Genomic DNA, 57671 nt, shown 5'->3' with positions numbered 1-57671 from the left:
TTTAAAATATCCGGCAACCTATGGTGAACTTGTCATTGATACCCATCAAACCAGTGTTAAAAACCATCGACAATTAAAGCCCTCTCAATGGCCTCCTGTCAAAGGAGTTTTTAACGATGATAATGACAAATTAACTTGGGTGCTTGACTGCTTAACTGCTGATGATAAAAGGTTATTCCAAACCAGTGAACAAAGCTTAACCCATACCCAATATCCGCATCTTAAAACAAAGTATAAGTCTTTAGATTGTTCCATTATGGAGCTGGCTGATGATATAGCTTATGCGGTTCATGACTTAGAAGATGCCATCGTAATGGGTATCGTTAATGCGGCTCAATGGCAGCAATATGTGGTAGGAAACCTAGGCGATATTGAAGATAAGTGGTTAAAAAACGAATTTGAGCACATCGGTGATAAGCTTTTTTCGCATCAGCACCATTTACGTAAAGATGCCATTGGTACGCTGGTCAACGCATTTGTGACCGCCATTAATATCAATGATAACCCGCATTTTACTGAGCACCTTTTAAAATACAATGCTCACTTAGAAACCGATTACGCAATGGCGTTATCTGTCTTAAAACAGTTCGTTTATAAATTCGTTATCAGGAAACCTGAAATTCAAATGCTGGAATATAAAGGCCAGCAAATTGTCATGGAATTGTTTGAAGCATTTGAATCAGATCCTGAGCGGCTATTACCGCTAAATACCTGTGAACGTTGGCTTGATGCCGCAGAAAATGATACCAACCCTATGCGGGTATTAGCTGATTATATTTCGGGAATGACAGATGAATTTGCCGCTCGCTTACACCAACAATTATTTGGTGCAAAAACAGCAGGCATACTTGAATTAAGTCGCGAATAGTCACTTAGGCAATTAATAAGACTTGTTATCGAGTTTTTACCTGTAAATGACTAACCAGAACATCAATAGGTATCATAATAAATGCATTTAAATGAGTTTTTAATCCGATTTCAATTGCAACCTATCAGTGTACGCAATATTACATCTGCGCCTGCCCATTACCCTGGTAAAGAAGCCGCGGTGCTTATTCCATTAGAATATATTGACGGTCAATTACATATTATTTTGACTCGCAGAGCGACTCACCTTCGGCATCATCCGGGGCAAATCAGCTTTCCAGGCGGTAAAGTTGAACCCTCAGATGTTAGTATTACTCATACTGCATTAAGAGAAGCTGAAGAGGAGATCGGCTTGTTATCAGAAAATGTTTCCGTTTTAGGGGCCTTTCCTGCTCACAAAACCTTTACCGGTTTTAAAGTCACTCCAATAGTGGGATTGGTAAAATCCAAGTTTGATTTCGTCATCGACCCTGGCGAAGTCGATAGCTGTTTTAGAGTACCATTGCAGTTTTTTAAACAAACCAGTAATCGTCATATAGGCGAACATTGGCGAAAAGGACTCCGTTATCAAGTTCACTTTATGCCTTACCAAGACAAGTTTATTTGGGGGGTGACCGCAGCAATTATTGACTTACTTTGTCGCCATATTGAGCATTAAATGACATAGCGAATATATAACCCTGCTGAAATTGACACTAACAACAACAACGGTATATTAAACCAAAAGCCAACTTTCGATGTGGTTTTAGCATAAAAGTTAACCAGCAAATTAGCAAAGCTAATGCCAGCACACCACCAAATAATGTGTTCCAGTTGAACCGTTAATTCAGGGTCCCAATTAAATCTTACCGCTACGCCCTTAGATAAAAAATACCCCACTGCACGATCTGGTCTAGCTTCACCAAAAATGAGTAATGCATAAATAGCTAAGCTCCAGCTCACTAATGACAAAACGGTCAAAATGACTTGTAACACACTTAGTTTATTCATCTTCATGTGTACTCCTTTATTAAGCTGTCACTGTTTGACATAATTTAGTCCTATATTGATTAAAAATAGTCCGAAAATGGCAAACAAACACATTAATCACTTTAGAGTATCGTTTTCAGCTTGAGAAAAGCCACCATAAAGGTAAGATAAACAAAAATTACTTATTATTTTGATGTTGGAGAATAAAGCAACAATGAGTATTGCATCTGTCGCTTCAGTTTTTAAAGGTGAACACCCTGTTGGTTCATCGGTAACCGTACAAGGATGGGTTCGAACTCGTCGTGATTCTAAGGCTGGTATCTCGTTCTTAGCAGTTTATGATGGTTCTTGTTTTGACCCTATACAAGGTGTCGTTCCTAATAATTTAACCAATTATGAACAAGACGTGTTAAAACTGACTGCAGGTTGCTCAGTTGAAATGACCGGTGATGTTGTTGAATCTCCGGGTGCCGGACAAGCTTTTGAACTGCAAGTCACTGACATCAATGTAACTGGTTTTGTTGATGATCCTGACACATACCCAATGGCTGCAAAACGCCATTCTATTGAACATCTTCGTGAATTAGCGCACCTACGCCCTCGTACCAACATTATCGGTGCCGTTGCACGTGTACGTAACTGTTTATCTCAAGCTATTCACCGTTTTTATCATGAAGAAGGCTTTATTTGGGTATCAACACCGTTGATCACCGCGTCTGACTGTGAAGGTGCAGGTGAAATGTTCCGTGTTTCGACTTTAGACATGGAAAACTTACCGTTAACAGACGCTGGTAAAGTGGATTACGATAAAGACTTCTTTGGCAAAGAGTCATTCTTAACCGTATCGGGTCAGCTAAATGCTGAAACATATGCCTGTGCATTATCTAAAGTGTACACCTTTGGGCCGACTTTCCGCGCTGAGAACTCTAACACTACGCGTCACTTAGCTGAGTTTTGGATGGTAGAGCCAGAAGTGGCATTCGCCACACTTGATGACGCCGCTGAACTTGCTGAGAAAATGCTAAAATACGCATTTAAAGCAGTGTTAGAAGAGCGTATGGATGACCTACAATTCTTCAATCAACGTGTTGATAAAACCGTTATTGAGCGTTTAGAGTCATTTGTTAGCAGTGATTTTGCACAAGTTGATTATACCGACGCGGTTGAAATTCTAAAGCAATGCGGTAAGACATTCGAATACCCTGTTGAATGGGGTGTGGATTTACAGTCTGAACACGAGCGTTACCTTGCAGAAGAACACTTCAAGGCGCCTGTTGTTGTTAAGAACTACCCTAAAGACATTAAAGCGTTTTATATGCGCTTAAATGACGATGGTAAAACGGTCGCAGCAATGGATGTACTTGCCCCAGGTATTGGTGAAATTATTGGTGGTGCTCAACGTGAAGAACGTTTAGACGTGCTTGATATGCGTTTAGCTGAAATGGAATTAAGCCAAGAAGATTACTGGTGGTATCGTGACTTACGTCGCTACGGTACTGTGCCTCATGCAGGCTTTGGTTTAGGTTTTGAACGCCTTGTGTCGTATGTGACTGGTGTGAATAACATTCGTGACGTGATTCCTTTCCCAAGAGCGCCACGTTCAGCTAACTTCTAAGCATAACGTTATGCCTATCAAAAAACGCGCATTTAGCGCGTTTTTTATGCTCAAACCTAACGATTACTGCAACACAGTTAACTTATGAGTGGGTAATTAGCTGTTCTCTAAGCTGTTTCACTTCATCCCGTAATGCCGCGGCTTGTTCAAACTCTAAGTTTTTGGCATGTTCATGCATTTGTTTCTCAAGTTGGTCAATTTGATGACTTAACTCGGCCACAGAAACATATTGGCTAGATGGCTCAGCAACTTTAGTAGCATGACCTTTTGTCTTAGCCGCTTTGTTACCTTGCTTGCTGTCGCCAACGTCCATCACATCGGTAATACTTTTCACCACACCTTTTGGCACTATATGGTGCTTTTCATTATGAGCACGCTGTTTTTCACGGCGTCGTTCCGTTTCTCCCATAGCCTTTGCCATTGAGTTAGTGATTCTATCTGCATATAAAATCACTTTACCATTTACGTTACGAGCTGCTCGGCCAATCGTCTGAATTAATGAACGCTCCGAGCGTAAAAAGCCTTCTTTATCTGCATCTAAAATACACACTAGCGAGACTTCTGGCATGTCTAAGCCTTCTCGAAGCAAATTAATGCCAACTAAAACGTCAAAGTGGCCTAAGCGTAAATCTCTAATAATTTCCATTCGTTCAACGGTATCAATATCAGAGTGTAAGTATCTGACTCTTATGCCATGTTCATCAAGGTAGTCCGTTAAATCTTCACTCATTCGCTTAGTTAGGGTGGTGACTAGTACACGTTCGTTAACCTCAATACGCTTATGAACCTCTGAGATTAAGTCGTCAACCTGTATCGCAACTGGGCGCACTTCAATTTCAGGGTCAAGTAAGCCAGTTGGTCTAACTACTTGTTCTGCCACCTCGCCTTCACTTTTATCAAGTTCGTACTGACTTGGTGTTGCAGACACAAAAATGGTCTGTGGCATTAGGTTTTCAAATTCTTCAAACTTTAATGGCCTATTATCTAATGCTGAAGGCAGCCTGAAACCATATTCAACCAAGGTGGTTTTACGGCTTCTATCACCTTTATACATGGCACCAATTTGCGGTACGGTAACATGGGACTCATCGATGATAAGTAAGCCATCAGCTGGCAAATAATCTAATAAAGTTGGCGGGCCTTCACCGGGAGCACGACCTGATAAATAGCGTGAATAATTTTCAATGCCAGAGCAATATCCAAGCTCAACCATCATTTCTACATCGTATTGAACTCGTTCAGTTATGCGTTGTGCTTCTATTAGCTTATTATTATCAAGAAGATACTTACGCCTCTCACGTAATTCCTCTTTGATGAATTCTGTTGCATCCAAAATTTTATTTTTCGGGGTGACATAGTGTGATTTAGGGTAAATTGTTGTACGAGCAATTCGTTTGATAATCTGCCCTGTTAATGGGTCAAACTCACTTAGCCGCTCAATTTCATCGTCAAACAATTCGACTCTAATCGCATCTCGTTCAGAATCTGCAGGAAAAATATCAATCACTTCTCCTCTTACGCGATAGGTACCTCGCTGTAAATCGATGTCGTTACGGGAATATTGTAATTCACTTAATCGAATCAATATGTCTCGTTGCCCCATAAAATCACCTTGACGAAGATGTAATAACATCTTCATATATGAATCTGGATCACCAAGACCATATATCGCTGACACAGAAGCAATCAGAACCACATCTTTTCTTTCAAGCAAGGCTTTAGTGGCCGATAAACGCATCTGTTCGATATGCGCATTAACAGAAGCATCTTTCTCGATAAACGTATTCGATGCTGGCACATAAGCTTCAGGTTGATAGTAGTCATAATAGGAAACAAAATATTCAACCGCATTATTAGGGAAAAACTCTTTCATTTCTCCATAAAGTTGTGCTGCTAACGTTTTATTCGGCGCCATTATAATCGTAGGCCGTCCCATCGTCTGAATGACATTAGCGATAGTATATGTTTTACCTGAGCCAGTAACTCCTAGTAGAGTTTGACTTGCAACCCCACTATTTAGACCTTCAACAAGTTGATTAATTGCAGTAGGCTGATCGCCCGCGGGAGGGAAAGGTGAATTTAAGTTAAAAATAGATTCTTTCACACATACTCTCTAAACATTGGGTTAGTTGTCATGATCATAATAAAAATTCTTTATAAACCCTAGATAAAACATATTTCAATCCTGTCCAAATATCGCCATGCATACATTTATGACTTTATGATGAACAAAAAATGAAACAATCAAACATACAATATTCGCAAAATGGACGGCAACATAATGACCACAAATCGCACTATATCAGCGTTCAAAAGCTAATTTAATACACAATCCCTTTATGAAACTCATTACATTTTTGCAACCTGAACAAACCTCGGTCAAAAATAGCTCTTGCAATTCTAAAATCTTTCTATTTCAACAACTTAAGTTATTGCTAAATATTTCTACCATTTTAAGTGGAACTGAGGATTCATCAGGGTTTGCAAGCAATAAAATGGATTAACCCACAAGCTTATCCACAGATTTAGTGGATAAGTCAAAAAATGCTAGCAGCCATGCGGGGTTGACGTAACCCCCCGTTCACTAAACTGTCATTTAATCAAAATGAAAGTTTATTACATTTGTAAGTTTATAGAACAATTAAGTCAGACAATACTGAAAAGAACACCGCTTAAAGCGAGTTATTGTGCTTTACGCTTGTTTGATATTAATTCGCAGATTATCCGCCATATTGAACATATAAGCGTATAGCCATTGCCAATTTACACCATCAGATATGAATACAGCTGCCTCATACTGTATAACGCTCAAAAATTAAACATAGCCAAAAATTGTAATTGTCAAAAAAAAAGCCCTTTAACCTTGTACTCCAGTCATTGACTATGGGTTTACATCAGCATATCTGGTGCTGAAATGATATTAAGTCGCTAACCTTTGAATAGTATTTGTCGTCAGCAATTTTCTTACACTATAAATTGTCCGCTTATTATCAGTACGGTGTGTCAGTAGTATTTTATAATGACTATTTATGGATTAGCGATATTCGTGCTTATTAAGAGCGCTTATCTAAATTGCCTATTCAAAGTGCTTTGCTTTCAAATACAATCCATTAGAAAAATGACTATTTTTTATCGCTAATGATGAAAAGTCATCCACGATGCACATTACATGAGCAGTTAAGCAGTAATTTTCAATTTTTTTTATAACTCGAGTTGACTAGCGCCACATAGCGTTTTACTATGCGCTCCGTTCTCAGCAATACATTGCTAAAAACGATTCCCCTGTAGTTCAGTTGGTAGAACGGCGGACTGTTAATCCGTATGTCACTGGTTCGAGTCCAGTCTGGGGAGCCAATAGCAAGGTTTGTAGAAAACAATATTATATATTCCCCTGTAGTTCAGTTGGTAGAACGGCGGACTGTTAATCCGTATGTCACTGGTTCGAGTCCAGTCTGGGGAGCCATATAATAAAAAGCGTTTAAGTATTCCCCTGTAGTTCAGTTGGTAGAACGGCGGACTGTTAATCCGTATGTCACTGGTTCGAGTCCAGTCTGGGGAGCCACTTAATCACTTAAATAATTTGATATATTCCCCTGTAGTTCAGTTGGTAGAACGGCGGACTGTTAATCCGTATGTCACTGGTTCGAGTCCAGTCTGGGGAGCCATCAAAAATCATTTAATAGATTCAAATATTCCCCTGTAGTTCAGTTGGTAGAACGGCGGACTGTTAATCCGTATGTCACTGGTTCGAGTCCAGTCTGGGGAGCCAATCTCTTCTTCTTTTGATTTTTTCTTAATATTCCTCTTTATCTTAAGCAAATTAAACTTTTACTGCTAAAATATAGCCTAAAGAACTAGTGATCTCCTGTGAATTGATCTGATATCATTGTATTAATAGACAATGTTAGCAATAAGTATTTGCACAGGGATTCAAAGACAACAAAATCACTTTAGTTTGATTGCTTTGGTTAGTGCGTTCTCCACCCTTATTAATGGACATATTATGGGCTTATCGAAATCTTTCCAATTAGTACTGTTTATCATTTTCGGGCTATTGCTATACCGATTTTATTCCCTTGAAAACAGCGAAGTGCAGCTAAAAAGTGAAGTAGTACGGCAATCTCTTAGCCAAAATATCAAAAAACACAGTGATTGGGCAGAGAACGGCAAAGCGTTATATGACACCTTAAGCCAAGATCATAAATTTCAATTTTTTCAGTACATACATAACACAGACAAAAATTATAATTTTACCCATGGTAGCGTTGCCCCCGTTGACAAGAGCTTCAAAGATAAACTGTTCAACACTAATTTAGAGGATAGTCAGCAGTTTGCTAATGGACGTTTACAAGTCCGCCTTGAAGCTCAGTCAATTATTGACCCTAGCCTAAAAGAATTACAAGCAATCGCAGAAATCATCATTCTTACCTATTTATTATTGATGATCATTTTTGCTTTTTTAATCAATTTGCATAAAAGAAAAGTGCGTTATGCCGCTCAGTATGTCGATAGCATCTCAAACTTAACCTTCCAAGCTGTTGAAGTATCGCGTCTGAATGGCATATTAAAACCGTTAGGATTAGCTTTAGAAAGTTGCCGAGCCCGACTAAAGCAAAGCTTAGAACAGATCAAACTCGAGAATGAGAAATTAACTAAAGCAGCATATCAGGACCCGATAAGCGGTTTCTCAACACGCCCAAGATTTTTAACTTTCCTCGATAGCGTGACTCAAAAAAATAAAAACAGCTTTGGTGTGTTACTGCATATCAAGGCTTCAGAACTAGCCAACATAAATCAAATGCACGGGCGCACTGCAGGTGACGATTATCTTGCAAAAATGGCTGACTGTATTCGACGGGCGGCTGCAAGTAAAAATCTAAAATCCGAAAACTATCGAATTTCCAGTGGAGATTATGCGGTATTTTTGGAAGATACCACCCTTAAACAAAGTCAAAGTTTTGTAGAAAAACTCAAACAACAATTGGATGATTACAGCCAAAGTAGTCAAGTCGATTCGGTTGCACATATTGGTATCGTGCCTTATCAATATGGTAATGATCCTGTCACAATATTATCTATGGCTGATTCAGCCGTCAGTATTGCACAGACTTTTGGTCCAAATCGTTACCATTATCTTGAAAAATTTGAAGGTAATGAAAAATTTGGTGATGACCAATGGAAATCAACAATTAGCAATATTTTGAAATCAAATAGCGTTAATTTTTACTATCAACCCATTTTACCTTGTAATACTGATCACGATTTATACCGTGAATTACTGTCTAGGTTTTACAATCATGAAGGAAAACACCTACCTACCGCTACTGTCATTGCAATGTCTGAGCGATATGGGTTAAATATCGATCTTGATAAACTGATTGTTACAAACGCGATTAAACTATTGAAAGACAACCCTAGATTAACAGGATTATATGCTGTCAATATTAGTGCGAGTTCAGCCATTCAAGACATTTTTATTTACTGGCTTAAAGAGACGCTAACCCACAATAAACGTGAAGCTTCTCGCTTAATCTTTGAAATTAATGAGTCCGGTATGCAAGTAAATCTGAACGCAAGCTATAACTTTGTTTCAGAGGTCCACAAAGCGGGTGCTAAGGTTGCTGTCGAGCGATTTGGCTTAGGGTTCACCTCATTTAAATTTTTTAGGGAAGTTCGTCCTGATTATATAAAACTCGATAACAGTTATAGCGACAATATTGAAGCAGATAACAACAATAAGTTTTTTGTAAGGATGATTGTAGATATAGCCAAACGATTAGATATTTTAGTTCTGGCTACTGGCGTTGAAAAACAAGATGAAAAACTGACCTTAGAGAAACTTCTGGTGGATGGTTTGCAAGGCTACTATATCGCCAAACCCGAACCCGTTATTAAGTCCGATTAGGCCAATCTAGCTAAATTGGCAATCAAACTGAACATTTTTTGCATAAGGTTAACGAATTTATCGTTAACCTTATTTTTTATACGTTGTTTCTAGCGGCTAAACCTTAGATAATAAACAGATCTTGAAACAACAAAATAAGTGTAATGACAGAGTATTTACTTTTATTGATCGGTACTGTCTTAGTCAACAATTTCGTATTGGTAAAATTTTTAGGCTTATGCCCTTTTATGGGGGTATCCAGTAAATTGGCATCTGCCGTGGGCATGTCGATGGCCACCACATTTGTACTGACCTTAGCGTCAATATTAAGTTATTTGACAAATACATTTTTGTTGCAACCCTTTGACCTTTTATACCTTCGCACCATGAGCTTTATTTTAGTGATTGCTGTTGTGGTGCAATTTACTGAAATGTTGGTTCAAAAGACCAGTGCCTCACTCCATAGAGCACTCGGTATTTACCTGCCATTAATTACCACAAACTGTGCGGTTTTAGGCGTTGCATTGCTTAACGTCAACGAAAACCATAACTTCCTCCAATCGGCTGTTTATGGTTTTGGTGCAGCGGTGGGTTTTTCATTAGTATTGATTTTATTTTCAGCAATGAGAGAAAGATTAAACGCCGCTGATGTGCCACTCCCTTTCAAAGGTGGAGCCATCGCCATGATCACCGCTGGACTTATGTCTTTAGCCTTTATGGGATTTGCGGGGTTAGTAAGATAATGATGACGAGTATTGTTGTTGCCATTGTAGTATTAACCGTTTTAGCCATTGTGTTTGGCATTATTCTTGGCTTTGCGGCAGACAAATTTAAGGTTGAAGGCAACCCCATTGTTGATCAAGTTGAAGCATTATTGCCGCAAACTCAATGCGGTCAATGTGGTTACCCCGGTTGTAGACCGTATGCTGAAGCTATCGCCAATGGCGATAAGGTCAACAAATGTCCTCCGGGTGGCACCGCCACAATGGAAAAGCTAGCAGAGTTAATGGGGGTTGAACCAGAGCCTCTGAATGCCGAAGTTGCTGATGCGGTAAAAAAAGTCGCTTATATACGTGAAGATGAATGTATTGGCTGTACTAAATGCATTCAAGCATGCCCCGTTGATGCCATTCTTGGCGCCGGAAAATTAATGCACACAGTGATAGAAAAAGACTGTACCGGCTGTGATTTATGCGTAGAACCCTGCCCAGTAGATTGTATTGACATGATCCCTGTAAAAACAACCTTAAAAAACTGGGATTGGAAATTAAACGCGATACCGGTCAATGTCATCACTGAACGTCTTGAGGAAAAGTAGTGTTAACCTTACTAGAACAATTAGATAAAGGCTCACTTTGGCAGTCTCCTGGAGGCATTCATCCACCAGAGCTTAAACATTTATCAAATCAGACGCCTATAGCACAAGCACCGTTATTTAAGCGTTATGTGGTTCCTGTACCACAAGTTGGCGATCAGGCTCGGTTACTTGTTTCGGTCGGTGACGCTGTATTAAAGGGTCAAATGCTTACAGAAGGCCAAGGCTTTGGTTATTTACCTGTACACGCCCCAACCTCCGGTATCATTAAAGTCATTAAACCCATCAGCAGTAATCATGCTTCTGGTCTGCCGGTAAATAGTTGTGTCATTGAGTCAGACGGCCAAGATAAATGGTGTGAACTAACCCCAGTTGATTTAACGACCGCAACTAACTCACAAATTATTGCAGCGATTAAAAATGCCGGCATTGCAGGTATGGGCGGAGCAACTTTTCCAACTCATATCAAATTAAATACCGCCAGCGAAATTGACTTAGTGATTATCAACGGTGTCGAATGTGAACCGTATATCACCTCTGATGATCGATTAATGCAAGAGCACGCCCTTGAGATTTTGCAAGGTGTTGAGGTAATACATCAATTATTGTCACCAAAGCGTATAATTATTGCCGTTGAAGACAATAAGCCAGAAGCCGCTGAGTCGTTAAGGCTTGCCATCAGCCAAAGTAAATTGCCACCACAAACCGCAAGAGTTACGGTTATTCCAACCAAATATCCTTCTGGCGGTGAAAAACAATTAATTCAAATCTTAACGGGCAAAGAAGTGCCTAGCGGCAGCTTACCTTCTCAGTTAGGGATTGTGGTACAAAATGTCGGCACAGCCTTCGCCATTCAACAAGCGATTCATCTTGGTAAACCTTTAATTGAACGCGTGGTGACACTGACGGGTAATAACATTCAACGCCGAGGTAATTACTGGTTACCTATCGGTTCTGTCATTGCCGATGTACTTGAAAATTTCGATTTTAAAGCTGAACAAGACCAAAAAGTCATTATTGGTGGCCCCATGATGGGTTATGCCATACCTAATACACAGTCCCCCATTTTAAAAGGCACAAACTGTATTTTAACGCCATCTAGCAAAGAGATGGCTGCAGACATGCCTGAAAAAGCATGTATTCGCTGTGGTGAATGTGCCATTGCTTGCCCTGCACTGTTACTACCTCAGCAATTGTTTTGGCACGCTAAAGCTGAAGAATATGACAAAGCGGCTAGTTTTAATTTACAAGATTGTATTGAGTGTGGTTGCTGCAGTTATGTCTGCCCAAGTGACATTCCCTTGGTTGAATATTATCGTATAGCCAAATCTGCTTTACGCATTGAAGCCGAAGAAAAGGTTCAAGCCGAACAAGCTAAGTTACGGTTTGAAGCCCGCTTACAACGTTTGGAAGATGAAAAACTTGCTCGTGAAGCCAAAGCCAAAGAAGCCGCTGCCAAACGTCAAGCGAACATGAAAAGCAGTGATAAAGACGCAGTTGCTGCTGCAATGGCACGCATTGCAGCCAAAAAAGCAGCAACGGCTTCACCAGCTGAGAACACCTCAAACAAGCCTGCGTCTGATAAAAAGTCAGCTGTAAATGCGGCTATTGAACGAGCTAAAGCAAAAAAACTCGCAAAGGCTCAAACAACAGAGGCCCAAGCCAGCAGTGATGCGTTAAATAATGTCACTCCAGAAGCGTCCTCTCAATCTGAATCTCAATCAGAATCAAAATCTGAGTTATCGCCACAACAACAAAGAGTGGCTGCGGCCGTTGCTCGAGCCAAAGCTAAAAAGCAGCAATTAGCGATGCAAAACTCAACAGAATGCAATTCATCATCTGGGACTGATTCTACTAATGAGTCACCTTCATCCGACAGCGCTGAAGTGGATAAAAAAGCCAAAGTCGCCGCTGCGGTCGCTAGAGCCAAAGCGAAAAAGTTAGCGGCTCAAAAACAAGTTGATGTGCCTGTTCAAGTCACTGCAGATACTGGTTCAGCAACAACCTCAGCTGAAATTTCAACTGAGGCTCAGCCACAAACGGAAAAACAGCAAAAAATTGCAGCCGCTATTGCTAAAGCCAAAGCCAAGAAAGCTGCGCAGCAAGCAGAAAATACCTCCAGCGAAGTCAGTAACGCAATACCAAATACTTCAGATGAGCCGGTAAACACTGCTGGTAAAGACGGTCTTGACGTTAGTGCTGAAGAGAATAAAAAAGCACGAATAGCGGCAGCAGTTGCTAAGGCTAAAGCCAAAAAGCAAGCGCTGCAAACGACTGCCCCTGTTCCTCCTGATGCTTTACTAAACAATGTGCAAGTGCTAGCTGATGACTTATCGGCCTCTCAGGAAGGTCATATCGACCTAGCTCTTAGTGAGCCGATATCTCCTGAGGAACAACAAGCAGCTGACAAAAAAGCCAAAATTGCAGCCGCTATTGCCAAAGCTAAAGCGAAAAAAGCGCAACAACAGAACAATAAGGATTAACCATGGCATTTAAAATTGCCTCATCGCCCCATGTTTCAACGTCATTGCATACTAATAAAGTGATGCTAAGAGTGGCGTTATGCCTAATACCGGGCATAGCAGCCCAATTGTATTTTTTTGGTGCGGGCACTTTTATACAAATTATTTTGGCTTTGGTAACAGCTTATATTGCTGAAGCCAGTATATTAAAGCTAAGAAATAAACCCGTAGCGGATACTTTAAAAGATAACAGCGCACTGGTTACCGCGCTGCTACTTGCGATAGCTATTCCACCATTGGCACCATGGTGGATTGTTGTTATAGGGACTTTGTTTGCGATTGTTATCGTAAAGAACTTATACGGTGGCTTAGGCAATAATATTTTTAATCCAGCCATGGCGGGTTATGTTTTACTGTTAGTGTCATTCCCGGTACAAATGACCGACTGGGTAACGCCACACAGTGTTGCGCAGCATAGTGTTGGCTTACGTTATGCCCTTCAGGGAATTTTCACACCTGAATTTATCAACTTAGGCCACAATATCTCTTTTGATGGCAAAACTATGGCTACGCCACTTGATACATTAAAAACCGATTTATCAATGGGGTTGACCACTACCGAAAGTTTACTAAAACCCATTTTCGCCAATATGGCTGGTGTAGGTTGGTTTGGCGTTAATTTAGCCTACCTGATTGGCGGCTTAATCATGCTCAAGCTAAAAGTCATTCGTTGGCACATTAGTTTTGCTATTTTAGGCGCGTTATTTATATGTTCAAGCTTCGGGTTTATGTTAAACCCAGATACACATATTAGCCCAATTATGCATTTGTTTTCAGGTGGCACGATGTTAGCGGCATTTTTCATTGCCACGGACCCAGTAACCGCCGCCACCAGTGCCAAAGGTCGGTTAATTTTTGGCGCTATGATTGGTGTATTGATTTATATCATTCGAACTTTCGGCGGTTATCCCGATGCAGTGGCGTTTGCTGTGCTGCTCGCCAATATGTGCGCACCGTTTATCGATCATTATGTTCGCCCAAGAGCCTATGGCCATCGTTCAGGAAATTAAGTCGTGAAATTAACAGAAAATTTAATGCTTAAAAATGGTCTAATCCTTGGGATATTTGCTCTGCTATGCACAGGCTTAGTGGCATTAGTCAACGGCATGACTAAAGACACTATTTATCAGCAACAGCAACAACAACTTAAAAGCACTTTAACCCAAGTTATCCCTGATGACTTTCATAATAATGACTTGGTCAATGCCTGTGTTTGGGTTAACTCACCTGAGTTACTGGGCTCTAAAGAAGATCTACCAGCCTATATTGCTAAACAAGATAATCAGCCGGTGGCAATAGCAATTGAAGCTATTGCGCCAGATGGTTACAACGGTGAAATTAAATTGATTGTGGGCATTGATAATAATAACCAGTTACTCGGAGTACGCACCCTAACCCACCAAGAAACTCCTGGCTTAGGTGATAAAATTGAACTGCGTAAATCTGATTGGGTAACCACATTCACTAATATACAGTGGACAACGAATGACAACACTTGGGCGGTTAAAAAAGATGGTGGAAAGTTTGACCAATTTACTGGCGCAACCATCACCCCAAGAGCCTATGTAAAAGCCATTAATAATGCAGTCAATTTTGTCGTTCAAAACCGTAAGGGACTGTATCAAAGTGGACGTAAATGTGGAGAAAACCATGAGTAAATATCCAGAAATCGCCAAACAAGGTTTATGGAACAACAACCCTGGTTTAGTTCAACTATTAGGCTTATGCCCACTACTTGCTGTTACCGCAACATTAACAAATGCATTAGGGTTGGGCTTAGCCACGTTATTAGTGTTAGTTGGCTCAAATATCTTGGTATCCTTAGTACGAGATTTTGTGCCGAAAGAAATTCGAATCCCTGTATTTGTAATGATTATAGCCACCTTGGTAACTTGCGTGCAGTTATTGATCAACGCCTACGCTTATGGCTTGTATCTTTCTTTAGGGATATTTTTGCCTTTAATTGTGACTAACTGCGTCATTATTGGCCGAGCCGAAGCATTTGCATCACGCAATTCATTGGCACATTCAGCATTTGATGGTTTGATGATGGGCATTGGTTTTACTCTTGTGCTTGTCGTTTTAGGCGGCATGCGTGAAATTATTGGCCAAGGTACCTTATTCGCTGGCGCAGATTTATTACTAGGTGAATGGGCTGCTTCACTGACAATCCATGTTTGGCAGGTTGATAATGCTTTTTTACTGGCAATTCTCCCACCAGGTGCATTTATTGCCATGGGACTATTAATTGCACTTAAAAATGTAATTGATCAAAAAATCGAACAAGCAGCACCAAAACCTGAGGCTAGCACAGTAACTCGTGCCAGAATAACCAAAGTAAGTTAATAAAAATGAATAAACAAAAACGCATTCAAATATTAACCCGTCTTAGAGATAACAATCCTAAGCCTGAAACTGAACTTAACTTTAGTTCTCCGTTTGAGTTGTTAGTGGCAGTAACCTTATCGGCACAAGCCACAGATGTCAGTGTCAACAAAGCCACTGATAAGCTATTTCCTGTAGCCAATACACCACAAGCCATTTATGACTTAGGTGTTGAAGGGTTAAAGCATTACATCAAAACCATTGGGTTATATAACAATAAGGCCATTAATGTCATTAAGGCCTGTAAAATATTGCTTGATCAACATGGTGGCCAAGTGCCAGAAAACCGTGAAGCCTTAGAAGCCCTACCGGGAGTCGGCAGAAAAACCGCTAATGTGGTATTAAATACCGCTTTTGGCTGGCCAACTATAGCCGTAGATACCCACATTTTTAGAATGGCAAACAGAACTAAATTTGCAATGGGTAAGAATGTAGACCAAGTCGAAGAGAAAATGCTTAAAGTGACTCCAGCTGAATTTAAAGTTGATGTTCACCATTGGTTTATTCTTCACGGACGCTACACCTGTATAGCAAGAAAACCACGTTGTGGTAGCTGTATTATTGAAGATTTATGTGAGTTTAAAGATAAGACTGAGTAGACATAAAATACTGAAGACTTTAAGTTTCTAACTTAACTACAAGCTTAAATACAGGCTGTGGGTAGTTCCATTCACGCATTGCCGCCAATTTGATTCTATTACGCTTAGGCAATTACTTACTAAAACACAATATACAGCTAAACAAAGCATGGTAAATCCACTAGAAAATTTCACACAACTCAGTAAAACTCACATTCTACAAACCTAATAAAACCTGAAAATCGGATTAAGTCCATGTAATAAGTCGTTTTAGTCTAATTTTTAAGATTGTCATGTTTAGCACTGCTCACACTTTAGCAAGAGAACTTAAATTGCTTTATTTAGTGAACTGAAATTGAAAAAGCCGCACAATGCGGCTTTTTCAATCAGTACAGTATTAAGGCAATAACCATTTTGTTTTCTCAGAACGAGCAAACAACCAGCTCAGCATTAATGCACAAACACCGCTTATCACTATCCACAATGGAATAACCCACGCTGGATGACCTTGATGCCAACCAAATTCTTTCATTGGCCATAAAAATATAGGATGTAAAATATAAATGCCTAGACTGTATGTACTGATAAAACCGACAATTTTGTTGGTCGATGCCGATAACCCTTCACCCACATAACGACACAACATAAATATCATACTGGCAGCCAAGATCACGTTGAGGGTTTTATAAGATAACCACTTTCCAACCGAATATTCACCTTGTGCCATGCTGTCACTTGCAACCATATAAAAAGTGGTTAATATCGCCGCAATACCCATCAGAGTAAATAACGATACTGCCGCTTTATTCAGTGGTACTTTCTGATAAAGCAAGTAACCTAAGGGTAAATAGCCGCTATATAACCATAAGTCATTGCTCCAGATACCTTTGATACTCAATAAGTTCAATAAACTGGTTACTAACCAAACCAAAACAAATGGAGTTAAATACTTGTCACCATAGTGCTTAATCACCATTTGAAATAATGGAATAACAAAATAAAGCGGGATAAAGTAATAAAAGAAGCCTAAATGATAATAGGTCGCCTCATTAGGACTATTTTGAAGTACCTCAATGACATGTTGCCCATTAAATCCTGAAAGAGTAAACCCAGCAAGTACTGCATAAAATACTGACCAGACTAAAAAGGGAATCAATACTTTGCCTAAGCGTCTTTTGACATAGTAGCTAAAATCAAACGGCCGATTATCACTTAGCATTAATGCGCCAGTAATCATAATAAACACTGGCACAGCCCACCTTGATGCGCTGTTTATTCCGATGGCAGTTAACCATTCATCCATAGGGATAATACCCAATTCAGTCCGGTAAGGAGCAAGAACATGAATGGCTATTACCGCAACTGCGGCTACACAACGTAATAAATCAAAAAATAAAACTCTTTGTCTCATGTCACCTACTTAGCTATATGAGTGGGATTGTTAATGACTAAAGTTTAGCATTATGCCACTTTTGTAACATTGAAAAATCAGCAATATAAAAAAAGCTTTTGATCATATGATCAAAAGCTCTTTTTAAAAAATGGATTACTAAAAGGTATCTTTACTAATTTTTAGTACATTGATACAAAAAAAGCGCTGAAGCAAATAGCAATAATGATTGTTGTGCCTAAGGCCATTTTTAATTCTGTAGTCATAGCATTCTCCCTATTTCGATAAACAAATAATAACCTTAATTTACAATTTTTAAAGTTTGGTGACACACAAATGTGAACTAAAACAGGTATTTTTAAGCTATTGAATTCTTTTAAGCTGTTAGCAGTATTGCTATGATTGTTCACTCAAATAAATTAATGAACAACCACGGGTATCTAGCATGTCGCAACTTTTACACACCATGATTCGAGTTGGTAATTTAGATCGCAGTATCGCATTTTATACTGAAGTAATGGGAATGAGACTTTTACGTAAATCTGAAAATGAACAATACCAGTATACCCTCGCCTTTGTGGGTTTTGGTGAGGAATCAACGGGTCAAGCGGTAATTGAATTAACCTATAACTGGGGGGTAGAGCAATACGACCTAGGTAATGGTTTTGGTCACCTTGCCATTGGTGAAGAGGATATTTACGCGCGTTGTGAAGCAATTAAAGCCGCTGGGGGAAAAGTAACCCGTGAACCAGGTCCTGTTGCTGGTGGCACTACCGAAATTGCTTTCGTAGAAGACCCTGATGGCTATAAAATTGAATTAATTCAGAAGAAATCAGCCACTTCGGGTTTAGGAAACTCTTAAGATTACGAACGCTGGTAAAACAAAAAGCCCTAGATTTTATCTAGGGCTTTTTTGATACCGCATAAACATAAAAGCGATTATCTGACTTTTCTGTCTTCTTTCATTTGAGCCGCAATACGATTATAAACCTCTGCAATGGCTTCATTGCTTATTGGCTCATCGGCTACATCATGTAATAGAATCTTTGTCTGATTTGTATCATCGGTAGTACGAAGCAGCATTCGATAATTACCTTTCTGCAGTGATAACTTCTCTTCGCCCCATAATGAGCTCCAGAATCCACCACTTTCTTCTAGGTTGATATAAAATAAGCCTTTGCTCGAATCCATATCAACAACATCGAAACCTAACTCAGGTAATACAATTCTTAAACGATCCCAAGTCTTTTTAAAGTCTGCCTGAGCTAACCAATAAGATTCCTGCTCATCACCTGGCTCAACTAAGTCAATATCGATACCTAAGCTTTGTTCTATGCGAGCGGCTTTAATGGCTCGCTCACGTTTTAAGCCCATATAAGCGATGGTGTTATTTAACATATCAATCGAGTAACGTTGCTTATCGATATCCGTTAGCAAAATTTCTTGTTCGGCTTCATCATAATATTCTTCATGATCAAGCAAATTAATACTAACATCACCCGTTCTTCCATGAGGCTTTACGTTGATATTGAACTGATAGCGTTGACGCAATAAATAAACCTTATCGTCCCCAAACCAACTAGTATCAATCACTTCTTTGTTTTCGATCCAGTCAGTTTCAATAACCCCTGTGTCAAAGTTTTCCACAAGTTTAGGAATGTTATTTTGACTTAAATAACCGTTAATAACGTCAAATATCTCTTGTTTTAAGTCAGTTTTATTATCAATAGATTCGATAATAATTTTGATACTGTCATTAGATTCTTCAACATGGGTGCCTTCGGCCATAGCAATAATCTGCAGTGGTGGGCGAATATCTAATTTTTTACCAACAAGTGCAGAATCAGCCTTCGAACCAATTTGAGGAATTTGGTACTCTTTACTGTATCGAGGTTGATTTAACCCTTCAGGTATCGTTAACAAAGGAATTTCTTGAGCTTTGGTATATTCATCAGACCCATTAGCGACACGACGATCAACTGGTGTACTGCATGCCGCGAGTGTTGTTATGAGAATTATAGGGGTGACAATTTTATACATGTAGGGTTACACCTCAATTTGCGCATTTTTCATGGTATCTATTAACAGACCATGATACTGCTCAGAAAGTTCAGTTAAAGGTAGACGAATATGTCCATCTTCAATTAAACCCATTTTATGAACGGCCCACTTTACAGGAATTGGATTAGCTTCACAGAATAACGAACTATAAAGGCCTCGAAGCGGTTCATCTATTTGGGCCGCATTTGGTGCATCGCCAGCAAGTGCAGCATCACACATCGCTTTAAAGGCTTTAGGCACGATATTATTAGCGACAGAAATAACACCATTTCCGCCTGCTAGTAAAAACTCACGAGCAGTAGCATCGTCACCGCTATAAAGGAGAAAATCATCACCGCATAGTGATCTTAACTGAGCAACACGGCTAACATCTCCCGTCGCTTCTTTAACCCCAATAATGTTATTCACTTCCACCAGTTCAGCAATAGTTTCTGGCTTCATATCTACCGCGGTACGGCCGGGGACATTATAAAGTATTTGTGGAATATCAGTGCTTGCGGCAACGGCTTTGTAATGCGCAATAAGACCTTTTGGGCTAGGTTTATTATAGTAAGGTGTTACCCCTAACATCGCATCAATGCCAGAGTCTTGCATACCTTTAGTCAATTCAATAGCTTCGGCTGTAGCATTGGCCCCGTTGCCACCAATAATAGGCAAACGATTGGCGGCAAATTTTACGGTTTGTTTAACGACCGCAATATGCTCTTTCATTGGTAAAGTGGCTGATTCGCCTGTGGTACCTACCGCAACAATTGCATCAGTGCCTTGATTAATATGAAACTCAACCAGTCTTTCAAGACTTGCATAATCTACTGTGCCATCACTATTCATTGGTGTGATTAAGGCTACGATGCTTCCGTTTATCATCTAAATTCCCCAAGTTTTCAGGATTCGCTATGTTACTGATGCTATCAAGTAATAACAAGCTTTAGCAGTGTTGAAATCAAAAATACCCTAAAAAGCCATAAGATGCTGTTTCGGAATATGAACGAAGCATTTTATGCTTTTTTGAGTTACTTTTACATCAACAGAATCCATTTTTAGACGAATAAGCTTCAGCTGGAACAATTTTTAAGCGAACGTCAGCTTAAGTTGGACTATTTTTAACATTATTACCTGATTACAGTAGTGATATGTTAATATATGCGGTTGCAATATTGAGTGTTTATCACTCAAAATAAGTCATTGTACTTTTCATAGTACTCGCAAGTATTTTTAACAATGAGGATATTTCATGACCAACTTTCTGGTCGTTACCGCAATGGGTACAGATCGCCCTGGCCTTGTTAGTCGTTTAGCTCGTTTAGCCAGTGATTGTGATTGTGACATCGTTGATAGCCGTATGGCGCTATTTGGTAATGAGTTTACCCTTATTATGATGATTTCTGGCTCGTGGTCAGCAATCACCAAAATTGAATCATTATTACCCAGTTTAAGCGTTGAACTGGAATTAATGACCGTCATGAAGCGCACATCAAAACATGTGCCTAAAAACTTTGTTTCTCGGGTTGAAGTCACTTTCACTGGTGAGGACCAACGCGGCACCATGAAGTCTATTACTCAATTCTTGGCAGATCGCTCATTGGACTTAGCTGCAGTGCGTTCACATGCAGATGATAATAATGGCCTGCAAACTCAATCTATCTTTTTAGCCATTAATATTCCTGACAAAGTAGATTTAACTCAATTAGAGTCAATGATCCACCAGCTTGCTGACGACATGAATTTAGAATGCAGCATTAAATTAATGCAAGGCACAAGTTCAGAATAATCAACATAACCTAGCTTCAGGCTCCTATTAAAGCCTAGTAATTCCACAATGATATGAATTATTGTGACTAAGGAAAGAAAATGAATACTTTACAAGCGGGCGATACAGCGCCAAATTTTAGTTTAAAAAACCAATATGATGAAACAGTAACGTTAAGTGACTGCTTAAAATCAGGCCCCGTTTTAGTGTATTTTTACCCAAAAGCTTCAACTCCAGGCTGTACCGTACAAGCTCAAGGTTTACGCGATATAAAAACACAACTTGAATCAAGCAAGGTGACCGTACTAGGCATTAGCCCTGATCCGGTGGCTAAATTACAAAAGTTTTCTGATAAACAACAACTCAACTTTCATTTACTTAGCGATGAAGACCATGCTGTTGCTGATGCGTTTGGTGTATGGGGTGAGAAAAAGTTTATGGGTAAAGTCTACGATGGCATTCACCGTTTAAGCTTTATTATTGGCACCGACGGCAAAGTGAGTCATTTCGTAAACAAATTCAAAACTAAAGACCATCATCAAGTTATTTTAGATTTACTATAAGCTGATACAACAAGCTTTGCGGATTGATTATTCCGTACGTTTCTCAAATATATGGCATACATTTATTTTAATAATGTATGCCATTTTTTATGGTTAAAGCTATTGCTGAGTTACCAGTGTTCACTGGCAATAATAGTTTGATAATCATCGCTAATTTGTTTTGCCGTTAACATGTAAGGAAAACTGGCAATATATTCCTTATTGGGTGAGATCAAAAAGATCGCACTTGAATGCTCCATATCAACGCCGCCATTATCATTTTGAATAATGCTATAACTTGCCCCTAAACTGTTAAACAGTTCATCAAGCTGCTTAGGCTCGGTTGTTAACCCTATAAACTGTGGATTAAAAAAATCCATATAGGTGGCTAATTGACTCACAGTTGCTGGCACAATATCAATACTAACAAATGCGACTCGCGGTTTATGTTCAGCATCTATACTATTATGATCTGCTTGAATTAAACAGGACACTTTAATAATGGAATATAATCCAATTATTGAGGTGTTAAATGACAAAACGAACATATAGAAGTTACACGGCAGAATTTAAACAAGAAGCCGTAGCATTGGTAACCGAGCAAGGTTATAGCGTACCAAAGGCAGCAGCGTCTTTAGGTATCACGGATAAGTTACTTTATAACTGGAAAGCTAAATTTGAAGCAGAGCAAGATGGAGCCAGTTTAAATGCGGATGAACGAGCTGAGCTGTTAAGGCTACGAAAGGAAAACAAAGAGCTAAGGATGGAAAAAGAGATACTAAAAAAGGCCAGCGCCCTCCTGCTCAAGGAAACCAAGTAACGTTTAAAACGATTAAGCAGTTATCTTCGGTATTTCCCGTAGTTAAGCTCTGTAAAGTGATGAAAGTAAGTCGCAGTGCTTATTACGCTTGGCTCAAACGGCCAGCTAAAATAATCACAGTAAAGCAACTGAATTTATACCGACAGGCAAAGCGTTTCTTCGAGAGAAGTAGAAATAGCTTGGGCTATCGGGAACTTGGAAAGAAGTTACGCAGAGAGGGCTTTAACGTCAGTGATTATGGCGTGCAAAAGTTAATGGCAACACTTGGTTTAGTTGTTACTCAACGAGTAGCTTACAAGGTAACAACCAAACGTAAGCACAGTGATGCCGTTGCTGATAACCTGTTGAATCAGAACTTTAATCCTGTGGCTCCAAATCAGGTATGGGCTGGTGATGTGACGTACCTCAGAACTGGCGAAGGTTGGATGTATCTAGCTATCGTTATGGATTTATACTCACGTCGTATTGTTGGCTGGCATATTGATAAACGGATGACTACTGACTTGGTAAGTAAAGCGATGATGAAAGCTTATAACTTACGCCAGCCACCAAAAGGCTTAGTATTTCACAGCGATAGAGGCTCACAATATACCAGTAAGCATTATCGAAAACTGTTAGCCAACTATGGAATTAGGGCGAGTATGGGGACGTTGGTGCGTGTTGGGATAACGCTGTTGTAGAAAGATTCTTCGGCAGCTTAAAACATGATTGGTTGTTGAAAGTCCCACAACCAAATCGTGAGCATATGAGAAATGATGTGACGGCGTATATGCGCTATTACAACTTAGAACGACTTCATACAGCTAATGGTGATCTGTCGCCAGTAGACTATGAGCAAAGTTCCTTAAGAAAAGTGTCCTGATTTAGTTGCGCAGAACAATGAACTTGTGCCAGCAACCTTATGTACAAATACCGTTATTACAAGTTATCAAAAATGGAGCAGAAAGTTTTGCAAACTACCATGGTGAAATGGCTTATTCTGGCCGCTAGTTTAATTTTTCAAAATTCAAGTTTAGCTTGTGATTTAGATGAATTAATCAAAGTAAATGATGTTATTCAGAGTGCCAATACTTCTGGAAGTATTCAGAAAACTCTTTCTACATGTGGCGATGGTAAAGGATCTTTTTATCATGAGGTAAATAGAAGGGCTAAGCAGCTTTATATTAGTGGTAATGACTCAATCGTTGAAAAATTAAAAGTGTCGTCACTGGTTAGCTTATACAGATTAAGTGCAGACCAGAAATACTTAGACGAAATTAAAAACCGATTTTTAACTACTGAGCATGGTGCAGTTGAATTTTGCATAAGAAAATATTTTTCGACGAAATCTAATTGTAGTCATGAAATGTTATTACCTTATATTAATAAGGGGTTGCCACATGCTATCTGGGCTGGGGCTAATTTCTCATCTAATAATGATCATCGCTTAAAGATGTTGGAATCCTCAGCAGCTCAGGGACATATTGATGCTCAAGTCGAATATATTTTGGCAGTAATTGACGATGTGCCAGATGAATATGCTAATCAATTAAAGGAAATACTGTTACGTATAGTTGATAAAGGAGATAGCATTGACGGTGAAATATTTGTATTGAAATCTTTTTTTCTTGGGTATGGCCCATTTAAAAAAGATTCAGAACTGTTACTTGATTATGCTAAAAAGTTTATAGAGTATCGAGATCTTCCTGAGTATTATTACTTCTTAGCTTGGGGGTATTTGGACGCTGGTGATGAAGATTTGTTTTTATTAAACATGACTATCGCTGCTGAAAAAGGGTATGATGAAGCCAAAATTGTTTTAGATACTGCAAAATAACAAGGTTTGACTCTTTAGTTTTAGGCTAGTGCTTAATCATAGCTATTAAGTTGCTAGCCTTTTAATTTTAAGTCAGTACAGCTAGGTTAAGGGGGTCGAAATTTTATTTCCCCCACCACCTTGGAGTTTTGTCACCGAATATTAGACATTACCTATATTGGGCGTTCAATAGCATTAGGTCTAATTGCAATATCAGCTAGTAGTTACTCTTTTTATAAGGCACCATCTATTGGTAAGGCCTAGGAATTCTAGACACTTTTTAACGTCCTAAAATATTGATTTTCATATTCAACTGGTGAAACCCTGCCATTAGCGGTATGACGCCTTTTGGGATTGTAAAACATCTCTATGTATTGAAAAATGTTTAGTCTAGCTTCTTCTTGTGTTTTGAACTTAATACGCCTAACTTTTTCTTTCTTCAAATTACTAAAGAAGCTTTCCGCAACAGCATTATCCCAACAATTTCCACGTCGACTCATACTTTGCTCAATATTTAATGTCGCAAGTAATTTCTTATATCGACGGCTTGTGTATTGACTGCCTTGGTCTGAGTGAAGCTTAACTGTGTTTTTGGGTTTACGTCGCCAGTACGCCATCGTTAATGCATCAAGCACTAAATCATCTGTCATTCGATTAGACATCGACCAGCCGACTATATTCCTGGCATACAAATCCATTACGACGGCCAAAAACAAGAAACCTTGGTGCGTGTGAATATAAGTAATATCGCTTACCCACCACTGGTTAGGTTGTGCAACGTTAAAGTCTCTTTTTAGTTGATTAGGAGCCGCTTTATGAACATCTCCGCCATAATCTACTTTTGGTTTTTTATACCCTCGCTGTGCACTAATCTTGGCGCGTTGCATCAACCTTAATACGCGGTCACGACCACATTTGATATTTGCCTCAACTAAATCGAGATGAATATTACGATAACCATAATGCCCACCGCTTTCTAACCAACTTTGTTTAATGCGACCAGTGAGTTTTTCATCATTGATTTCACGTTGACTCTTAGGCGCTTTTAACCATTCATAATAACCACTGGGATGCGCATTCAGCGCTTGGCATAGCACACGAACGGGATAAGTTTTACTTCGAGATTTTATGAACGGGTAACGTTCTTTGACTCGACGGCAAAGAACACTGCGGCCTCCTTTAGGATATCGCGCTCCTGTTGTACACGCTTTAATTCACGTTGCAGCTGTGCAATTTGAGTTTGTAAATCTTGCTCATTTTCACGCTGTTTTGGGGGCTTTGAGAATGTTTTAGTCCAAGCATATAAGGTTTTAGAACTGATCCCTAAACGCTCAGATACATCATTGACAGAATAACCGTGCTTAATGACTTGATTGACGGCTTCTTGCTTAAATTCATTAGTATAACGAGTACCTTTACTCATGGTTGACCTCTTATGGTTTAAGTTACAATTTTTACCATAAAAAGTGTCGATAAGTCTCAGGCCTTACCACTACCTGATGGTCTGGAAAAAATGGTTCATCAAAATAGGCTTAGAAAAATAGCCCGTGAAGGTGGTCAAATGACACCACAACATCTCAGGGATTTTGAACCATTAAGACGACATGCAACACTGACGGCTGTGGTACTTGATACAAGAGCCACTTTGATTGATGAACTCATAGATATGCATGACCGAATCATGGCTAGTAAAGAGAATGTTGCCAGACGAAAACATGCTGAACAGTTTCAAAGCTCAGGCAAACAAATTAATGAGCAACTAAAGGTACTGTCACGTTTAAAATCATCTGGATATTGTTTATTTATTCGTTTAGTCATATTCACCTCAATAATGGCATTATTATATTCCTTTATTGAAGTGTCCGGCTAATTCAACCACAACATTTGCCTTAATTATTTATATTCTGAACAAGTTTATGTTGGTAACACGTTCTTATTATTGGCGATTTTATGTTGTTTATGGCCAGCAATTAGAGTGATGTTTGGCCAACACATTGCCACTGAACCGCATCAAATTCAGGAATCAATTCATGAGAAATAACATCAATACTTTTGCAGGTGTCGCCCATGAAAAAGCCCAAATGCTTCAACATTCACCTTGGTCATTTTTCATTGGCAGTATGCTTGCGGGGGCTTATGTTGGAATCGGTATCATTTTTATTTTCACCGTATCCAATCCGTTACCCGCTGATGTACAAACATTAGTGTTAGGTGCAACATTTGCTGTAGCCTTAACATTAGTCGTTATTGCCGGTGCTGAATTATTTACCGGATACACTCTGTATATGACGATTGGTATGGCAAAAAAAACCGTCAACATACGCCAATTACTAGCCACTTGGGTAGTCTGTTGGATAGGAAATTTATGTGGTGCACTGGTTTTGGTCGCCATATACCTGTTGGCAAAAGGCTACCTTTTTTCACATGCGGAATTAATAACCCAAGTAGCATTGAAGAAAATCCATGCCACTCCTCTCCAATTAATCGCTAAAGGGGCATTATGTAATTGGTTGGTCTGTTTAGCTATTTGGATGAGTAAAAAAGTGGATAGTGATATTGCTAGGCTGGTGGTAATTTTTTGGTGTTTATTTGTATTTATTGCCAGTGGATTTGAGCATAGTATAGCCAATATGACCCTGTTAACGATTACCTACTTTATTGATTCAAACGTTGTCGGCTTAACAGATATCGGATACAACCTTAGCTTTGTTACTCTTGGTAATATTATTGGCGGAGCGATTTTTGTTGCCTTAGCTTACAAGACCTATGCAACCACAACAAAAGCAGCCACAACAAAAGTAAAAACCAACACCACGACCATCGAGTAATTAGCAATACAATAAGAACTTTAAGCGCATATTTATAATCAAAAACCCGACATAGTAGTCGGGTTTTTGATTGTTAACACCACGGTGCTAATTTGCAGTAGTCAGTTTATTTGTTGTCTGTTGCAACGTTTACTGAGCCAACTTGTTCACTAGATTCAGCATCTACTTCTTCACTATTATCATTGGTGGCCAATTTTACATTAATCGTTTCAGACTCTTTTTCAGCACGGGCTTGCTCAACTAAGGCCGCCTGCTCTTCTTCTAATAGTCTTTGATGCTCGTCTTCAGCAAACTGAGTTAACTCTTGTTCTTTACGGCGGGCTTTTTCAATTGCACGTTGTTCTGCTTCTTCTGCTTCACGAAGTGCGCGAGCTTCAGCAGCAACTTTGGCTTCCTCTTCGGCCTTTATTTTGGCAAGTCGTGCCGCTTCTTCATCAAGTTTACGCTGAATAACGGCTTGTTCTTGCGCTTCTTGCGGTAACAAACTGATTAGCTCAATCCCTACAGGCAGTTTTTCTGTTTCACCAGTAATAATATGCAATTTCGCATCTTTGGTTATATAGACCAAAGGCATTGCCGTTTCACCGTAGCGCTGGCGGAATTTCTCATAACTGAAGTTTTCAGTAATATTCGTCACTTTAAGCACCGCGCCTTTAGCCATTAAGCTGGCAATTTTGGCATAACTGACGTTTTCACCAAACAAACAAAGGCGTTTTAAATATGACTCTGAAAGCTGGTGGCGGCCACTACCGGTATTAGCTTCATTATTATTTAAGCCATAAACTTTATCTGTACTAAATAAGTCTTGGAAATGAAAACTAACTAATGGATTCAACTGACGATAAGGCGACATAACCAACACGCGGCCAATGCCACTTAAATCCATATAATTGGTTGCATGTTCTGAGGCGGGGTTACCAAAATAAACCGGAATATTTTCCATTCGTGCTTGACGAATACTATCCCAGTTACTGTCTGCCAGTATCACCTTAATGTTTTTAGCTAATAGCTGTGAAGCTAATTCCCTAGAAAACTTAGAGGCACCAAAGATGAGTAAACCTTGATTAGACCCTTCTTTAACGCCTAAAAACTGCGCCCAAGGGCCAGCAGTTAAGCTTTGGATAACAACCGTCCCGATGATGACGAAGAATACTAATGGCACAATGGAACTAGCGCCATGAATACCTAATTCTTCCAGCTTGATAGCAAATAAAGATGAAATTGCCGCAGCAACAATACCCCGTGGTGCAACCCAACTTAAAAACCATTTATCTTTAGAGGTTAAGTTTGTGCCAAAACCCGAAATCCAAATACTTAATGGGCGCGCAATAAACATCACCACAAACAGTACGCCAAATGCACCAATGCCCAAACCTAACATGGCATTTGAATCTAATCGTGCCGCCAGTAGAATAAATAATGCCGAAATGAGTAACACGGTCAGGGTTTCTTTAAACTCAAGAATGTCAGCAATATCAACGCCACGCATATTGGCTAACCAAATGCCCATTACGGTTACCGTTAATAGTCCAGATTCTTCTTGAATAAGATTAGAACCGACAAAAATACCTAACATAATGGTTAATACTGCGGTATTTCGTAAGTAATGTGGAAAAACGTTTTTACGGATGGCAAAACCAATAAAGTAACCCGCTGCCGCACCCAAGCCGAAACCAATCACTAAGGTTAACCCTAACGCATATAGCACATGAGTTGTGGGATCATTGGCAATGGCAATGTACTCGTAAACCAGTACCGCCAATAACGCCCCAATAGGATCAATAACAATCCCTTCCCACCTTAAAATACTGGACAGTTTTGATTGTGGTTGTACCGTACGCAGCATGGGAACAATTACCGTTGGGCCAGTAACCACCACCAAAGCGCCAAATAGCAATGCAACAGGCCAATCAAATCCCATTAAAAAGTGAGCGGCAGGTGCAATACATGCCCAAGTGATAATAGCGCCGATTGACACAAGGTTGGTTACCATTCGGCCATGATCTTTAATCTCTTTGAAGTTTAACGTCAACGCGCCTTCAAATAGAATAACAGCCACCCCGAGAGAGATGATCGGGAATAATAAATCACCAAAAATTTCATCAGGATTGAGAATACTCAAGCCTGGGCCAAGTAATAAACCACATAAAAGCAGTGGCAAAATTGCTGGCAGTCTGAGCTTCCATCCTACCCATTGACACAAAAGCGACAGTACACCTATTAAAGCAAGCATACCCGTGATGTGTTCAACCATAATGTTTTCCTTTTAATATATCAGTGGCAATTTTGCCTGCTGATTACAGCTTGGGTAATGTGTTCACCCACACAGATGCTTATCATCCATAAGCGGTTGGTAGACTAATAACTTCCATCAAGCTTATGTAGGTTAGCTCATCTTCAATGACTTTCAGCGTTTATCGTTAAGATGTTAGCCATATTGTAAAATCTAATGTTTGCTACCTGTGATTCATTAACTTATTTTCAGCATATAAAATACTAATTTAGAACGTTGATCAAGTACTTTATTGAACAATGTCACTATGAGTTCTTACAAGGGTTAACTAATTAAGCTAATGAAAATTAATTATTTTTCTATGCTTATAAACAAAAAACCTGAGATGTATCTCAGGTTTTCATTTCATTGACGATGTTAAATGCTTATAAAAGCTACACTTGCGGGACTCTGACAGTACCTTCCATCAATACCCGTGCACTTCTGCTCATGATGGCTTTAGTGACTCGCCATTGGTTATCAATGTTAACGGCTTCTGCGCCAACCTTCAGCGTGCCAGAGGGATGACCAAATGTCACTGACTCGGTTTTTTGCCCACCAGCCGCTTTGTTCACCAAGGTACCAGGAATTGCAGCAGCGGCGCCAATTGCCACGGCAGCGGTCCCCATCATTGCATGATGTAATTTCCCCATAGACAAGGCTCTTACCGACAAATCAATCTTGTCAGCAGTGATAGCCTTACCACTTGATGTAATATAATCGGTAGCGGGAGAAACAAAGGCTATTTTCGGCGTATGCTGGCGTGTTTTAGCTTGTTCGATATCGGTTATTAAGCCCATTTTAAGCGCACCATATGCTCTTATGGTTTCAAACTTGGCTAACGCCGACTCATCATTATTAATATCATCTTGTAACTCAGTGCCTTGATAACCAAGCTCACTAGCATTTAAGAAGATTGTGGGAATACCAGCGTTTATAAAGGTTGCTTCAAATTGTCCAACCTCTGGCACGTCAAGAGTATCCACCAAATTACCCGTTGGAAACATGGCCCCCTCACCATCAGCAGGGTCAAGAAACTCAACTTTAACCTCAGCAGCAGGAAACGTCACTCCATCGAGTTCAAAATCACCAGTTTCTTGAACTTCACCATTGCTCATTGGAACATGTGCAATAATGGTTTTGTGGATATTAGCTTGCCAAATTCTTACGGTAGTAATGCCATTATCAACGACACGACTTGGATCAACCAAACCATTAGCAATAGCAAAAGCGCCTACTGCAGCGGTTAAGTTTCCGCAATTACCACTCCAATCAATAAAGGGTTTATCAATGGCGACTTGGCCAAATAAATAATCTACATCATGGTCAGCTTGGGTGCTTTTTGCCAATATCACTGTTTTACTGGTACTGGATGTTGCGCCGCCCATGCCGTCTGTATGTTTGCCGTAAGGATCTGGGCTACCTATCACACGCAGTAATATTTCATCACGAGCTTTACCAGGTATTTGCGCTGCTTCAGGTAAATCCGTTAAGTTTAAGAACACCCCTTTGCTGGTGCCACCACGAATGTAAGTTGCCGGTATTTTTAGTTGTGGTTTAAACATAAGTTCCTCATAAAGGCGGTAATAATTTTACCGCCTTGCAAGTGGTGTTTATTGGCTCGAGTTAGCATCTAAGAAGTCTTGGGCAAAACGTTGTAAAACACCGCCGGCTTCATAAATTGATACTTCTTCGGCGGTATCTAAACGACATTTAACCGGTACATTAACGGTTTGGCCATCATTACGATGAATAATTAATGTCAGCTCAGCACCTGGAGTACGCTCGCCAACAACATCATAGGTTTCAGTGCCATCGATTGCATAGGTATGGCGGTTTTCACCATTGACAAATTCAAGCGGCAACACACCCATTCCAACTAAGTTGGTGCGATGAATACGCTCAAAACCTTCTGCAACAATCACTTCCACACCGGCTAAACGAACACCTTTGGCAGCCCAGTCACGCGATGACCCTTGGCCATAATCAGCACCGGCAATAATGATCAAGGGTTGTTTACGCTCCATATAGGTTTCAATGGCTTCCCACATGCGTGTCACCGTGCCTTCTGGCTCAACGCGCGCCAAAGAGCCCTGCTTCACTTTGCCCTCTTCTTTAACCATTTCGTTAAATAGTTTTGGGTTAGCAAATGTAGCACGCTGCGCCGTTAAGTGGTCACCACGGTGAGTTGCATAAGAGTTAAAGTCCTCTTCTGGCAAGCCCATTTTGTGCAAATATGCCCCAGCGGCACTGTCTAACATAATCGCGTTTGAAGGTGATAAATGATCGGTCGTAATGTTGTCACCCAATACTGCGAGTGGACGCATCCCTTTCATGGTGCGCTCACCGGCCAATGCCCCTTCCCAATATGGAGGACGACGAATATATGTACTTTGCTCACGCCAGTCATATTGCGGATTTATGTGATCGCCATATTCAACTTTAATGTCAAACATTGGGTTATACACTTGTCTGAACTGCTCTGGCTTAACACTGCTGGCGACAATGGCATTAATTTCTTCCTCAGTTGGCCAAATATCTTTTAAGCGAACTTCGTTACCGTCTTTATCAATCCCTAAAATATCTTTTTCAATATCAAATCGGATAGTTCCTGCAATGGCATAAGCAACCACTAAAGGCGGAGAAGCTAAAAACGCTTGATTGGCATGTGGATGAATACGACCATCAAAGTTTCGGTTACCAGATAAAACAGCGGTAGTGTATAACTTACGTTCAAGCACTTCCTGTTGAATAACCGGATCTAACGCTCCACTCATGCCATTACAGGTAGTACAGGCAAAGGCGACCACGCCAAAACCAAGCTGCTCAAGTTCTGGTAGTAAATCAGCTTGCTCTAAATACATTTGGACTGCTTTAGACCCAGGCGCTAATGACGACTTGACCCAAGGTTTTCTTAATAAACCTTTGGCATTTGCATTACGGGCAATTAAACCAGCTGCAATCATATTGCGTGGATTACTGGTATTGGTGCAACTGGTAATAGCTGCAATAATCACAGCGCCATCTGGCATTTTACCGGCTTCGTTTTCAACTACACCACTAATCCCACGTGCAGCTAATTCAGAAGTCGGTACACGGTTATGAGGATTTGATGGGCCAGCAATGTTTCGGGTTACCGTTGATAAGTCAAACTGAAGTACTCGCTCATATTCAGCCTCTTTTAAGCTGTCTGACCATAAGCCTGCCGTTTTAGCGTATTGCTCAACCAGTGCAACCTGTTCATCTTCTCTGCCGGTAAGCTTCAAATATTCAATGGTTTGTTCATCAATTGAGAACATGGCCGCAGTAGCACCATATTCTGGAGTCATATTTGAAATAGTCGCGCGATCGCCTAAGGTTAAATGCTTAGTACCTTCACCGTAAAACTCTAAGTACGATGACACTACTTTTTGTGCACGCAGATATTCAGTTAAGGCCAGTACAATATCGGTAGCGGTGATACCTGCGGCAGGTTTTCCAATAACCTCTACCCCAATAATATCCGGTAAACGCATATATGACGCGCGGCCAAGCATGACGCTTTCAGCTTCTAAGCCGCCTACACCTATAGCAATAACCCCTAAAGCATCAACCATTGGCGTGTGACTGTCTGTTCCTACTAACGTATCTGGAAATGCCACACCGTCACGCGCTTGAATAACAGGCGACATACGCTCAAGGTTTATTTGATGCATAATGCCGTTACCCGGCGGAATTACATCAACATTTTTAAAGGCGGTTTTGGTCCAATTAATAAAATGAAAACGGTCGTCGTTACGGCGGTCTTCAATGGCACGATTTTTCTCAAACGCGTCTTTTTCAAAACCGGCATGTTCCACTGCTAAAGAGTGATCAACAATTAATTGAGTCGGCACAACAGGGTTCACTTTTGCTGGGTCGCCACCTTTTGCGGCAATTGCATCACGCAGTCCGGCTAAATCAACTAGTGCGGTTTGCCCCAAAATATCATGACAAACAACTCTGGCTGGAAACCAAGGGAAATCTAGTTCACGCTTACGCTCAATGATTTGTTTAAGAGAATCGGTAAGTTTGTCTGCTGGGCAGCGTCTTACTAGGTTTTCGGCTAATACACGTGAGGTATAAGGCAGTTTAGCAAAACTTCCTGGAGAAATAGCTTCAACCGCTTCACGTGTATCAAAGTAATCGAGTTGGGTACCTTCAAGAGGTTTTCGGTATTGAGTATTCATATCCACATCCGTACTGTCTATGCGAGCTATAAGCTTATAGCTCGCATGTGATATTGATTAAGCGTTAGCGTGTTGCAATGGGAGTGACTTTTCTTGGCTCACTACCAACATAATCAGCACTTGGACGAATAATACGGTTGTTTGAGCGCTGCTCCATTACATGAGCGGCCCAGCCAGTTAAACGTGAACATACAAAAATAGGCGTGAATAGTTTTGTTGGAATGCCCATAAAGTGATAAGCCGAGGCATGGAAAAAGTCAGCATTACAAAATAGCTTTTTGGTATCCCACATATATTCTTCACAGGCAACTGAGATGTCATATAACGAAGTATCACCAAACTCTTTAGCCAGTTTTTCTGACCAAGCTTTAATAATCACATTACGCGGGTCTGACTCACGATAAATTGCATGACCAAAGCCCATAATTTTTTCTTTACGCTCTAGCATGCCAGCCATTTGAATTTTGGCATCTTCTGGCGAGGTAAACTTTTGAATCATGTCCATCGCTGCTTCATTAGCACCACCATGTAATGGGCCACGTAATGAACCAATAGCACCAGTGATGCATGAGTACATATCAGATAGCGTTGAAGCACATACTCTTGCGGTAAAGGTTGAAGCATTAAATTCATGCTCAGCATACAAAATAAGTGATACATCCATCACTTTACGATGTTGCTCAGACGGCGTTTCACCAGTCAGTAGTTTTAAGAAGTGACCACCAATTGAATCTTCTTCAGTAACACAATCAATTTCTACACCTTCATGGCTAAAACGATACCAATAACACATGATGGCAGGGAATGCGGCTAATAAACGGTTAGCGGCTTGTTGTTGCTGTGCAAAGTCAGTTTCAGGCTCAAGGTTACCTAAAAATGAACAACCAGTACGCATTACATCCATTGGGTGTGCATCAGCAGGGATTAGCTTTAACACTGATTTTAATGCTTGCGGTAAATCACGTAATTTAACTAACTGTTGCTTATATTCAGCTAATTGCGCTTCGTTAGGTAACTCGCCATTAAATAATAAATAAGCAACCTCTTCAAAAGTGGCGTTGTCAGCAAGATCTTTTACATCATAACCACAGTATGTCAGTCCGGATCCTGATTTGCCCACAGTACATAACGCAGTTTCGCCAGCACTTTGTCCACGTAATCCTGCACCTGCTAATTTTTTATCGACCATGATTGCGTTCCTTATTGTTCACCTTGTATTTATTTAAGGTGGTAGGGTTAATTTTTATCGTTATAATTTTTTAAAACTCTTTTAAACCGAATTTAAGTTACTTATTTTTACCTTCAGCAAATAAGCTATCTAGTTTTTGTTCGTAATCGTGATAACCAAGATAGTCATAAAGATCCATACGTGTTTGCATCATATCAACCACCGCTTTTTGATCGCCGTGTTCTAATATTGAGCTATAGACCATTTCGGCCGCTTTGTTCATGGCTCTAAATGCGCTTAATGGATATAACACCATTGCTGCGCCCCACTCGCCTAACTGCTTTTTATTCCATAATTCTGTTTGGCCAAATTCAGTAATGTTGGCAAGAATAGGCACATCTAACGCTTCTGCAAATGCACGGTAATGAGCTTCTGTTTTAACGGCTTCAGCAAATATGCCGTCGGCACCCGCTGCAACATAAGCTTTTGCTCGTTCAATTGCCGCTTCTAGTCCTTCTTGAGCAAACGCATCTGTGCGCGCCATGATGAAAAAGTCAGGGTCAGTTCTAGCGTCAACAGCAGCTTTAATGCGATCAACCATTTCTTCTACTGATACAATTTCTTTATTTGGACGGTGACCACAACGTTTTTGCGCCACTTGATCTTCCATATGAACCGCAGCGGCACCTGCTTTTTCCATATCTCGAATAGTTTTGGCAATATTGAATGCACCACCCCAACCAGTATCAATATCAACTAGTAACGGTAAATCACACGCAGACGTAATACGTTGAACATCAGCGATTACATCGTTTAGCGATGTCATACCTAAATCAGGTAAACCGTATGAGGCATTTGCCACTCCACCGCCAGATAAATAGATGGCTTTGTGGCCAATTTGTTTAGCCATCATGGCAGAATAAGCATTAATGGTGCCTACAATTTGTAGAGGCTGATTATCAACTAACGCTTGTCGAAATTTTTTACCTGCGCTCATGTTGTTTCCTTTTATATTCAGTTGTATTTAATGACCCAATTGATACTCGGTCATCATTTATCGTATTTATTAGGTTAATTTATGTTGGATATTATTTTTGGAGTACAGAATGTGGCGACGCATTAGCATTTCGGCAAGTTCAGCGTCACGATTGGCAATGGCTTTAACAATATGTTTATGTTCATCAAACGCGGTGGTTACTCTGGGGCCAGCCATACCTAATTGCACACGGTACATGCGCACTAAATGATATAAACCGTCATAAAGCATGCTAATGAGGTGCTTATTTTTACTTCCCAAAATAATACGATAATGAAAGTCGACATCACCGGCTTCCTGATAATATGAGTTACCGCCTTTAACTTCATCAAAGTGGCCATCAAGCAGTAATTGCAGGTCTGCTATTTCTTCATCTGTCATATTCAAAGCCGCTAAACGTGCTGCCATGCCTTCTAAAGATTCGCGTACTTGATAAAGCTCCAGCAAGCCTTCTGGCGTTAATGCCACGACTCTTGCCCCCACATTCGCTTTACGCTCAACAATATGACATGCCTCTAAGCGGTTTATCGCTTCGCGGATTACTGCGCGACTTACGGCATACTTTGTCGACAACTCTGTTTCACTTAGCTTTGACCCAGCAGTAATTTGTCCCTCTACTATGTCATCTCTGAGCAAAATAAAGGTTTTATCGGTGGAAGTAACCGGTTTATCTTGGCTAAAAATCATATTATTTGACTCAATAACATTCACTATGTCGACAATATAGCAAGATTGAGACTATTTTCAACCAAAAACACCCTTTATTGTCGACAAAATATCAATAACCTCTTTCCTTAGGGTGAAAAATCATCTCACTAAGCGTTAATAGCCCAATTTTGTCGACAATATACTGAACAGCTTTCATTTATGAAAATATTGGCAAGCTTTATTACTGTTTTGAATGTTTCCTAGCTTGCTAATGATCAGTAAATTAGTTCCACCTTAGATTAAATCGATATTGCTATGAAAATTGCGTTGTTTATTCCTTGTTTGGTTAATCAGATGATGCCTGAAGTGGCTGTGGCTACATTGTCAGTGCTTGAGAAATTAGGACATGAAGTTATTTACCCAGAAGGTCAAACCTGCTGTGGCCAACCGATGACCAATTCAGGCTGTTTTGATGAAGCCAAAAGCACCACACTTAAATTATTAAATGCTTTTAAAGGCGTCGAGTGTGACGCCATTGTTTGCCCAGCAGCTTCATGCTTAGTGGCAGCAAAAGAGAATTTCCATGAATTTGATGACAGTGCTGAAGCACAATCGGTGATCAATAAATTATATGAGCTAACAGAATTTCTACACGATGTTTGCCCTATTGCCTCATTTAAAAAGCCATTAGATTTCACTATTAGCTTACAGCTGAGCTGTCATGGTATTCGCATGCTTAACTTAGCCAGTCCTAGTGAATCAATGGGCACAAAATTCAACAAAGTTGAAGCCGTATTACAACCTATAGAAAAGCTCAACATTGTTTACCCCGACCCCGTTGATGAATGCTGTGGTTTTGGCGGTACGTTTGCCGTAGACGAAGGCGCGGTATCGGCCAAAATGGGCAAAGATAAAGCCCAAGCCCACGCAGCCACTAAAGCGTTATACGTTGTGGGATTCGATCCATCTTGCTTGTTACATTTAGATGGCATGATCCGCAGACAATTATTACCCATTCAAACTCGGCACATTGCTCAAATTCTTGATGCAGCACTTTAAGGAGGCAAAATATGTATTCGTCTAATAACCATGCAAAAAATGCACGTATATTTTGTCAAGATGAAGGCCGGGTTGACTGGCATTCAAAAGCCTTATGGAATTTACGCGCAAAACGTGACAAAGCGGCTGCCAGTATTCCCGAGTGGGAAGCGCTTAGACAAGCAGGTTCTCAAATAAAATTACATACGTTGAGTAACTTAAGTCATTACTTACAAATGTTTGAGAAACAGTGTGTTGCTAATGGCATTCATGTTCACTGGGCGAAAGATGCTAGCGAACACAATAAAATCGCGCTAGACATTCTTGCTAAACATCAGGTGAAAAAACTGGTGAAGTCAAAATCAATGTTAACTGAAGAATGTCACTTAAACCCGTTTTTAGAACAACACGGGATTGAAGTCATCGACACTGACTTAGGTGAACGAATTATTCAACTTAACAATCAGCCTCCTTCGCATATTGTGGTGCCCGCCATTCATATGAAAAAAGAAGAAGTGGGTGATTTATTTCATGAAAAATTACACACGCCTAAAGGTGAGTCTGATCCAACCCGATTAACTCGTGCGGCACGCCAACATCTACGTGATCAATTTCTATCGGCTGATGCCGCCATGACCGGTGTCAATATGGCCGTTGCTTCAGAAGGCGCTGTGGTGGTTTGTACTAACGAAGGCAACGCCGATATGGGCGTTAATCTGCCGGCTCTGCAACTGCATTCTATGGGCATAGACAAAATTGTGCCTGACCATGACAGCGCCATAGTATTACTACGAATGTTAGCCAGAAACGCCATTGGCCAGCCAATTACCACTTACTCTTCGTTTTATCGCGGCAGTAAAATTAACGGTGAGATGCATATTATTATTGTTGATAATGGTCGAACTGAGATCATGAAAGACAAAATTCTTGCCGAGTCATTAAAGTGTATTCGTTGTGGTGGGTGTTTAAATACCTGTCCGGTTTATCGTCGCTCAGGTGGGTTTAGCTATAACTATACTATTCCAGGTCCTATTGGTATTGCGGTAGGCGCACAACACGATGACAGTAACACTATCCCGTGGGCATGTACTTTATGTGGCAGCTGTACCTACGTTTGCCCAACAAAAGTGCCGTTAGACAAAATTATTGCTCATCATCGCAGGCTAAAAGCTCAAGCAGGTAAATTGCCGTTTGGTAAAAAGCATTATATGCCTCTAGTGGGTAAATTAATGAGTAGCCCAACAATGCTTAACTGTGCCATGTCTAGTGCTCGCGTTGCATTAAAAATTATCCCGCATAGCATAATTAAACCCTTTTCGGGCGCTTGGGGACAATATCGTGAGTTGCCAGTTTCACCTAAATCCAGCTTTGACACTTGGTATAAACAACATACAGCCGCTAAAAAGGAGGCTAAATAATGTCGAGTCGTGAACAAATATTACAAGCATTAGCCCAATCTTCAATCGATATCGAGATGCCTCAAGCTGATTTAAGTGCATTTAAATCCCCAGCGACTGATACTAATACCCTATTGGCTCGATTCGGTGAAAGTGTCACAACTGTAGCGGGTAATTTAGTGGATGCCACTGGCGAACAAGCGATCATTATTGAACAGCATATTAACGATTTGATGGCTAATAATAACCAAGTGCTGTCTTTAGTCGAAGGGGTATCTGGCAACCAACAAATGCCCGACAGCCCTCATGAATTACAGCACATCGATTATGCTATTTTGCCGGCTAAATTCGGTGTTGCTGAAAATGGCGCGGTGTGGATAAACACCCAAATGCTTAATCGTCATGACACTCAAGCACATCGGGCATTACCTTTTATCTGTGAAAACCTGATCATCGTCCTAGATAAACAAAACATCATTGCCACAATGCATCAAGCGCCTGAATTAATGTCATTAGCCAATGATGATTTTGGCGTATTTATATCAGGTCCCAGTAAAACTGCTGATATTGAGCAAGCGTTAGTGGTAGGTGCTCACGGAGCGTGTACCTTAACCATCTATTTGGTTTAACCTCCAAATAATGTCACTTAATGAGGCTAAATTTATTTACTGAGTAAAAATATCTTTGGCCTCATTAAGCATAAAATCAATGAATAACTGCACCTTGATTGGGTGCTGTTTTCGTTGATGATATAAAATACATATTCGTCTATTTTCACCCTGCCATTCAGGAAGTACCGGCACTAAGTCACCACGTTCTAATTGTGGTTGCACAAATAATTGTGGCCCATACATAATTCCACCATCATCGACACACGCGTTTACCGCCCCGTGAATATCACCCAAGGTAATTTTGGCATCCCCTTCATAATAATATTCTTCAGCACCCTGTTTTAATGTCCAGTTAAATAATGGCCATACTTTGATGAGCTGGTGGTCATGTAATTGTTTTGGATGCACTAACTCGGGGGCATTGTTAATATAATTAGTTGAAGCAAATAGGCCATATTTCAACACACCTAATGATTGTGACACCCATGAAGAATCCGGCTGCGCGCCCCCTACTATAGCAACATCAACCCCTTCATCAATTAAATCAATAGTTTGATTATTCTGGCTAATATGAAGTTTAATTTGCGGATAACGTTTAGAAAACGCATTAAAGCTTTTCATTAGTATCATTGAGCTTATCGATACTGGTGTAGCAATACGTAACGTCCCCTGAGGAATGGTGACTTCGTCAGAATTTAACTGATCAAACTGTTCAATAAGTGGATGGTATTTCCCAAATAGAACAGCGCCTTCTTCGGTTAACCTCAGTTTTCTCGTGCTGCGCATAATTAACTGGGTATTCATGCTTGCTTCAAGTTTGGTAATTTTGCGGCTTACCGTCGCAACAGGTATACCTTGTGATTGACTTACCTGAGTAAAACCTCCGGCGCGAACAAGGTGAACAAATAAATGGATAAGTTGTAAATCGCAGGAATCTTTGGAGGTCATCAGGCTTACGCTCTCTTGTTATATCAATAATGAACTTCAAACAGACATCATTCAATTTGAGGTTTATTACGTTGCAACAAGTAGATGCTAGCACATCCTTTGCTGACATTGGCTACACGCTGCAAAATCACTAAGATTGTAGGCTAAAACGACCTAAGCTAACGCAGGTTATATTTTAAAATGTGATACAAGTTGCGATAACTTCCCTGAACCTTGTTCAATTTGGCTACTGCTACTATTAACACTTTCGTTGTACTGTTTGTTTTCTACCGACATATCATTAATACGGGTAATATTCATATTCAACTCACTGATCACTGCACTTTGCTCTTCTGTCGCCGATGCTATTTGTAGATTCATTTCAGAAATTTGCGCAATAGATGATTTGATCGCAGTCAGCGCCCCAACCACTTGTCCGGTTTCATCTACCGTTTCATTGGATTTCTGTTTAGCTTTTTCAACAGAAGTATTCACACTGTCGATTGCGGCTCTAATGGCATCAATAATGCTGTTAATCTCTTGAGTGGATTCTTGGGTTCGACTAGCTAAAGTGCGAACTTCATCAGCCACAACCGCAAAACCTCTACCCGCTTCACCCGCCCGTGCCGCCTCAATGGCCGCATTTAATGCTAATAAGTTGGTTTGCTCTGCAATGCCGACAATAACATCTAATATTTGACCAATTTTTGACGAGCTTATTTGAAGCCCTTTAACCACTTCTTCGGTGTTATTTAGCTCAGCAGATAACTGATTAATTTTTCCCATCGCATTGTCGACTACTGCGGCGGTTTTATCAGCCTCACTGTCGGCATCATGAGCACCTTGTGCGGCTAATTGCGCATTGGATGCCACTTCTGATGCTGTCATCGACATTTCATTAATGGCGGTGGCGACATTTTCAGTTTCCATTTGAACTTGGGTCGAAACCGCATTGGCTTTTTCAGCAATCTCCGACATGCCACTGGCTAATTCAATACTGTGATGAATAGAATTAGACACTGAAGCAATTACATTTTGGATTTTAGAGGTAAACACATTAAACTGCTGAGCGATTTCAGAGAGCTCATCGTTGCCGCTCTCATCTAAACGCAAAGTTAAATCACCCTCACCTTTGGCGATATTTTCAAACGCTGAAATAGTGTTTCGCATAGGGATCGCCACACTTCGAATAATGATCCATAATAAAATGGATACCGGCAACCAAATAAGCACTAATAATAAACAGTAACTCAACACAAATTGCCACTTTTGAGCAATAATATCGTCAACATAAACTCCGGTACCCATCAGCCAATTCCATTGTTTATAACGCTTTACAACTGACATTTTAGGGCTGGGTTCTGACTCATCGGGCTTATTCCACATATAATCGACTCGAGCAGTATCCGCATTTTGGGTTCGGTCAATCATCAATTTGAATAATTGCACGCCCTCGGGGTCTTTCATTGATAAGACACTGGTATTGATTAACTTTTTTGCAAACGCATGTTGAATCATTTCACCTTGAGTGTTAATGGTGAAGTAATACTCATTACCTGAATAACGCAAATGATCTAAGGCTTGCTTAGCCAATAATTTAGCGGTTTCTTCATCAAACTCACCTTGAACACTGCGTTGATAGTATTGGTCTACGACCGTTTCAGCCACATCAATTAACGCATTCAGCTTGGCTTCTTTTTCTGATATTAAAATTTGATCAATACGTGTCAAAGCAAAAATAAACAACAAAATCGTCGCAATCAAGCTGATGATTAACATAAAAATCAAGCGCTTAGAAATACTCACTTTGCGTAAAAACTGATTAATGGAATTCATGACATCTCCAGGTGCAATTGCTTTCTATGCTAAATAGTGACTGATATTGCTAGATTAAGGGTTGTTAATATGATTTGTATCGGCACAAGCTAAGCCGACTTTAAAATGATTTACCGTTAACTTACTTCATTATTAAATCTCGTCCACCGCAGACGATTTGTCAAATAATCTGGATTATTCATTAACTTAGGCTATTACTAAAGGAGTATTTTAACTAACTAACAACATCATCTTTGATAATGACAAACTTGGTTTTTACCTGCTTTCTTAGCTTGATAGAGGGCTGCATCAGCTTGTTCAATGAGTTGATAATGTTGAGTATCAGTTAACTGCTTTACTGCAATTCCTATTGATATTGTTACTTTGAATTGTTCAGGTGCAAACAACCACTTTTCAACTTGAGCTCTAATATCCTCTGCTACCCGTTGAGCGTCATCAAGACTATATTCAAATAGTACTACCACAAACTCCTCGCCCCCGTAACGCACAGCAACACCATTCTCATTAGCACAAACATGTTTGAGTACTGAGGCAACAGCCTTAATCACCTTATCTCCTACAGGGTGACCATAAGTGTCATTAATACTTTTAAAATTATCGATATCAAGCATCAATACTGCACACTGTGTTTGGCTATTGATTTGATGAAAAACGGTACCACTTAAATATAGGCGGTTTTTAACACCCGTTAGGCTATCAGTTTGGTTTTGTATTGAAAGAATGGTTTGGTTCTTTTTGAGAGCTAATTGTTGGTTACGTATTTTTCGGTACTGTACATAACTTCGATAAGTTTCAGTGTCTCGGCGTAAACATGCCATTATCGTTACTAAATACAATGCTAAATGAATACTAAGCGCATCTATTTCAGCAGCAGCATTAAATTGATATTTAGCAGGAAATAGGACCACGGAATAAGCGACAATCATTATGGTGGCCATAATAGAACTGATTATAAAAGGCATTCTAGATAATGCAGCTAAATAGAAAAACACCAAAATACCACCAGATTGATAGTAATAGTCTCCTTGCGAGATGGCTAAGTCACCAATATAAATTAACGAAAAATACACCCCTAAAACCAGTATCATCTCACCCATTGCTAAATATTTAGGTTTATATTTTATCAACACCACTAACATAACGACCGCACTAATAGACAACATTAGCCGAATAGCAATAACCGTGGCTAAACCTTGTTGTAAATGGTCAATATCAGCAATGATAAACAAAAGATACACGGGTATAACCGACAATAAAAATGGGCTATATGGCAACATGATTTGATATATCTGATAATGAGCATAGCGCCAATTTGTGAACTTAGACTGACGAATATCCTTTAGATGGTCAAACACACATACCCCTTATTACCGTTAGCGTTAACTCAGGTGCATTAACTTAACAAGAAAGACTAATAAAAATACAGATTTCATAATGCTCTGACAAAAGTGCTATCACAGTTGAAGAACTATCTGCTAAGTTGTTGAACAATTTATGATATTGAATATCGACAAATGAGTAAAAAATCAATTTTAAAACCGCCGGCTAATATGAGTTATTGTAGGCTAAAAATAATAATGGAACAGACATCATGCGTAAAAATATTCTTATAACAGGTGCAAGTTCAGGATTGGGTTTAGGCATGGCAACAGAGTTTGCAAAAAAAGGCCATAATTTGGCACTGTGTGCAAGGCGGCTTGAAAACTTAATCGCACTAAAAGAACAGCTGCTATCGTTAAATCCCAATATTGATGTTTATGTTTATCAACTTGATGTTAATGATCATCAAGCCGTATTTCGTGTTTTTGAACAGTGTCAAAAAGACATGCAACAAATTGATAGAATAATCGTTAATGCCGGAATGGGCAAAGGCGCGTCAATTGGTACCGGTTTATTTAATGCAAATTTACAAACAGCAGAAACTAACTTTATTGCCGCTTTAGCGCAATGTGAAGCCGCTATGACAATTTTTAGACAACAAAATTCTGGCCACTTAGTCACTATGTCATCGATAAGTGCATTAAGAGGTTTTAGAAGAGCAATGACAGTTTATGCCGCCACGAAAGCCGCGATAACCTCATTATCAGAGGGTATTCGTATTGATGTCATGCATACACCTATCAAAGTCACCTGTGTTCATCCTGGCTTTATTCGGACAGATATCAACAAGTCGGTAAAAAATGCGCCGTTCATAGTTGACTTAACCACGGGCTGCAAGGCTTTAGTTAAAGCGATTAATAAAGAACAAGCTAATGTATATGTACCCACTTACCCTTGGGCACTTTTACAATGGATCATTCGAATTGCGCCAATCAGTACGCTTAGAAAAATGAGCTAATTCCATGCAAACATAGCCAATCAAACCACCTTGTTTTTATTAAATTCACTCATACCACACAAAAAATAATTTATTTGGTATTACAATTTAAAATCAAATTGTAATACCAAAGCAACAAAACCATTCCGACTTTGCAAGTTGGTGTCCGCGATATCAATTTTACCCAGCTAAAAACAATCACTTAACAATCACCGTTTCAAGCCCTTAGTAGCCTTTCCGTTTATTTTTATTGCCATAGTTTGTCATAAGAATCCAATAAATAGCGATTAGGCTCGTATCAAGTTGACACATTTGGTATGACAATGTTGCCCATTTGGTAATTACATGTTGCAAGGTGATTAGATATAAACTATAAATATTGCAGCAGGACAAAATAACAACAATTGGTATTACCAAAAAATCCGTTTGGGGGATTTATGAAGCTAAATAAAATTAGTGCTATGTTTAGTGGCACAAAATACAAAGCAAATAATCTGACATTATTTGGGGCAGCATTAACCGCTATGCTAACCATGCCAGCTTATGCAGCAGAGGAAGAAGTTGAACCTAATACAGACGACATAGAAGTTATCGCTGTAAAAGGTATTTTTGGTAGCTTAAAAGCCGCCAACTTACACAAGCGTACAGACAGCCGTATTGTAGATGCGATTGTTGCTGAAGACATTGGTAAGTTACCTGATGATAACATTGCAGAAGCGTTGCAACGCATTACCGGTGTTTCTATTGAATCTGATTTTGGTGTTGGTGAATCGGTTACAATTCGGGGTGTAACTGAAAACCTTATTCTATTAAACGGTCGCTCTACTGCGGGCCCTGGCCGAAGCGGTATTAGTTTAGATGACTTCCCTTCTAGTTTCTTAAAAACCGTTGAAGTGATTAAATCACCCACACCTGAAATGATTGAGGGTGCACTTGGTGGTACTGTTAATATGCAAACGGTTCGTCCACTTGAACTTTCTGAGCCATTAGTTGCCATTACTTTAGATGGTGAATATGCTGATAAAACTGAAAACATTGCACCTAAATTCACCGCAGCAATGGGTGATAACTGGGACTTAGGTAGCGCAGGTACATTTGGCGCGGCGTTAAATTTCTCGTATATAGACCGAGAGATCCGTCGTGACGAATTTTTTAATAAGGTGACCTTAGAAGACAATATTGACCTTGACGGTGATGGCGTTGTTGACGTTTCAAACGGCCCTAATGGTAAATATATTCGCACCACAGAAAACACCGTTGAACAAAAAACTGAACAACGTGAACGAACCGCTTATGGTATCTCGCTGCAATGGGAACCAGAAGATACTGACGCAAATATCTATCTAGATATGAATGCCACAAGCTTAGACGGTGGCCAAGCGGCGTATTCTATTTTGGACGTTGGTGGTAGTGTTGTACCAAGAAGTGATTCTTACTATGACGGCAATGGTCAAATCAGAAACTATGATTTAGAAGGTGTATTTGTTATTCCAAAGACTTGGAGTGACTTCACCACTTCAGAGTCATTCTCACACGCATTAGGTGGTGAGTGGAACATCAATGATAACATTGAAATTTCTGCAGAATACTCACTATCTAAATCTGAAGATCGTCAAACGGCCTCTGAATTTAATTTACGCCCTATCGAGCGTACAGACCCTACTTTAGATTTAGTCACTCATAAAACGACGTCTACAACTATCGGTGGTGATGGTATTCCATCGCATGTTTATGCCGATACTGAATTACTGACTAATCCTGATAATTTAGTATTCCGTGAGTTTTACCATAAAACGTTAGACACTGAAAATGAAGAACAAGCGTTCCGTTTTGACTTCAAAATTCATGATATTGGTGTTGATTTTATTTCAGCCGTCAAAGCAGGTATCCGCATCACTGACCGTGACTACACTGCCAACCGTTTTGACTTAAAACCAAATGGTAATACCCTTAAAGATGCTTACAAAAAGGCAACTGATTCTAATGGATTGTACAGCCCAACTTGGATTGACAACCCTATTATTAGCGATAGCTTCACTACGGTTAACCTTAATAACTCATTTAACCAAACAGGTATTGCGGGTCAAAATGATTTATTGAACTACCATGTATATGACGCTGAACGTCTTAAAGATGCTGATGCCACTTATTTGTTAGTACAACAAATGTTGCAAAATACCTCTTATGCTATGAACGGTTCATTAGCAGATAACATGGTAGAAGATAATGGCGCTTATAAAGTCATTAACGAGAAAACTCGTGCAATTTATGCTCAGTTCCACCTCGATTTTGAAGACTTAACCGCAGTTGTAGGTGGTCGTTATGTTGAAACAGATTTAGAATCGAGCGTTGTAGACTCAGTAGATAGCGATGGCAATAAAGTACTTACCACGGGTAAAAATGACTACGCAGATTTCTTACCGAGTTTAAACGTTACCTATAACTTAGCAGACGATTCATTATTACGTTTTGCTGCCGCTAAAGTGATGCGTCGTGCTGATTTTGATGAACTAAGCCCTGCTCTATCTATTGATAACTCATTAGTTACAGGGACCCAAGGTTCATACCAATTAGAACCATACCGTGTCACTCAATATGACTTATCTTTTGAGCATTACCTCAGTGAAGGTGGATTAGTGTCAGCGGCTATCTTCTATAAAGATGTGGGTTCATTTACTCAAACAGATAGTAGCTGTCTTGCTGATTCAGATACTGTTAATGGTCAAAACACGACCCAGTGGAACAACATTTGTTTACTTGATACTGCAGGCGTTAGCCAAGGCAATATAGTCAATGCAACTGAAGCTCAAGGTTTAGCTTATGTTGAAGCTGAAAAAGCGGCTGGTCGTACAGGTATTGTTATCGACACTGATGTAAACGGTGGTAGTGGTGAAGTAACAGGTTTAGAACTTGCTTACCAACAACAATTTACTTTCTTACCTGGTTTATGGTCTGGCTTTGGCGTTAACACTAACTACACTTATGCTGACAGTAGCCAACCAGATGGTAATCCATTACTGGGTATTTCTAACCATACAGCTAATGGACAAGTTTATTGGGAAAATGATGATTTCCAATTCCGTCTAGCCTACAACTGGCGTGACCGTTATTTACATGAACAAACGGTAAAACGTGTTCAAACAGTCGGTGCATTAGGGTATAACGTCTTTAACCAAAATGACCCAACTGCAGATAATTACGACCCAACAGTAGGTAATAGTTACCGTGAAGCACGTGGCCAATTTGATTTTTCAGCTAGCTGGGACATTAATGACCACTTCACCGTTGTCGCTAATGCGGTAAACTTAACTGGCGAGCCAATCGAATATACCACTGAATTAGGTTCAACTTGGAACTACAGTGAAGCAGATCGCCGTTACACTGTTGGTGTACGCGCTAAGTTTTAAACACTAATGCCCTAAATAAAAGCCTATCTTTAGATAGGCTTTTTTTGTTTGCCGCCAACTACACGGTTCCTTATTGAAAAGTCACAGCAAAATGAATGTATAAAGATTGTGAAGTGAACCACTAAAGTAGACAAACAACTCATTATTGCAATGTTAATTAGTATGACTAATAGTCTGAATTTGACCTGTTTATTTTTAAGATATTCAATTTAGTGACAACACTATAATCACGGTTTTTGTCGTATTTTTTAATAGACATAGCAACACTGATATAATTAACCATGGTTATTTTAGGTTTATAACTTCCCCCTAATGCCACAAGTTAAGCTGACAACTTTATCACTATAAATATGTCAGTTAATTTTTTACCTTGTATTTAACCGACTTGAAGAAATCAACGCCAAGACATTACATAACAATTACTTAGCTAAATAAACATCAGTTTTATACGGTTTTAATTTTTTGCTAAGTTTATTAAGCAATAACAAAACCTCTTTAAGATAACCGTTAAGAAAACCCGAAACCCTACCTTTAAACATCACACAATTAGCAAAAGTTTAAGCTAAATCACCTTCTAGAAAATTATACTTACCAATTACCTTTTTGGTATAGCCAAATACGAGTAATTGGTTGACAAGACCCTGACTATTCACTACTATTTTGTATTATAAATAACACAAAGTTAAAATTGATTAAGTTGTTTTTAGCATAGCTATGTTGAACTGAGTTAAGCTTCAATTGAGCTAAAATTGCCAATAGCAAACACATCATATTTAACGATTCAGATCAGTTTTAAACATCAGCAGCTTGCACCATTTTAAGCTGTTATGAATTCAAATATGCATACACTAATATATTTAGGAGTTAGATATGACTAAACCGGTAATCGGTTTCATCGGCCTAGGCCTTATGGGCGGCAACATGGTTGAAAACCTACAAAAACGTGGCTTCCAAGTTAACGTTATGGATCTAAACCAAGACGCTGTTGATGCTGTTCTTGCCCGTGGCAACGCGACACAGTTTACTTCTGCTAAAGAATTAGCTGCAGCTTCTGACATCGTTGAATTTTGTTTAACAACTTCTGCAGTTGTTGAAAAAATCGTTTATGGCGAAGATGGCGTATTAGCAGGTATTAAAGAAGGCAGTACGTTAATTGACTTCGGTACTTCTATCCCAGCTTCTACTATCAAAATCGGCGGAGCACTTGCTGAAAAAGGCTGTGGCATGATTGATGCTCCTTTAGGTCGTACTCCAGCTCACGCTAAAGATGGTTTATTAAACATCATGGCTGCGGGTGATGAAGCTACGTTCAACAAAGTTAAGCCTTTACTTGAAGAGCAAGGTGAAAACGTATTCTACCTAGGTAAGTTAGGTGCTGGTCACACGACTAAGCTTATCAACAACTTCATGGGTATGACCACTGTTACTGCTATGTCTCAAGCTTTTGCTGTTGCAAAACTTGCAGGCGTTGATGGTCAGCAATTATTTGACATCATGTCAGCTGGCCCATCTAACTCACCATTTATGCAGTTCTGTAAATTCTACGCTGTAGATGGCGAAGAAAAATTAGGTTTCTCTGTTGCTAACGCAAACAAAGACCTAGGTTACTTTGTACAAATGGTTGAAGACTTAGGGACTCAATCTTTAATTGCTGAAGGCACTTCTAAAAGCTTACAAGCTGCAGTTGATGCAGGTTTAGGTCAAAACGACGTACCTGTTATTTTTGATTACTTCACTAAATTAGAGAAGTAATAATATCGCTCCTTTAGGGAGCGATTTATAAAAATACAGCAAAAAATGGAATTTACCTCGCATGCCAAGGACGGCAATTGCGAGTGAACTATTTTAACATCGTAAAATTAACCGACTGATTTTAAAATAGTATCTAGAGAGTATTTACCACGTATTTCATCATTCTTGCGTTTAATCTCTTCTAAAGCGCTAGCTTCTGTCGCATCAAACAATGAATTAATCAGTCGATTAAAATGCACATGCATTGCACTTCTTGCTTCTACGGTATCATGAGCTTTTAATGCCTCATAAATCGCTCTGTGCTCTGCAATTGTTTTGTCATTATCTTTATTACACACTCGATTATAATCTTGAACGATTTCAGGAGTTGAAGAACGTAACGCCCATAAATTTTCAACTGACTGGATCATTGCTGCGTTGCGGGTAGCATTAACAATAATGTAATGGAATTCTCGATCAGCCTTTTCAACATCTTGATTATTTTCCATTGCGATCAATGTCTGCTCTAGCCTTTCAAGTTCAGCGTCGGTAATGGTTTTAGCCGCCATTGCTGCCACCTCACCTTCAAACAATGCACGAGCTTGAGTCACTTCAAATGCATTGACTTCATGTTTCAGCTTGGCGGCTTGTTTATCTTTAAGAACATAAACACCTGAACCGGTTTTCACTTCAACTTTATTGCGCACTTCTAATGCAATAATAGCTTCTCGGATAGTGGGTCGACTCACTTTAAATTTCTCAGCAAGTTCACGTTCTGGAGGCAAACGACTCCCTGCAGGATATTCACCATTGTTAATTGACACTTCTATTTGATCAACAATATGCCAAAACAGACGGCGATTACTCATACCAAACCCTTAAAAAAACGTTAAATTACAAACTCATTATAGTACCAGTTACTATTATTCTGGCAACAGATATCTTATAAGTGACCTATTGCCAACCAATAATCGCTAAAACATCTATTCTGATAATTGGAACTTGCGGCAAAAATATTATATTTTAATATTGTTATTTCATAGCATTATATTAACCTAAGTATAATGATGAAGGTTAAGGATATTTAACAGTCTCCCGCTTAAGGATATAAAATTGACTGAAAAAGTTATCATAAATGGAATTTATGAAACCAGCAAAATGCGGGTTGAAATCACTGACACACAAGTGATTAAAACGTTTAAGCAATCGAGTCATTCGAAAAAACGTTACTTAAGAGAAAAAAGCTCATTACAAATGTTATCAGGTAAATCAGGCTTTCCTGAGCTAATTAGTACCAATGATGATATCAAGCAAATTGTCATGTCTAAACTACCAGGAACCAGACCAGAGTCACTGTCAGCGGTTCAAGCTTTACAATTGCGTACATTAGTCGACTCTATGTTGTTATCGGGCATAGCAAGACATGCGATTCCCATACGTGATTTAATAGTGGATGATAATGGGACTCTTCATATGGTCGATTTTGAAAGGGTCAGTATAAAATCGTTCGCTTCTACTCCATTTTGGTATGTCGCAAAATGGGTCAGCTTGTATCATTTAATTCGATTAATAAACCAGTTTCAGCCAGACTCATTGACAGTTAAAGAAAAGAAATTACTCAATATTGCTAACGCGATTAGAAATGTACTGCAAAAACTTAAACCATTAAGAGACAAGATTTTCAAGTAAGTAATGAAAGACATATCATTATGCTAGCGGTTTCTATTTGATATTATAAAAATCCCCACATTAATGTGGGGATTTTTATGTACCTGCTACATGTACTGCATAAAAACCCTAAATCTGATTATGCATATCATTTAAGGCTTGATGCAATAAGTCATCATCATTTTGCTGATTAACATCATGATTTTCTAGCGCATTGTCATCTGATTGATGTTGGTCAACCTCATGATGTTGATGCTGCTTTTCATCATCTAACGGATTATCAAATACATCAACCTGTTGAGTATCTAACATGTCAGCCATTGGGTCAGAACTACTTAACTCATGCATTGTCGGTAACCCTGCCATAGCTGGTATTTCAGCTTGTGGCGTAATATCTTCGTGAGTTAAACCGACCATATGCAAGTAATGATCAACCGGTGATGCCGCGTCGGTTAAACCAACCGAAGCGCTTAACACATCAACATCAACATCAACAGTTTCAACATCAATGATGCTGTCAACTACCGAATCTGGCTCATCATTTTGACTGCTTAAAGCAGCATCACTCGCGGTTGTCGGTATTACATCAACGGTAATACTGTGGCTGATACTGGCAGTTGAACTACCGTCATGGGATATGGCTTTTACATCAATATCAAACTGCCCATGAAAGTCCTGTGCAGGTGTTACCTTAAGGTTTGTCAGCTCATGTTGTTGTAATGTCCACACCCCATTATGCTCTGTACCAGCAGATAATTGCGCACCTTGTGGTAAACCTGATATTTCCACCGTTAGGCTTTCGTTAGCATCAGGGCTGGCTACATTAATATTCAGCGCTAACGGGGTATTTTCATTACCATGAATGGCAAAGTTATCTAACGGTGAAGATAAATCATTAACATGTTTAGTGAATATTAACGTCGGCTTGTCGGCTTCTGGTGATACATGAATAAACATTTGATTATCCACATCAACGTGACCATCTGACACGGTATAATGTAAGTGCAACTCACCATTAAAATTCACCCCTGGGTTAATAATCCAATGGTCACCTTGCTGAGTAATAGTGGCATTACCATCCAGCGATAACTGACTGACATCAAGCACATCTTTGCTATCGGCATCGGTCACATTTGCCAATAATTGCGCTTTGGTTAGGGTTAATAAGTGATCTTCTGCTACCGTTTCAGAAATCATATGGCCCACCACAGGCACATCATTTGTACCAATAATCACCAATTTCATCTCTTGGTCTGCCGTATGACCATTTGAGTCTGTTGCGGTCACTTTGATAATTTCTTCTAGCCGTTCACCATCAGCTAATGCCTGTACTCTTGGGTCATTATTGTGTGATTGATATTCCCAGCTTCCATCTGGTTTAAAGGTTAAATCACCATACTGTGGCCCGCTATGAGGCTGTACTTCCCATGTTAGCCCACTGGCTACCCTGACATCACCTACTAATAAATCAAGTGAACCATGAGAATGGCCTACTCTATCTTCATTCACCACTGACTCAGAAGATCCGAAAATGACTGCTCCACTTTGTCCTTTACCAATATGAATAGTAAGGTCTTCTTGTCTTGACTCTCCAGCAGAATCAGTCACAACAAGTGTGATACTTTCTGTATGTATTTTACCTGCATTCACTTCTTGATTTAGCATATCGCGCTCTACGCCGCTTTTACTAAATACAAAATCCCAGTGCCCATCAGAACCAATGCTGAAATGCCCAATTCCATGCACATCGATGGTGTTTGATTTTCCGGGGCTAAAATCAAGTAAATGATGATCGCCATCAGAGTCAATATACTCCACGGTAAGCGCGTCACCAGTATCAACATCGTGTATATCGATGTAGCCATCGGCTTTAGCATGGGTGATAAAACCTGTAGTGATTGAACGTGATAACTCAAATGTACCTGTTAATACTGGGGCGTCATTGGTGCCGTGAATACCGATATTCACCACAGCATGTTTAATATCACCATGATTATTGGTATAGCTGACTAAAAAGTTATCACCATGAACTTCACCTTGCGTCATTTGCTGAATTTCAGACGCTTGGTTATGTAAACTGTAGTTATAGGTGCCGTCTGGGTTGATGGTTAAGTCACCATAATTCCCTTGCATGCTACCGGTATTCATTACTGTATAACTGGCTCCGCTGGCAAATAAGCTGCCAGAAGCATTAGTAACACTGTCTTCTTTTACCTGATGGGTTTGCGTTAAGGTTGTCATATCCGCAGAAACCACTAAGTGGCGTTCATTGGATGCAAGATCTCCCGTCGCTGTAGACCTAACCTCTGCATGAACTTGATAATTATTATCTGTAATTTGGCTTACATCGCCCGCAGGAATGGTAAGTTGCCATTGATTGTTATTTACTGTTGCAGTGTAATGTGCTCCCGCCACAACCACATCAACATGCACGCCATCCATAATATGGCTAGTGCTACCTGCAATAACTAAATCTTGTTGATGATCTTGGTTATTAATCCAATCATCTGACGATATAGGATTAATGGTAATAGTTGGCTTGGCAGTATCTATGGTAACTGAGTGTTGTACCATCTTGAATCCGCCGCCTGCTGACTGCTCAGCAATTTTCAATAAATATGTACCATCGGCTCGATCAATGCCACTGACATCCAGCTTCCAGTTTCCGTGTTCATCTACTGTGGTATTGGTCGCACTAAGTACACCCAAGCCAATTATTTTGGCACCCGGCTCACCAGTGCCATAAACCACCAAATGGCCATCACTGGTAATAAAGTCATGGTCACTCACGCCAGTATCATTACCTAACTTGGTAATTGCTAACGGAGGATTAATATCAATAATCGCCTTGGCATCAACGTCATTATGGCCGTCGGTCACTTTAAAATTAATGTCTATATCTTTACCAATAAATCCCGCATTGGGCACAAAAGTAAAGCTGCCATCTGGGTTAGATGTAATGGTGCCATGGGCAGAATTTAATGAACCAGAAACAATAGATAAGTTGGCTGCGCTAGTATCAATGTCAGTAACATTATTCAATAAATCGGATGCTTGAATAGTTTTACTGCCATCTGTTTCTATTTTACCAAGATCCGTTGTCACTGTTGTGGGCGCAGTATCACTACCAATAAGCGTGACACTAATTTGCTGTTTGGTGCCGTCGGATGTGGTAACCGTCACAATGTCGGTGGCATTTTGTCCATGATTTAAGGTTTGAGCCACTTGGTTAGGGGTATAATGCCAATGCCCATCAGCAGTAATCACAAACTCACCATGAGTGCTAGGTAATACGTCTGCAATAAAGTGTGCTTGGTTGGCATCAGGATCGGTAACTTGCAATTGCCCTGTTATCTCGGTTACTTCATCAGTCGAGCCTGTTAAGTCACCGGTTATCATGGCATTAGGCACAGGCTTAGTTGGGTCGAGAATAATGTTTTGGTAATGGCTATTAATCGCAGTTGTGCCGTCAGGGCCTTGCGTTGCCACCAATATTCCAAGGTTAATATTATCGGTATTATTACCAGGCAATTGCGCTGTAAGGGTCGCTAAGTTCCAGTGATTAACATTAACGTTTTCTGTCATGCTAGTCACGGTATGACTGTGCCCATGACCATCAGCTAATACCGTCCCTTTTAATAAGCCATTAATTAGCGTATTGGTAATAACATCATCACCATCAGATGGCGCACTAACTTGTAAATTTAAATGAATTAATGCATCCGCATTCGGAATCGCCACAGAGGTATCCACTAAGGTCGATGTTGAATGTATATTAGCTGTGGGGGTTATTTGATGATGGCCTGTGGTATCGAAAAAGTGCCCTTGAGCATCCATACGCATATCAATAACCAAACCGTTATCTTTATCAAGCACACTGGCTAGAGGCGCATGCTCTAATTGTTTAGCGGTCACGGCTGCATTGGCTAATGTCGCACTAAACATTTCTCCACTAAATGCATCACTAACACTATAGCCATGGTTGATACGACTACCTGTTTCTAGTGCATAGTTATCTTGATCATTACCAACAGCCAATACCCCATTGCCAGGGATATGATAACCTTTGGCAGCAGGAGTGGGGTTAATCCACTTTGAAGTACCATCAACCAATAACTCTAAATGACCCGTAGAAGAACTCCATAGCACACTATAGCGATGAGTCAGCCCGTCAGTAGCGCTCACACCTGTTTGGTATTCATGACCACCTACTCGAATAGTTAAATTTGTGGGGTTCCATACATAAAACTCATTATCGCTATGTGAAGTAGCATAACTGACAAATGTTGGACCATTATGCCCTGCTGGTGGCGCTGAAGGGCCACCAATAACGTTAAACTCAACGGCTAAGTTAGTAATGTCACCATTGGTTTGAAGATGACCGTTATTAGTCACTGCACCGGCATCATTTTTAGCAAAAGTCATCACGTTTTGCTCTGTTTTAATATTCAATTGGATTTGTGCGGTATCTGTTACAGGGCTAACTGTCACTGTCATGTGGTTATCGACTTCAGCCGTACCATCGGTGACTTTGTAATTTAAAGTCGCATTGCCTTTAAAGTCATGGGTTGGGTTGAAAGTCCAAGTGCCATTATGATTATCTGTAATAGTGCCCTCAGATGCATCAACATGCACGGCACTAATATCTAGGGTGTCACCATCAATATCCGTTGCACCTGCTAACAGTTGTGCTTTAGTAATTAGCTGACCACCGGCTATATCTTCAGTTGTTTGTGACTGTGTAGAAGTAACGACAGTAATATCATTAACTGGCGCAATATTCAGAGTTGAACTTGCTGGTGCTGAATCAGTGTGGCCATCATTTACGGTATAGCTAAAGTGAACATCACCATTAAAGTCCTTCACAGGAACAAATTGTAATTTACTAATGTCAGCCACATCAATCACTTGGTTGACCGTTACCTCATGGCCGTCCAGTATAAATTTTCCCTCAGATGCAAGCGGTATTTGAGTTAAGGTTACTGAGTGTAAAGTGTCGCCACTATCGACATCAGTAAAACCAAACTGATTGGCATGCATTTGATAAATGGTATCTTCTGCACCGTTTGTTAAAGTGACATGACTAACGGTTGGGGCGTCATTTTTACCCACCACGTTAATATTCAGCTGATACTCAGTACCGTCGTAGCTATGTACACGATAACTTACGACTTCAGTTTGTCCCTCAGCAAGATATTGAAGAGCACTATTACTGACCTTATAGCGCCAAATTCCTAAGCTATCTATGTGTAAAATGCCGCCAAATGGATCATGAATAGCCGTTTCACCATAGGTGCTAAAGCTGAATCTATTGTCGCCGCTGTCGGGGTCAACAACGTTCAGTAAGCCTGAAGCTAATTCATAAAAATAGCCATTATAATGACTTGAGTTACTGCCATCCTCGGTTACGCTACTTGTTGTCGCTTCTGTAATCACAGCTGCATCACCTACCGCAGCCAAGCTTGTGCTTGCACCTGTATGCGATACACCTCCATTTCCATCAACTACGTCATAGGTAAAATGCACTTGGCCGTTGTAGTCTTTATCAGGACTAAAAGTAAAAGTGCCGTCTTGGTTGGTAACTATGGTGCCATGATCGGCCACTAAATTAGCAATATCAAGGTGACCCGCATCATTGTCATCTATGTCTGTAGCATTGGCTAACAAAGCGGCTTTAGTGAGAGTGATGTTTGTGTCTTCAGTGCCTGATGCAAGTTGTACTTCACTGGACACCACTGGCGCGTCATTAGTGCCTGTGACCGCAATAGTTGCTGTTTGTTGTACGCTGCCACCATGACCATCAGAAATGGTATAGGAAACGGTAATATTTTCAGTTACACCCACAGCAATATGCTGAAACCCTTTACCCGTGGCATCAACTAAAATGCTATGGCCATCAGCGCCCAAACTCATGCCTAGCGGTGCAGTTGCTCCCTTAACGCCGCCATCAACTTGGTATGCAATATTGGATATAATCAGTTGATCACCATCAACATCCGTTGCACCATCAAGCAAATTAATTTGGTGAACATTGAGGTTATCTTCAGTCACTGTGTCTGTTAACGGTGATGCAATTATTGGGGCAT

The 57671-nt window shown here is 39.9% G+C and carries 42 protein-coding genes, 5 tRNA genes and 1 pseudogene (1 of these 48 running past the window's edge); 30 read left to right on the top strand and 18 right to left on the bottom strand.

Features of this window, described 5'->3' with window-relative positions; all coding sequences use genetic code 11:
• Positions 1–868: the 3' portion of an anti-phage deoxyguanosine triphosphatase gene (locus L2672_RS07165; protein WP_248995153.1), read on the top strand. Its footprint begins 536 nt before the window's first position; only the last 868 of its 1404 coding nucleotides appear in the window; the start codon falls outside the window, past its left edge; the stop codon is at positions 866–868.
• An 81-nt stretch (positions 869–949) separates the two neighbouring features.
• Positions 950–1525 (top strand): CoA pyrophosphatase, encoded by a 576-nt coding sequence (locus L2672_RS07160; protein ID WP_248995152.1) that lies wholly within the window; start codon positions 950–952, stop codon positions 1523–1525.
• On the opposite strand, the gene L2672_RS07155 is transcribed toward L2672_RS07160, so the two are convergent.
• Positions 1522–1857, bottom strand: a complete 336-nt coding sequence (locus L2672_RS07155; RefSeq protein ID WP_248995351.1) for a hypothetical protein — start codon at positions 1855–1857, stop codon at positions 1522–1524. The two genes, L2672_RS07160 and L2672_RS07155, sit on opposite strands and share 4 nt — an antisense overlap.
• Positions 1858–2050: 193 nt before the next feature.
• On the opposite strand from L2672_RS07155, the gene asnS reads away from it, so the two are divergent.
• A complete protein-coding gene (gene asnS / locus L2672_RS07150; protein WP_248995151.1) occupies positions 2051–3451 on the top strand; it encodes an asparagine--tRNA ligase in 1401 nt (466 codons plus the stop codon).
• A gap of 82 nt (positions 3452–3533) precedes the next feature.
• Here asnS and uvrB read toward each other — a convergent pair whose 3' ends face one another.
• Positions 3534–5555 carry an excinuclease ABC subunit UvrB gene (gene uvrB, locus L2672_RS07145; protein WP_248995150.1) on the bottom strand — a complete coding sequence of 674 codons (2022 nt, stop codon included), beginning with the start codon at positions 5553–5555 and terminating at the stop codon, positions 3534–3536.
• A 1174-nt stretch (positions 5556–6729) separates the two neighbouring features.
• Between uvrB and L2672_RS07140 the strand changes: the two genes are divergently transcribed.
• The 13 genes from L2672_RS07140 to nth all read left to right on the top strand — a co-directional run bounded on the left by L2672_RS07140 (position 6730) and on the right by nth (position 16156).
• Positions 6730–6805: transfer RNA gene (locus tag L2672_RS07140), tRNA-Asn, on the top strand.
• A gap of 33 nt (positions 6806–6838) precedes the next feature.
• A tRNA-Asn gene (locus tag L2672_RS07135) sits at positions 6839–6914 on the top strand.
• 23 nt (positions 6915–6937) lie between these two features.
• Positions 6938–7013 (top strand) — tRNA-Asn (locus L2672_RS07130).
• A 27-nt stretch (positions 7014–7040) separates the two neighbouring features.
• A tRNA-Asn gene (locus tag L2672_RS07125) sits at positions 7041–7116 on the top strand.
• A 28-nt stretch (positions 7117–7144) separates the two neighbouring features.
• Positions 7145–7220 (top strand) — tRNA-Asn (locus L2672_RS07120).
• A 234-nt stretch (positions 7221–7454) separates the two neighbouring features.
• The gene (locus L2672_RS07115) at positions 7455–9356 is read left to right on the top strand and encodes an EAL domain-containing protein (protein WP_248995149.1); all 1902 of its coding nucleotides are present in this window, start codon (positions 7455–7457) and stop codon (positions 9354–9356) included.
• 143 nt (positions 9357–9499) lie between these two features.
• A complete protein-coding gene (gene rsxA, locus L2672_RS07110) occupies positions 9500–10078 on the top strand; it encodes an electron transport complex subunit RsxA (protein ID WP_248995148.1) in 579 nt (192 codons plus the stop codon).
• A gap of 2 nt (positions 10079–10080) precedes the next feature.
• Positions 10081–10653 (top strand): electron transport complex subunit RsxB, encoded by a 573-nt coding sequence (gene rsxB, locus L2672_RS07105; RefSeq protein ID WP_248995350.1) that lies wholly within the window; start codon positions 10081–10083, stop codon positions 10651–10653.
• A complete protein-coding gene (gene rsxC, locus L2672_RS07100; protein ID WP_248995147.1) occupies positions 10653–13133 on the top strand; it encodes an electron transport complex subunit RsxC in 2481 nt (826 codons plus the stop codon). The genes rsxB and rsxC overlap by 1 nt, the downstream gene beginning before the upstream one ends.
• A 2-nt stretch (positions 13134–13135) precedes the next feature.
• Positions 13136–14182 (top strand): electron transport complex subunit RsxD, encoded by a 1047-nt coding sequence (rsxD, locus tag L2672_RS07095; protein WP_248995146.1) that lies wholly within the window; start codon positions 13136–13138, stop codon positions 14180–14182.
• A gap of 24 nt (positions 14183–14206) precedes the next feature.
• Complete coding sequence (rsxG, locus tag L2672_RS07090; protein ID WP_248995349.1) at positions 14207–14830, top strand: electron transport complex subunit RsxG; 624 nt, start codon at positions 14207–14209, stop codon at positions 14828–14830.
• Positions 14823–15518 carry an electron transport complex subunit E gene (locus L2672_RS07085; protein ID WP_248995145.1) on the top strand — a complete coding sequence of 232 codons (696 nt, stop codon included), beginning with the start codon at positions 14823–14825 and terminating at the stop codon, positions 15516–15518. The genes rsxG and L2672_RS07085 overlap by 8 nt, the downstream gene beginning before the upstream one ends.
• Positions 15519–15523: 5 nt before the next feature.
• The gene (gene nth / locus L2672_RS07080) at positions 15524–16156 is read left to right on the top strand and encodes an endonuclease III (protein WP_248995144.1); all 633 of its coding nucleotides are present in this window, start codon (positions 15524–15526) and stop codon (positions 16154–16156) included.
• A gap of 376 nt (positions 16157–16532) precedes the next feature.
• Here the strand turns inward: nth and L2672_RS07075 are convergent, their stop codons facing one another.
• On the bottom strand, positions 16533–17546 hold the full coding sequence (locus tag L2672_RS07075; protein WP_248995143.1) for an acyltransferase: 1014 nt from the start codon (positions 17544–17546) through the stop codon (positions 16533–16535).
• 424 nt (positions 17547–17970) lie between these two features.
• On the opposite strand from L2672_RS07075, the gene gloA reads away from it, so the two are divergent.
• Entirely contained in the window at positions 17971–18387 is a 417-nt protein-coding gene (gene gloA, locus L2672_RS07070) for a lactoylglutathione lyase (protein ID WP_248995142.1), read from the top strand.
• 77 nt (positions 18388–18464) lie between these two features.
• Here the strand turns inward: gloA and bamC are convergent, their stop codons facing one another.
• Positions 18465–19565 carry an outer membrane protein assembly factor BamC gene (gene bamC, locus L2672_RS07065; RefSeq protein WP_248995141.1) on the bottom strand — a complete coding sequence of 367 codons (1101 nt, stop codon included), beginning with the start codon at positions 19563–19565 and terminating at the stop codon, positions 18465–18467.
• Between the two features lie 6 nt (positions 19566–19571).
• The gene (gene dapA, locus L2672_RS07060; RefSeq protein WP_248995140.1) at positions 19572–20453 is read right to left on the bottom strand and encodes a 4-hydroxy-tetrahydrodipicolinate synthase; all 882 of its coding nucleotides are present in this window, start codon (positions 20451–20453) and stop codon (positions 19572–19574) included.
• Positions 20454–20820: 367 nt separating this feature from the next.
• Between dapA and L2672_RS07055 the strand changes: the two genes are divergently transcribed.
• Together L2672_RS07055 and bcp are read left to right on the top strand one after the other, a co-directional pair.
• Entirely contained in the window at positions 20821–21357 is a 537-nt protein-coding gene (locus L2672_RS07055; RefSeq protein WP_248995139.1) for a glycine cleavage system transcriptional repressor, read from the top strand.
• 80 nt (positions 21358–21437) lie between these two features.
• Positions 21438–21899 carry a thioredoxin-dependent thiol peroxidase gene (gene bcp / locus L2672_RS07050; RefSeq protein WP_248995138.1) on the top strand — a complete coding sequence of 154 codons (462 nt, stop codon included), beginning with the start codon at positions 21438–21440 and terminating at the stop codon, positions 21897–21899.
• 110 nt (positions 21900–22009) lie between these two features.
• Here bcp and L2672_RS07045 read toward each other — a convergent pair whose 3' ends face one another.
• Positions 22010–22426 (bottom strand): SCO family protein, encoded by a 417-nt coding sequence (locus L2672_RS07045; RefSeq protein ID WP_248995137.1) that lies wholly within the window; start codon positions 22424–22426, stop codon positions 22010–22012.
• Between L2672_RS07045 and L2672_RS07040 the strand changes: the two are divergent.
• Positions 22411–23560: pseudogene (locus L2672_RS07040) on the top strand (IS3 family transposase). The gene L2672_RS07045 and the pseudogene L2672_RS07040 sit on opposite strands and share 16 nt — an antisense overlap.
• Positions 23561–23632: 72 nt before the next feature.
• Positions 23633–24514: a hypothetical protein gene (locus L2672_RS07035; RefSeq protein WP_248995136.1), complete on the top strand. Its 882-nt coding sequence runs from the start codon at positions 23633–23635 to the stop codon at positions 24512–24514.
• A 248-nt stretch (positions 24515–24762) separates the two neighbouring features.
• Here L2672_RS07035 and L2672_RS07030 read toward each other — a convergent pair.
• Positions 24763–25916 (bottom strand): IS3 family transposase gene (locus L2672_RS07030; RefSeq protein WP_248995135.1). Its coding sequence is split into 2 segments (ribosomal slippage): positions 24763–25670 and positions 25670–25916, totalling 1155 coding nucleotides; the frame shifts between segments, so codons are not numbered across the junction.
• A 138-nt stretch (positions 25917–26054) separates the two neighbouring features.
• Between L2672_RS07030 and L2672_RS07025 the strand changes: the two genes are divergently transcribed.
• Positions 26055–26363, top strand: a complete 309-nt coding sequence (locus L2672_RS07025) for a hypothetical protein (RefSeq protein WP_248995134.1) — start codon at positions 26055–26057, stop codon at positions 26361–26363.
• A gap of 160 nt (positions 26364–26523) precedes the next feature.
• Positions 26524–27321, top strand: a complete 798-nt coding sequence (locus L2672_RS07020) for a formate/nitrite transporter family protein (RefSeq protein ID WP_248995133.1) — start codon at positions 26524–26526, stop codon at positions 27319–27321.
• 106 nt (positions 27322–27427) lie between these two features.
• On the opposite strand, the gene L2672_RS07015 is transcribed toward L2672_RS07020, so the two are convergent.
• The 6 genes from L2672_RS07015 to L2672_RS06990 form a co-directional block, all read right to left on the bottom strand.
• Positions 27428–29575 carry a cation:proton antiporter domain-containing protein gene (locus L2672_RS07015; RefSeq protein ID WP_248995132.1) on the bottom strand — a complete coding sequence of 716 codons (2148 nt, stop codon included), beginning with the start codon at positions 29573–29575 and terminating at the stop codon, positions 27428–27430.
• Between the two features lie 413 nt (positions 29576–29988).
• On the bottom strand, positions 29989–31158 hold the full coding sequence (gene prpF / locus L2672_RS07010) for a 2-methylaconitate cis-trans isomerase PrpF (RefSeq protein WP_248995131.1): 1170 nt from the start codon (positions 31156–31158) through the stop codon (positions 29989–29991).
• A gap of 48 nt (positions 31159–31206) precedes the next feature.
• Positions 31207–33801, bottom strand: coding sequence for a Fe/S-dependent 2-methylisocitrate dehydratase AcnD (gene acnD, locus L2672_RS07005; RefSeq protein ID WP_248995130.1), 2595 nt, complete (start codon positions 33799–33801; stop codon positions 31207–31209).
• A 64-nt stretch (positions 33802–33865) separates the two neighbouring features.
• Positions 33866–34990, bottom strand: a complete 1125-nt coding sequence (gene prpC / locus L2672_RS07000) for a bifunctional 2-methylcitrate synthase/citrate synthase (protein ID WP_248995129.1) — start codon at positions 34988–34990, stop codon at positions 33866–33868.
• Positions 34991–35087: 97 nt separating this feature from the next.
• Complete coding sequence (gene prpB, locus L2672_RS06995) at positions 35088–35966, bottom strand: methylisocitrate lyase (RefSeq protein ID WP_248995128.1); 879 nt, start codon at positions 35964–35966, stop codon at positions 35088–35090.
• Positions 35967–36035: 69 nt separating this feature from the next.
• Complete coding sequence (locus L2672_RS06990) at positions 36036–36692, bottom strand: GntR family transcriptional regulator (RefSeq protein WP_248995127.1); 657 nt, start codon at positions 36690–36692, stop codon at positions 36036–36038.
• Positions 36693–36968: 276 nt separating this feature from the next.
• On the opposite strand from L2672_RS06990, the gene L2672_RS06985 reads away from it, so the two are divergent.
• From L2672_RS06985 to L2672_RS06975, 3 genes are read left to right on the top strand one after another with little or no spacing between them, the layout of a single operon-like run.
• Positions 36969–37712, top strand: coding sequence for a (Fe-S)-binding protein (locus L2672_RS06985; RefSeq protein WP_248995126.1), 744 nt, complete (start codon positions 36969–36971; stop codon positions 37710–37712).
• An 11-nt stretch (positions 37713–37723) separates the two neighbouring features.
• On the top strand, positions 37724–39109 hold the full coding sequence (locus L2672_RS06980; RefSeq protein ID WP_248995125.1) for a lactate utilization protein B: 1386 nt from the start codon (positions 37724–37726) through the stop codon (positions 39107–39109).
• Positions 39109–39717, top strand: a complete 609-nt coding sequence (locus tag L2672_RS06975; RefSeq protein WP_248995124.1) for a LutC/YkgG family protein — start codon at positions 39109–39111, stop codon at positions 39715–39717. The genes L2672_RS06980 and L2672_RS06975 overlap by 1 nt, the downstream gene beginning before the upstream one ends.
• 36 nt (positions 39718–39753) lie before the next feature.
• On the opposite strand, the gene L2672_RS06970 is transcribed toward L2672_RS06975, so the two are convergent.
• The 3 genes from L2672_RS06970 to L2672_RS17360 form a co-directional block, all read right to left on the bottom strand.
• The gene (locus tag L2672_RS06970) at positions 39754–40647 is read right to left on the bottom strand and encodes a LysR family transcriptional regulator (protein ID WP_248995123.1); all 894 of its coding nucleotides are present in this window, start codon (positions 40645–40647) and stop codon (positions 39754–39756) included.
• 168 nt (positions 40648–40815) lie between these two features.
• A complete protein-coding gene (locus L2672_RS06965; RefSeq protein ID WP_248995122.1) occupies positions 40816–42462 on the bottom strand; it encodes a methyl-accepting chemotaxis protein in 1647 nt (548 codons plus the stop codon).
• 227 nt (positions 42463–42689) lie between these two features.
• Complete coding sequence (locus L2672_RS17360; protein ID WP_248995121.1) at positions 42690–43817, bottom strand: GGDEF domain-containing protein; 1128 nt, start codon at positions 43815–43817, stop codon at positions 42690–42692.
• A gap of 236 nt (positions 43818–44053) precedes the next feature.
• Between L2672_RS17360 and L2672_RS06955 the strand changes: the two genes are divergently transcribed.
• The 3 genes from L2672_RS06955 (at position 44054) to L2672_RS06945 (ending at position 49938) form a co-directional block, all read left to right on the top strand.
• Complete coding sequence (locus L2672_RS06955) at positions 44054–44800, top strand: SDR family oxidoreductase (RefSeq protein WP_248995120.1); 747 nt, start codon at positions 44054–44056, stop codon at positions 44798–44800.
• A gap of 416 nt (positions 44801–45216) precedes the next feature.
• Positions 45217–48186 (top strand): TonB-dependent receptor, encoded by a 2970-nt coding sequence (locus L2672_RS06950; RefSeq protein WP_248995119.1) that lies wholly within the window; start codon positions 45217–45219, stop codon positions 48184–48186.
• A gap of 870 nt (positions 48187–49056) precedes the next feature.
• Positions 49057–49938 carry an NAD(P)-dependent oxidoreductase gene (locus L2672_RS06945; RefSeq protein WP_248995118.1) on the top strand — a complete coding sequence of 294 codons (882 nt, stop codon included), beginning with the start codon at positions 49057–49059 and terminating at the stop codon, positions 49936–49938.
• A gap of 107 nt (positions 49939–50045) precedes the next feature.
• On the opposite strand, the gene L2672_RS06940 is transcribed toward L2672_RS06945, so the two are convergent.
• Complete coding sequence (locus L2672_RS06940; RefSeq protein ID WP_248995117.1) at positions 50046–50786, bottom strand: FadR/GntR family transcriptional regulator; 741 nt, start codon at positions 50784–50786, stop codon at positions 50046–50048.
• A 244-nt stretch (positions 50787–51030) separates the two neighbouring features.
• Between L2672_RS06940 and L2672_RS06935 the strand changes: the two genes are divergently transcribed.
• Positions 51031–51606 carry a hypothetical protein gene (locus L2672_RS06935; protein WP_248995116.1) on the top strand — a complete coding sequence of 192 codons (576 nt, stop codon included), beginning with the start codon at positions 51031–51033 and terminating at the stop codon, positions 51604–51606.
• A gap of 108 nt (positions 51607–51714) precedes the next feature.
• Here the strand turns inward: L2672_RS06935 and L2672_RS06930 are convergent, their stop codons facing one another.
• Positions 51715–57660, bottom strand: a complete 5946-nt coding sequence (locus tag L2672_RS06930) for a cadherin-like domain-containing protein (protein ID WP_420833141.1) — start codon at positions 57658–57660, stop codon at positions 51715–51717.
• Positions 57661–57671 lie beyond the last annotated feature (11 nt).

The organism is Shewanella gaetbuli, assembly GCF_023284065.1.
GTDB classification, from domain to species: Bacteria; Pseudomonadota; Gammaproteobacteria; order Enterobacterales; family Shewanellaceae; genus Shewanella; species Shewanella gaetbuli.
Note: the sequence above shows the minus strand (reverse complement) of the source record. Positions and strands in the feature narration are given on the sequence as shown.

What these genes read in the sequence shown, in the direction of transcription:
- L2672_RS07160 (WP_248995152.1), top strand. Translation starts at nt 950, where the DNA reads ATGCATTTAAATGAGTTTTTAATCCGATTTCAATTGCAACCTATCAGT.
- L2672_RS07155 (WP_248995351.1), bottom strand. Translation starts at nt 1,857, where the DNA reads ATGAATAAACTAAGTGTGTTACAAGTCATTTTGACCGTTTTGTCATTA.
- asnS (WP_248995151.1), top strand. Translation starts at nt 2,051, where the DNA reads ATGAGTATTGCATCTGTCGCTTCAGTTTTTAAAGGTGAACACCCTGTT.
- L2672_RS07115 (WP_248995149.1), top strand. Translation starts at nt 7,455, where the DNA reads ATGGGCTTATCGAAATCTTTCCAATTAGTACTGTTTATCATTTTCGGG.
- rsxA (WP_248995148.1), top strand. Translation starts at nt 9,500, where the DNA reads ATGACAGAGTATTTACTTTTATTGATCGGTACTGTCTTAGTCAACAAT.
- rsxB (WP_248995350.1), top strand. Translation starts at nt 10,081, where the DNA reads ATGACGAGTATTGTTGTTGCCATTGTAGTATTAACCGTTTTAGCCATT.
- rsxD (WP_248995146.1), top strand. Translation starts at nt 13,136, where the DNA reads ATGGCATTTAAAATTGCCTCATCGCCCCATGTTTCAACGTCATTGCAT.
- rsxG (WP_248995349.1), top strand. Translation starts at nt 14,207, where the DNA reads ATGCTTAAAAATGGTCTAATCCTTGGGATATTTGCTCTGCTATGCACA.
- L2672_RS07085 (WP_248995145.1), top strand. Translation starts at nt 14,823, where the DNA reads ATGAGTAAATATCCAGAAATCGCCAAACAAGGTTTATGGAACAACAAC.
- nth (WP_248995144.1), top strand. Translation starts at nt 15,524, where the DNA reads ATGAATAAACAAAAACGCATTCAAATATTAACCCGTCTTAGAGATAAC.
- L2672_RS07075 (WP_248995143.1), bottom strand. Translation starts at nt 17,546, where the DNA reads ATGAGACAAAGAGTTTTATTTTTTGATTTATTACGTTGTGTAGCCGCA.
- gloA (WP_248995142.1), top strand. Translation starts at nt 17,971, where the DNA reads ATGTCGCAACTTTTACACACCATGATTCGAGTTGGTAATTTAGATCGC.
- bamC (WP_248995141.1), bottom strand. Translation starts at nt 19,565, where the DNA reads ATGTATAAAATTGTCACCCCTATAATTCTCATAACAACACTCGCGGCA.
- dapA (WP_248995140.1), bottom strand. Translation starts at nt 20,453, where the DNA reads ATGATAAACGGAAGCATCGTAGCCTTAATCACACCAATGAATAGTGAT.
- L2672_RS07055 (WP_248995139.1), top strand. Translation starts at nt 20,821, where the DNA reads ATGACCAACTTTCTGGTCGTTACCGCAATGGGTACAGATCGCCCTGGC.
- bcp (WP_248995138.1), top strand. Translation starts at nt 21,438, where the DNA reads ATGAATACTTTACAAGCGGGCGATACAGCGCCAAATTTTAGTTTAAAA.
- L2672_RS07045 (WP_248995137.1), bottom strand. Translation starts at nt 22,426, where the DNA reads ATGTTCGTTTTGTCATTTAACACCTCAATAATTGGATTATATTCCATT.
- L2672_RS07035 (WP_248995136.1), top strand. Translation starts at nt 23,633, where the DNA reads ATGGAGCAGAAAGTTTTGCAAACTACCATGGTGAAATGGCTTATTCTG.
- L2672_RS07025 (WP_248995134.1), top strand. Translation starts at nt 26,055, where the DNA reads ATGACACCACAACATCTCAGGGATTTTGAACCATTAAGACGACATGCA.
- L2672_RS07020 (WP_248995133.1), top strand. Translation starts at nt 26,524, where the DNA reads ATGAGAAATAACATCAATACTTTTGCAGGTGTCGCCCATGAAAAAGCC.
- L2672_RS07015 (WP_248995132.1), bottom strand. Translation starts at nt 29,575, where the DNA reads ATGGTTGAACACATCACGGGTATGCTTGCTTTAATAGGTGTACTGTCG.
- prpF (WP_248995131.1), bottom strand. Translation starts at nt 31,158, where the DNA reads ATGTTTAAACCACAACTAAAAATACCGGCAACTTACATTCGTGGTGGC.
- acnD (WP_248995130.1), bottom strand. Translation starts at nt 33,801, where the DNA reads ATGAATACTCAATACCGAAAACCTCTTGAAGGTACCCAACTCGATTAC.
- prpC (WP_248995129.1), bottom strand. Translation starts at nt 34,990, where the DNA reads ATGGTCGATAAAAAATTAGCAGGTGCAGGATTACGTGGACAAAGTGCT.
- prpB (WP_248995128.1), bottom strand. Translation starts at nt 35,966, where the DNA reads ATGAGCGCAGGTAAAAAATTTCGACAAGCGTTAGTTGATAATCAGCCT.
- L2672_RS06990 (WP_248995127.1), bottom strand. Translation starts at nt 36,692, where the DNA reads ATGATTTTTAGCCAAGATAAACCGGTTACTTCCACCGATAAAACCTTT.
- L2672_RS06985 (WP_248995126.1), top strand. Translation starts at nt 36,969, where the DNA reads ATGAAAATTGCGTTGTTTATTCCTTGTTTGGTTAATCAGATGATGCCT.
- L2672_RS06980 (WP_248995125.1), top strand. Translation starts at nt 37,724, where the DNA reads ATGTATTCGTCTAATAACCATGCAAAAAATGCACGTATATTTTGTCAA.
- L2672_RS06975 (WP_248995124.1), top strand. Translation starts at nt 39,109, where the DNA reads ATGTCGAGTCGTGAACAAATATTACAAGCATTAGCCCAATCTTCAATC.
- L2672_RS06970 (WP_248995123.1), bottom strand. Translation starts at nt 40,647, where the DNA reads ATGACCTCCAAAGATTCCTGCGATTTACAACTTATCCATTTATTTGTT.
- L2672_RS06965 (WP_248995122.1), bottom strand. Translation starts at nt 42,462, where the DNA reads ATGAATTCCATTAATCAGTTTTTACGCAAAGTGAGTATTTCTAAGCGC.
- L2672_RS06955 (WP_248995120.1), top strand. Translation starts at nt 44,054, where the DNA reads ATGCGTAAAAATATTCTTATAACAGGTGCAAGTTCAGGATTGGGTTTA.
- L2672_RS06950 (WP_248995119.1), top strand. Translation starts at nt 45,217, where the DNA reads ATGAAGCTAAATAAAATTAGTGCTATGTTTAGTGGCACAAAATACAAA.
- L2672_RS06945 (WP_248995118.1), top strand. Translation starts at nt 49,057, where the DNA reads ATGACTAAACCGGTAATCGGTTTCATCGGCCTAGGCCTTATGGGCGGC.
- L2672_RS06940 (WP_248995117.1), bottom strand. Translation starts at nt 50,786, where the DNA reads ATGAGTAATCGCCGTCTGTTTTGGCATATTGTTGATCAAATAGAAGTG.